We start from the raw sequence: 48,624 nt of genomic DNA on the forward strand, positions 1-48,624 counted from the left end.
CTCATCGATTCGGGTGACGGACTGATCGTCACGATCACGTCGGTCGCCGCGTTCGAGGCGTACGACAACGGCTCCGGATACACCACGGCCAAGCATGCGCAGGCGGTCCTGCATCGCACGCTGCGCGGGGAACTGCTCGGCCGGCCCGTCCGCCTGACAGAGATCGCGCCCGGTGCCGTCGAGACGGAGTTCTCGCTGGTTCGCTTCGAGGGCGATCAGGAGCGCGCCGACAAGGTGTACGAGGGCATCACGCCGCTCGTCGCGGAGGACATCGCGGAGATCATCGGGTTCGTCGCGTCGCGGCCGTCGCATGTGAACCTCGATCAGATCATCGTCAGGCCCCGAGATCAGGCAAGTGCGGGACGGTTCAACCGCACCACCGACTGACGGTCGTCTCGCGGCAGTAGTCTCGCGAGGTATGCAGCAACAACGCCTGTCGCCCGGTCCCCTGCTCGACGAGAACGGCATCCTCGCAGAAGCAGGCTGGGCCACGAGCGAAGTCCGTGCGTACGAGCGACGACGTGTCGCAGCCTCGAAGCTGCGGATCAAGGAATGGGACTACTACTGCGTCCTGTCCGATGGTGACGCGGGCCCATACGGCATCGCGCTGACCGTCGCCGACAACGGATACGTCGGTCTGCTCGGTATCAGCTGGCTCGATCTGGCGGGCCGCACGGAGGTGACCGAGAACAAGCTCGTCCCGTTTCCCCTCGGACGCATGGGTATGCCGGGCAGCGCCGATACCGGAGACGTCGTGATCCACCGCGGCGCGATGCGGATCGAGTACCGGAACGAGGGGCAGGCGCGGCGCCTGATCGTCGATCATCCGGGCTTCGACGGTGGCCGCGGTCTGTCCGGTGAGCTGCTGCTGTCACAGCCCCCGATGGACCGGATGGCGATCGCCACCCCGTTCCCGCGCGCACCGAAGGCGTTCTACTACAACCAGAAGATCAATTGTCTGCCTGCGTGGGGCTCGATCAGGGTCGACCACGTGACCCACGAGTTCGACGCTACGAGCGCATTCGGGGTTTTCGACTGGGGTCGTGGGGTGTGGACCTACGACAACACCTGGTATTGGGGTTCGGCATCCGGGGTGGTCGATGCCGCGCCGTTCGGCTTCAACATCGGCTACGGCTTCGGCGACACCACAGCGGCGTCCGAGAACATGGTGTTCCACGACGGAGTCGCCCACAAGCTCGACCGCGTGCATTTCCATCGCCCCGCCGACACCTACGACGGCGCACCGTGGCGGTTCACGAGCAGCGACAACCGCTTCGAGATGGAATTCGATCCCATCCTCGACCGCGCCGCAGACGTCAACGCCGTCGCCATCCGCTCGACACAGCACCAGGTGTTCGGCCGCTACACCGGATTCGTACTACTCGACGACGGCACCCGCATCGAGGTCGAGAACCTCCTCGGCTTCGCCGAAGAGGTCCGCAACCGCTGGTGAGGTCAGAGCACGCAGTTGACGGTCACGGGTTCGGGGTGCAGCCGCACGCCGAACACATCCTCGACACCGTCGCGCACCTCGCGGGCGAGGGCCACGAGATCCGCGGTGGTCGCCGATCCTCGATTGGTCAACGCCAGCGTGTGCTTCGTCGACAAGCGCGCGGCCGCCTCGCTCCCCGGGAAGCCCTTGACGAACCCGGCACGTTCGATGAGCCACCCCGCCGACAGTTTCGTTCCCCCCACCGCGTCGTACCGCGGAATTCGGACGTCCGTGCCGACGTGCTCGGTGATTGCCGCGAGCACCCCCGGCAACCGGTCGTCGGGGACGATCGGATTGGTGAAGAACGAACCTGCGCTCCAGGTGTCGTGGTCGTCGGGATCGAGCACCATGCCCTTGCCTCGACGCAGCGCGAGCACCTGGTCACGTACCTGTGCGGCGGGAAGTCGGTCCCCTTCGCCGGCGCCGAGCGACGCCGCCAGTTCGCGGTAACCGAGCGGAGCGCTGGATCCGTCGGAGCGCACCGCGAGTTCGACTTCGAGGACGAGCGCCTCATCGGAATGTTTGAGGATGCTCGTGCGGTATCCGAGCCCGAGAGCCTCCGGACCGACCCACTCGGCGTCGCCGCTGCACCGGTCCAGGAGTCGCACGCGCCGCAGCACGGACCCGACCTCGACGCCGTACGCCCCGACGTTCTGCACGGGGGTCGCGCCGGCGGAGCCCGGGATGCCGGACAAGCATTCGAGGCCGCCGAGTCCGGCCGCGACGGTGCATGCCACGACTTCGTCCCATACCGCTCCCGCCTCGGCGCGGACCGTTCCGCTCCCGAGGTCGACACGTGGGTTCGAGATCTTGACGACCACGCCGTCGAATCCGCCGTCACCGATCACCAGATTCGACCCGCCCGCGAGAACGAGGACCGGGATCTTCTCTGCGTCGAGACAACGCATCACGTCGATCAACGTGTCGGTCGACGTGCAGTCGACGAGGTAGCGGGCGGGCCCGCCGAGCCGCAGTGTCGTCAGCGTCGACAATGGCACGGATTCGGTGACTGCAGCTCCCGCGTCGACGAGCCGGGCCCTGGTACGTGGATCAAGCACCTGCAAACGGTAGCGTGCCGGACATGGGCAGCCCTATCGACCACTCGACGCACTACTCGTTTCCGCCTGCAGCCGTGCATGCGGCATTCGTCGACCCGAAGTACTGGGACAGCCGCCTCGCGGAGGCCGGCGGTCCTGGCGCGGCTGTCGAGAACGCAACGACCGGTGACGGCACGATCGAACTCGACCTCCATCAGGCCATCCCCGCGGAACATCTCCCCGCGGTGGTGACGAACATCCGTCCGGGCGATCTCGTCATCCGACGCCATGAAGCGTGGGGCCGTCTCGAGGGTGATCGGGCGCAGGGCCGATTCTCCGCCGGTGTCGAGGGGATGCCCGGCAAGGTCGAGGGAACCCTCACGCTCATGCCCGACGATGACGGGTCCATAGTCCTGATCGAGGGAACCGTCGAGGTGAAGATCCCGTTCCTCGGGTCCAAGATCGAGGGCATGATCGTCGACGAACTGGTCGGATTGTTCGAGGCAGAGAAAGCCTTCACCGCCGACTGGCTCGGTCGCGCGCAGTCGTCCTGACCGAGGGCTCGATCGACCGGCCTGCGGCCCGCGGACGATTTTCCGGACCGCGCGCAGGCCGGTACGCTGGCCTGCCGTGGCACGCCATAGCGACTACTCTGCCCGCTTTCCGTATTCCCCGGAGCGGGTCTATTCGGCGCTGTCCGACCCCGATCATTGGGAAGCCCGCATGTCGGAGATGCGGAAGTACTCGGAGAACCACGTGGAGGAGTTCACCGTCACCGACAGCGGTATCGACCTCGTCCTACACCACGTGATACCCCGGTCGGAACTGCCGGAGATCGCGCAGACGGTCATCAAGAAGGACATGATCATCACCCGCTCGGAGTCGTACGGCCCGTTCGCTGGCACGGCCACAGGTCGCTACGAGGCGTCGATCCCTGCGGGCCCGGGAAGCCTCTCCGGCACCATGACGCTGTTCGAGAGCGCGCCCGGGTGCACGCTGCGGACCTCGTCGACCGCGAAGGTCGACCTGCCGTTCATCGGCGGCAAACTCGAAGAGATGATCCTGCACAATCTCGTCGAAGTGTTCCGCACCGAGGCGGCGATCACCGCCGACTGGCTCGCACGGCAGTAGGACGGTGCGGTCACGGAACATAGCGGTCGGACGGTCCCCTGAAGGCGTCGTCACCCGCGGTACCACGGGGATCAATCGCTTGCGGCGCAGCGATCGCTGGACGGTGCACGAGCCCGCTACGACACGCATGCTGACGCAGACTCCGAACCCACTGGCCGTCGACCTCGGCTACGGAGCGATGCCGGTGACCACGCTCGAATGGGCTGCGCGTCTGCGCACGGTACGTTCCGACCTGCGCGTGGTCGGCCTCGAAATCGATCCCGAACGTGTCGTTCCGGGACGGAACGGGGTGGAGTTCGCTCGCGGTGGCTTCGAACTTGCGGGCCTGCGGCCGACGCTGGTCCGTGCATTCAACGTTCTTCGCCAGTATCCGGAAGAGGCGGTGGCCCCGGCGTGGGAGCGACTGCGCGCGGGACTGGCACCGGGCGGGTTGATCATCGACGGGACATGCGACGAGTTGGGTCGCCGCTGCGCGTGGGTGCTGCTCGACGAGCACGGCCCACGGACCCTGACCCTGGCGTGGAGCCCGTTCCACATCGACTGTCCGTCGGACCTCGCAGAGCGACTCCCCAAAGCGCTGATCCACCACAATGTGCCGGGTGAGCCGATCCATGAACTGCTCACGGCGGCGGACCGCGCGTGGGCGACCTCCGCACCGCACTCGGCGTTCGGTCCCCGCCTTCGGTGGCGCGCGACGTTGGATCTGCTCCGAAATCAGGGATTCGAGGTGCAGGAGCAGCGACGCCGAGTGCGCGACTGCATTCTCACCGTGCCGTGGAGCACGGTGGCGCCGCACTGAACCGAGATACCGGTCAGTCCGCCGAGAGCAACGCCAGCTCGATGCGATCGGCGACGGCGGTCGGCTGGCCGGCAACGGCAGCATGCAGATCATCTGCGTCTGCCCGGCCGAGAGTGATCGCGTCTCCGACCAGTTCGTCGAGAACTTCCTGCGACACACCACCGGCGGCGAGATCCACGGCGGTGCGGGCGGGCGTGGTGACCCGGAAACACCCCACCAGTTCGACGTCGGCAGCCGCGAGTTCGCGATGGTGCAAGGCCAGTCGATTGCTCGGCACCGTTCGCTGGTCAACCGTCGACAGGTGCAGGAATCGGGGCTGCAGGTGTCCCATTCCGTGGAGATCTGCAGCGCTCTGATGCGAGACCACTGCGGCGCCCTCGTACCAGGCGCACCATTGCGCGAACTCGTCGAACTTGGTCGGCGTGCTGTCGCCGAGGCGGAAAAGTTCGCCCTCCACCCGCAGCCACTGCCCGGAATCGACCCGCGCGGAGAACTGTTCTGTCATGATGCCGTGCCCCACGGCTTGGCGGGCGGTGAAGAAGCCGGCCTGCGTCACCGCGAGGCGCCGAAGCAGCTCATCTGCATCCGCCCGCCCGGATGCGCCGTACTCTGAATCCGTCCACCCAGTCATGGCGCCCACAGTACCCAACGAATGTGTCGAAGCTCACATTATTCACACAGTTGGTACGTGTGTGCTCATGGGAATTTCAGGCTCGTCGGGAACAATCGGCCCCATGACGCAACCGAAGCGCAGCCGCCTCGCCTTGATCGCCGTCATCGTCATCGCCGCGCTTGTCGCGGTCCTGGTGGGCGCCGAGGTCTACGTGCGCAATCGCGCAACGACATGCCTCGCCCAATCCTTCGAGAGCGAACTCGGCACCGGTGTCGACGTCGACCTGAGCTGGAAACCGGTACTCCTGCAACTACTCGATCGCCAGGTGCCGTCGGTGAGATTCGACAGCGACGACACCGCGTTCGGCCCCGCGCAGCAGATGCAGGTGCACGCCGAGGTTCAGGACGTCGATCTGCGCGATTCCGCCGAGGGCGCAGGGACGATCGGCAGCTCCCGCGCCGAGATCGACTGGCCCACGAGCGGGATTCTCGCGACGGTGCAGAGCCAGTCGGTGGGCGCACTCGTCACCGACGTCACCGCCGACGAGTCGGCGGGCACGTTGACCTTCACGGTCGGCGGGCAGGGGCTCGCCGAGTTCACCGCGCGGCCGGTGGTCAGCAATGGAACGGTCGCGGTGGAGACCACCGATGCGTCGCTCTTCGGGATCGGCCTGCCGACGGCACTCGTCGACGGCGTGGTCGAGATCCTCACTTCCGGGCTGCAGCAGTACCCGTTGGGCATGCAGGCCACCGAGGTGAACGTCTCCGATTCCGGCGTGCAGCTGGCGCTCGAGGGCGGGCACTTCGTGATGCCGGAGGCGCCGGAGGGTCAGCAGCCCGAGCAGCAGGGAAGCTGCGGCCTGCTCGCCTGACCCCCCCTGGAGCAGGGTTTTCAAAAAAGAGTGTGACTCTCGCCATAAGAAGTACTACATTCTTGCCATGGCGAAATCACATTCTACTTTTTCCAGGCTGTTTGGACCGAGGTGCGCCTCATGACCGTCGCGGTTCCGGACACCCTCGATGAGGCACTGTCGCCCCAATGGCTCACATCGGCACTCCAGCCCCGATTCCCGGGCATCGAGGTCACATCGGCAACTCTCGGACCGATAGTCGACCGGGTCTCCACCAACGCCCGTTTCACCATCGAGTGCACAGGCGGGATACCCGAGGGCCTGTCCCCCGACCTCTGCGTCAAGGGCTATTTCAACGAGGAAGGGCGAACGACCCGCGCCGCCGGCGAACCGGAGGCCTGCTTCTACCGCGACCTCCGCGACCACATCGGAGCGCGCACCCTGCGAAGCCACTACGCGGACTTCGATCCGGACACCCGCCATGGCGTCGTGATCACCGAGGACATCATCAGCCAGAACAGCATCTTCCTCGATGCCGCCAGCAGCTACACCGCCGACCAGGTGGCGGAAAGCCTCGGAGAGTTCGCCAAATTGCACGCCGCCACGTGGGGCAAGCCGAAATGGGGACACCAGCAGTGGCTGGCACCGCGACTCACCGGTGCGATCCGAGCAATGGGCACCGAGGAGATCACCGCGCGGATCGACCGGAACTTCCACGGACCGAACGGCATACGGGTTCCCGACGAGCTGAAGGATGCACCCCGACTACTCTCCGCCTACCTGGGCCTGGTCGACGCCCTCGCATCCGAATACGAGACCTCCGACTGGTGCGTGATCCACGGGGACGCACACGTCGGCAACATCTACCTCGACGGGCAGAGTCGTCCGAGCCTCGTCGACTGGCAGCTCGTCCAACGCGGCATGTGGTACATGGACGTCGGCACCCACATCGCGACCGCCTTGCCCCCGGAGGAACGACGCCGCACCGAGGACGACCTTCTCGCACACTATCTCGATTGCCTTGCCGCCCAAGGTATCGAGCCGCCATCGTTCGACTCCGGCCGACGCGCACTTCGACGAGGAATGGTGCGCGGCCTCTACCTCTGGGGCATCACCGTCAAGGTGGAGCCCCGACTGATCGAGATCCTGCTGCACCGCCTGAGCACCGCAGTTGCCGACCACGACGCCCTCTCGCCCGAGTTGTTCTCGACCCCCTGCTGACATTCCGGTCCGGTATTGAATCCGGACGCGAATCATGGCAGGCTGGACGAGAATCACGTTCTACCTCGACATGCATCTATTGCGCACCAGCGGCAACAGCCCCCTCTACGCCGCGCGCTGATATCGACTGTGCATCTGCGAAAGGTGTTGTGAAAACGTTGGTTACGAATCGACTGAGCTCGATTGTCCGCGAAGTCCCCCCATCCCTGCGCAGCTACTACGAAGAACAAGGGTGGTGGACCGGCGAAACGCTCGGCGAAATACTCGCAGACGGACTGAACAAGCACCCCGACATGGGATTTCACGTGCATTCCGCGGTTCGCCCGTACGAGGGAACCTTCGCCGAAGTCGAAGTTGTCGCACGCAGACTCGCCGCGGGCCTGAAGGCCCGCGGGATCGGCCCCGGTGATGTCATTGCAATGCAATTGCCGAACTGGATGGAAGCAGCCGCGACCTTCTGGGCATCCGCCCTGCTCGGCGCGGTGACGGTTCCGATCGTCCACTTCTACGGTCCGAAGGAACTCGGCTTCATTCTCGAGGACTCCGAGCCGCAGGTGTTCATCACGGCGGCACAGTTCGGGCGCATGACATACACGCCGGAAACCAGCGCACATGTGCCGATCGTCGGCGTGGTAGGGCATGATTTCGACGATCTGCTCGCCGACGTGCCGTTGCACGGCGTCCTGGAGGTGGACGCCGCCGCCCCCGCACTCGTCGCATATACGTCGGGAACGACACGAAACCCCAAGGGCGTCATCCACACTCATCAGACGCTCATCTGCGAGACGCGGCAACTGATGTCGAACTACGAACCCGGCCGAGGGCGCCAGCTCACCGCCCTGCCGGTCGGGCATTTCATCGGGATGCTGGGCGCGGTTCTGTTCCCCGTGCTCGACGCGATTCCCGCCGACATGTGCGACGAGTGGAACCCCACCCGAGTCATCTCACTCATGGACTCCGAAGGCGTAGCAATCGGTGGTGGCCCACCGTATTTCGTCACCAGCCTGCTCGACCATCCCGACTTCACGCCGGACCATCTACGCTTCTTCGGCCCGATCGGGCTGGGTGGATCCACCGTACCCGCGTCCGTCCCACGCCGCCTGACCGATCTCGGTCTCGTCGTCACCCGCTCGTACGGGAGCACCGAGCACCCCTCGATCACCGGATCCGCCACCACCGCACCGGAAGACAAGCGTCTTCTCACGGATGGTTGCCCACGGCCGGGTGTCGAGATCCGCCTGACCGAGGACGGCGAGATCGTCAGCCGCGGCCCAGATCTGTGCCTCGGATACACCGACGAGTCCCTTACCGCACGCGCATTCGACGACGAAGGGTGGTATCACACCGGAGACGTCGGAACTCTCGACGACGACGGTTACCTGACCATCACCGACCGCATGTCCGATCTCATCATTCGCGGTGGTGAGAACATCGGCGCAGCAGCGGTCGAGGACACACTGCTCACCATGGCATCGGTCGTCGAGGCCGTCGTCGTCGCCGCACCGGACGCGCGTCTCGGCGAGCGTGTGGCAGCGGTCCTGCGACTCGGAGAGGGACAGTCGATGCCCACACTCGACGAGGTCAAGGAGCATTTCGCGGCCGCGGGTGTCGCACGTCAGAAGTGGCCGGAAGAACTGCACCGGGTGGACGACTTCCCGCGCACCGCGTCGGGAAAGGTTCAGAAGAACCGAATTCGGAAGCTCGTCGCAGAGGCTGCACTACAAGATGTACCGGAGACGACACATGCCTGAAGAACAGTACGTGGTCGAACTCGATCGTGAGATCTGTATGGGATCGGGGGTCTGCGTCTCGTATGCCGCAGACATCTTCGCCATGGGCAGCGATGCTGCTGCCGAGGTGACGAACCCGATCGTGACGGATGTATCGGATGTCGAGGTCGCCGCGTCCGGCTGCCCCACCGGCGCCATCACCGTCACGCGCCGAACCCTGGAAGCGGAGAGCAATGATTGAGCAGGAAGCGAATACCGCGCCGCGTGCTTTCGACGGAGTCCGCGTCGTCGAGCTCGCGCAATGGGTGTTCGTACCCGTTGCTGCGGCGCTGCTCGCCGACTGGGGCGCCGATGTCGTCCGCATCGAGCCGCCCGACGGCGATCCGTACCGCGGCCTCGCGACCCAGGGCATCGGCGCCGACCGTGGCGGCCCCAACCTCTCGATGGCACTGGCCAACCGCGGCAAACGCTCGATCGCCCTCGATGTCCGGACCGACGAGGGCATCACTGTGCTGCACGAACTCCTCTCTTCGGCGGACGTGTTCATCACCAGCCTCCGGCCGGGCGCACTCGAACGCCTCGGACTGGACGCCGAGACCCTTCGTCAGCGCTATCCGCGCCTGATCTACGCGCGCGGACACGGGTTCGGTGCCCGCGGCGCCGATTCCGACAAGCCCGGATACGACAGCTCCGCATTCTGGGCACGCGGCGGGGTCGGCCACACACTCACTCCCACCGAACGCGACTACCCCATCAGCCAGCGCGGCGCGATGGGCGACCGCAACGGCGCGATGGCTCTGGCATTCGGAATCTCGACGGCGCTGCACGAACGGGAGAAGACCGGCGCGGGCACCGTCGTCGATGTGTCGCTACTCGCCACCGCTATGTGGATGCTGTCGTCGGACCTGCTCGTCGCACTCAACGGCGGCGAGGTGACCTCAGTGACGGGCCGTGGGCCGCAGGTCAATCCGCTCACGGGGACGTACCGGACCCGCGACCTTCGGCACATCCAGCTGATGTTCCTGCAGGGGGATCGCTATTGGCCGGCGTTCGCTCGGCTCATCGGACGCGACGACCTCATCGACGATCCCCGGTTCGTGGATATGACCGCTCGCCGGCAGAACAGTGCGGCGTGCGTCGAGGAACTGGACGGAATCTTCGCGAAATACACGTTGGACGAGTGGAAACAGATCCTCGGCGATCTCGACGCGCCCTGGGCACCGGTGCAGTCGGTGCACGATGTGATCGACGATCCGCAGGTCGCGGCCAACGGTTACGTCGGCGAGGTCCGGCTCGATGACGGGCACAGCTACCGGTTGCCCGCGGTGCCGGTGCAATTGGGTCAGGAGCCTCCCGCCCTGCGACGGGCACCCGAACACGGTGAGCACACCGAGGCCGTGCTGCTCGAACTCGGCTACGACTGGGAACGGATCGGGTCGCTCGCAGAGAAAGGTGTGATCCCGTGAGGGCACACGAAGCGAAGACACACCGCCCCCTGCCGGTGCCCGACTCGACCTCGGCTCCGTACTGGACTGCCGCAGCGGAACACCGACTCGAGTTGGCACGCTGCGGGCAGTGCCGCAACTTCGCCCACCCGCCCGACAGTGTGTGCCCGAACTGCGGATCCACCGACCCCGGTTTCGAATTCGCTCCGGTGAGCGGGCGCGGCACCGTGCGGTCCTGGACGACAGTGCGGCAATCCTTTCTGCCCGGGTTCGACGAGCTCCTTCCGTTCGTGCTGGTCGACGTCGAACTCACCGAGCAGCCGGAACTCCGCTTGATCGGCCGGTTGCTCGACGGACCCGACGTCGAACTCCGGATCGGGACACCGGTCGTCGCAGCGTTCGAGCAGCTGACCTCCGAGGTATCGGTGCCGGCCTTCGAGCTCGCGTCATGAACGGCTTCGCTCGCAACAAGGTCGCGATCGTCGGCTACGCGCAGAGCGACATTCGACGCACTGCCGGTCGCACACTCGGCGCCCTGACCGTGGACGTGGCCCGCGCAGCCGTCGCAGATGCCGGACTCGAGCTTGCACAGATCGACGGCTATGTCAGTTCGAGCCTGATGCCGAGTGCGAGCGGTCGTGTCTCAGAGGACGGTGTCAACACGGTGTCGTCCGCGTGGCTGGCGGGGCGCCTCGGCGGCACCCCGCGCTATGTCGCGGGGTTCGACGGGATCGGCCAGCTGACCGGCTCGGTGTCGATGGCCGTCAACGCAATTGCCAGCGGTGCCGCCGACTACGTCATCGTGCACCGCGCGCTGCACAATCCCACGGGCAGCTATCACGGCAATCCGATGCAGGAGGTCCACGGTCCACAACAGTGGACAGCGCCCCAGGGTTTCTTCGGGCCGCTGGCCATGATCGCCCTGCCGTACAACGAGTATCTGCAGCGGTACGGTGCCGAACCGGAATCCATGGCGGCCGTGGTCACCGAGGCCAGGAAGAACGGGGCGCGGATCCCGTGGTCGTACTGGTACAACCGTCCACTGGACCGTGAGGACTACCTTTCTGCGCCGGCACTGTTCGACCCGGTGTGCAGGTACGACTGCGATATCCCGGTCGACGGTGCCGCCGCGTTCGTGCTCACGAGCGCCGAACGCGCACAGGATCTCCCCCACCCGCCGGTGTACATCGCCGGATATGCGAACGGAATACCGTCGCGACGACGCCTCCCACTCCACTGGCCGCTGGACGACATCCTCGGCGCAGGAACCGAGTTGGTACGTCGACTCGAGGAATCCTCGGGGATCGGCATGAGTGAGATCGATCTGCCCCAGGTCTACGACGGTTTCTCCCCGTTCGTATGGTTCTGGCTCGAATCCCTGGGCCTGTGCCCACCGGGCGAAGCCCACCAATTCGTCGAGGAAGGCGGTATCGACAGCGATCGCCGCGGTGCGATCCCGGCACTGTCCGGAGGCGGCGCCCTCGGAAACGGCCGCATGCACGGTGTTCCTCAGATGCTCGAGTGCTATCTCCAGCTCTCGGGGCGCGCAGACACTCGGACGTTGGGCAACATGACGACCGCTGTCGCCTGCCATTCCTCGCCGCACTACGGCGGTGCCGTGGTGTATTCCGCCGAACGCTTCTGACACACATTCTTAAGCAAAACGAAATCATGCTGTTGTCCTAGCAAGAACTATGTTCTACTACTAGCAGGGAAAAGGGGGACAACTTGAGTATCCTCACCGAACGTCGTACCTACGTGGCCGGCGAATGGGTCACCGGCGACCGCGTCATCACAGTGGAGAATCCGGCCGACGAAACCCACGTCGCCGACGTCAGCGAGACACCCGTTGCCGAAGTCGAACGCGCCGTCCTCGCCGCCCGGACCGCCTTCGACGACGGAGTGTGGGCGCAGCGCACACCTCACGACCGGGCCCAGGTACTCCACAGGCTGATCGACCACCTCGAGGCGAACCACGAATCGATGGTCGACACCCTCGTCGCCGAGGCAGGACAACCCGCGCGGTTCGCCGACGAAACCCAGTGCCGCACAGGCGTATCGATCGCACGTCAGACGATCGACCTCTACCTGTCGATGCGACACGAGGAGGCAACCCCGGTCCCGGTCGACGACCTGACGCGGGGGCGGGTCGCGCTCAGCATCCTCCGACACGAACCGGTCGGGGTCGTCACCGCGATCACTCCGTACAACGCAGCACTCATCATGGCCCTGCAGAAGCTGATTCCCGCACTCATGGCAGGCAACTCGGTGATCCTGCGACCCAGTCCGCTCACCCCACTCTCGTCCCTGATCTTCGGGCACGCCGCCGACGCCGCAGGCCTGCCACCCGGCGTACTGAGTGTGGTGGCCGAGGAAGGCACCGAGGGCGCGCAACTGCTGACGACCCATCCCGCAGTCGACATGGTTTCGTTCACCGGATCCACTGTGGCCGGACGCAACATCATCGCGCAGGCCGCCCCGACCGTGAAACGCCTGTCGCTCGAACTCGGCGGCAAATCCGCGCAGATCTATCTGCCCGACGCCCTCGCACGTGTCGGCATCGGCGCAATGGGGGTAGTGGCCCGCACCGCAGGACAGGCCTGTGTCGCGGCGACACGCATGCTCGTCCCGCAGGAACACAAGGAGGAAGTTCTCGAACGAGTTGCCGCCGCGTACAATTCGATCAAGGTGGGGTCGCCCACCGACCCGACTGCATTGATGGGTCCGGTGATCAGTGCCGCACAGCGAGCCAAGTGCGAGCGATTCGTGCAACTCGCCGAGGAGCAAGGAGCCAAGGTCCGGACCGGCGGCAAACGCCCGGAAGGTCTCGATCGGGGTTACTACTTCGAGCCGACCGTCCTCGATCTGCCGAACAATGCCAACCCTGCGGCGCAGGAGGAGATCTTCGGACCCGTCCTCGGGGTCATCGGCTACCGAGACATCGACGACGCGGTGCGGATCGCCAACGACAGCGTCTATGGGCTGTCCGGCCAGGTGTACGGCGCCGACACCGCTACCGCAGTCTCGGTTGCCCGCCGGATCCGCGCGGGCGCCGTCAACGTCAACACCACCGTATTCAGCGCGCTCGCACCCAGCGGGGGCTACAAGCAGAGCGGACTCGGACGCGAACGTGGCCCCGAGGGCATCCGCGAATTCCAGGAAGTCAAGCACATGTCGATTGGAGAGCTCGCACAATGACCACATCGAACGGCACCCCGAACCTCGACCTGGACTGGCTCGTCTCGGTCGACGACCACATCCTCGAACCGCCCAACCTGTGGGTCGATCGCGTGCCGAAGAAGGACCGCGATCGTGCGCCCCACATGATCAAGGACGACAAGACCGGGATGGATGTCTGGGTCTACGACGGCAAGAAGTTCCCGAGCAGCGGCCTGAGCGCGGTCGCGGGCAAGTCCAAGGAAGAGTTCAGCCCCGAACCCCTCAACTACGACGAGATGCGACCCGGTTGCTACGACCCGCTCGCCCGTGTGGAGGACATGAACAAGGCCGGCATCCTCGCGTCGCTGTCGTTCCCGACGGTCACCCGCTTCTGCGGTCAGATGTTCATGGAGGCCAGCGACCGCGAGTTCGGATTCACCTGCCTGCAGGCCTACAACGACTGGCACCTCGAGGAGTGGGCCGGCGCGGCTCCGGGCCGCTTCATTCCGTTGATCCTCATCCCGCTGTGGGATCCCGCCCTCGCGGCGAAGGAGATGGAACGCTGCGCTGCCAAGGGCGCCACGACGTTCGCCTTCTCCGAGAACCCCGAACCGCTGGGTCTGCCCACCATTCACGACAAGGACCGCTACTGGGATCCCGTCATGGCTGCCGCCAACGATCTCGACATGGTGGTCTCGATGCACGTCGGCTCGTCCTCCACGGTGCCACGGGTCTCGAAGGATTCGCCGTTCCTGGCCAATCTGGCATGGGGCGCGACACGGACTTCGGGAGCAATGCTGACGTGGCTGTTCAGCAGCATGTTCCAGCGCTACCCCAACCTCAAGATCGCGTTGTCCGAAGGTGAGATCGGCTGGGTGCCGTACTTCCTCGAACGTGCCGAGCAGGTACTCGACAAGCAGCGGTACTGGATCCAGCGCGGTGCGCAGTGGAGCGACCACGGCAACAACGACCTGGATCTGGACAACCTCGATGTTCGGGAAGTATTCCGGAAGCACATCTTCGGTTGCTTCATCGAGGATCATCACGGAATCGCCAGCATCGACGAAATCGGCGAGGACAACATCATGTGCGAGACCGACTACCCGCACTCCGATTCGACGTGGCCCAACTGCATCTCGGTGGTCAAGAAGCAGATCGAGCATCTGACGCCCGAACAGCAGTACAAGATTCTGCGTGGCAATGCCGAGCGGCTGTACCGATTCACTCCGGCGCAGCCCCCGGTCCTGGCCGGAGTCTGACCTTGCTCCGCCCGAACAAGGAACCGAACAGGAATATGCCATGAATCGATTGCTCGAAGGCAAATCCGCCATCGTGACGGGAGCGGGCTCGGGAGTGGGCCGCGCGACCGCCTTGCGCCTCGCCGAAGAGGGCGCACGGGTCGTGTGCGCCGACATCGATGTGGATGAGGCGAAAGAAACCGTCCGTCTCGTCGAGGCCGACGGCGGCGCCGCAACGGCGGTCGGGGCGGATGTGTCCGACGAAGACCAGGTCGTAGCGATGGTGCGGGCAGCGGTCGAGCAGTACGGCCGACTCGACATCCTCGTCAACAATGTCGGGATCCCCACTCCACGACTGGGCGCAACCTTCGAGGAACACACCCGCGAAGACTTCCAGCGCCTGGTCGGGGTGAATCTGGGTGGCGTCTTCTTCGGGAGCAAGCATGCCGTCCTGCAGTTCAAGAAGCAGGGTTCGGGCGGTGCGATCGTCAACACCGGGTCGGTGGCCGGCCTCGTCGCGTGGGGCGGTTCGGTGTACGGCGCAACCAAAGGCGCCGTACACCAGTTGACGCGCGCGGTGGCGATCGAGGGAGCGCCCCACGGTATCCGGGTCAACGCCATTGCCCCCGCAGGGATGCCGCTGACCGGGTTCATGACAGCGGGCGGGCTCGACCCCGAAGTCAACGCTCGACCCGAGGTCACCGACCGCATCGCCACCCAACACCCCCTCGGCCGATTCATCACTGCTGAGGATTGCGCGGAGGCGATCCTGTACCTGGCCTCCGACATGGCGAAGAACGTCACCGGCGTCGTCCTGCCGGTGGATGGAGGGTATGTCGCACGATGAAGACCACATCGCTCGACCGAGACCGGGTACGCGAGTTGTTCGACCTGCAGGGGTCGTACAACGAGGCCACCGGCGGAAAGTTCTCCGAGGATCCGTATCCGATCTGGAACCGGCTCCGCGGAGAGAAGCCGGTCCACCGGGGTACTGTCCACGAGCTCACCGGGATCTCGGAATCACTGATGTTCCAGGGGCTCCCGTACCCCGATCGCGAGCACTTCTCGGTGTTCAGTTTCGAGGCCTGCAATGAGGCCTTCCGGAATCCGAAGGTCTTCGCGTCGTCTCCCGAGGCCGTGGACATCGACCCCGAGTCGGGTTCGCTCGTCCACAACAGCATGTTGTCGATGGGCGGAGTGCAACACCGGCAGTACCGCAGCCTGGTCCAGCCGTCGTTCCTTCCGTCGAACGCACAGTGGTGGATCCAGAACTGGATCGAGGAAGCGGTCCACCTCTTGATCGACGGGTTCGTCGACGACGGGCATGCCGAATTGAACGTCGACTTCTGCGCTGCCATACCGATTCTCACCATCACCGGAAGCTTCGGTGTGCCGATCGAGCAGGCACTCGACATTCGTGAAGCCTTGACCCGCGACAAGCAGAAGATCATCGACATCCTCGCTCCGATCGTCGCAGCACGGCGGGAGGTACCGCAGGACGACCTGATCAGTGTTCTGGTGCAGGCCGAGCGGGCCGACGAATCCGGTGCCACACAGCGTCTTTCGGACGAGGAGATCTACACCTTCTCGCTGTTGCTGCTCGCCGCGGGATCGGGCACCACCTGGAAGCAGATGGGGACCACCATCACCGCGCTGCTTCAGCGTCCGGACGTGCTCGCTGCGGTACGCGAGGACCGGTCCCTGTTGCGCGCGGCGATCGAGGAGACTCTGCGGTGGATGCCGACCGATCCGATGTTCTCGCGGTGGGTCACCGAGGACATCGACTTCTACGGTCAGGACATTCCGAAGGGTTCGGTCGTTCACCTGTGCGTCGCCGCCGCGAACCGTGATCCGGAGCGGTGGGAACGACCCGACGAGTACGACATCACCCGGACCACGAAGTCGACGCTCGCATTCGGCCAGGGCGCCCACATCTGCCTGGGCATGCACGTGGCCCGCGGGGAGATGACCGTGGGCATCAACGCCTTGCTCGACAGGCTCCCCGGACTACGGCTCGATCCGGCGGCCGAGCCCCCGAGACTTGTCGGGATGTACGAGCGCGGAGCCACCGCGATTCCTGTCCTCTTCGATACGAAATGAGGTGACCATGGCAGAGACCGAGTACACGCAGACGGATATCAGTCTCCGGGGTGACGAACATATCCGCGTCTATCGCGAAAGCGGTGGAAAGCAGGGGTACATCTGGAACGGTGTGCCGACGCTACTGCTCACTGTGACCGGCCGGCGTTCGGGAATGCGGAGGACGTCCGCACTGATCTTCGCCAGGGATGGCGACGACTATCTCGTCGTCGCCTCGAAGGGCGGCGCACCGCAGCACCCGCTGTGGTACGTGAACCTTCAGGCCGATCCGCACGCGGAGGTACAGGTCCTGGACAGGACGCTGTCGGTGGTGGCGCGAACCGCCACCGACGAGGAGAAGCCCCGGCTCTGGAAGATCGTCACGGACGCGTGGCCGAACTACGACCTGTACCAGTCCCGAACCGACCGCGACATCCCGGTCGTCGTCCTGTCACCGACGTGACGACGTCTAGAATCAGAGACCATGTCCCGAGCTGAGGAACGAGCGGTCGAACGATCCGTGGCCGTCCAGCGGTCACGTTCGCGCGTCGAGAATCAGATCCGTGCGATCCTCGACGCGGCGCACCGCCTGGTCGAGGCGAAGGGGGACGCGTTCACGACCCAGGAACTCGCGAAGGAAGCGGGAGTGGCCCTCCAGACCTTCTATCGCTATTTCGCGAGCAAGGACGAGTTGCTCCTCGCTGTCATCAGCGACGGGCTCAGCGACGCATGTCGACAGATGACCGTCACCGCCGACGATCTCACCGACCCATTGCAGCGACTGCGCTTCTTCATCACCGCTTCGCTGGGGGGCCGGTCGAGGGACCCGGAACGCTATACGCTCGCCCAGTTCATCGTGGCCACCCATTGGCGGTTGCATCGTGTCTTCCCGAAGGAACTCGCCGAGGCCGACCGCCCCCTGGTCGACCTCATCCACACCGAGATCCGGGCGGCCGCGGACGCCGGCCTGGTGACGTCCACCGACACCGAACAGGACGCATGGTTCATCGTCGAGCTCACCCGCTCGGTGTACCACCACTACGCGTATGCGGCGGGCACCGTCGCTGAGGTCCAAGAGCAGCTGTGGCAATTCTGCCTCCGCGCGCTCGGTGGTCCGCTGCGCTGACCTTCGCTCCTCATCGGATCCGACAGGGCCGACGCCCAGTCGTATTCGAGGCCGTCCCGGCCGTAGATCTTTCCGCTCGATTCGTCTCGTCGCGCGCACTCACAGCCGGCATCCGAGTCGTCACGAGAACCATCGAGCATCGCTCGTCGAAATCTCCCAACCCACAACCTGATCGAGAGGTCGTCGATGATCCGCCGTAGACGAATACGGAAGTTACCGGCCGCACTACTGTCCCTCACGTTGTTCACGTTCGTCGCCGCGTGTGGCAGTGGCGACGCCTCCGACGGGGGCGCCACCGGCAACGACGGAGAACCCGTCGCCGGCGGCTCCGCCACGATCCTGGAGATCGCGGAACCACCGACGCTCGACCCCGCCAAGCTGTCGAACACCTGGGCTCATATGGCCCCCTTGGGAAATGCCCTCTACGGCACCCTGATGGTCAACAGCACCGAAGACTTCGAGATCGAATACAAGATGGCCACCGACTTCGCCACCACCGACGGCGGAACCACTTTCGATCTGAAGCTGCGGCCCGGTCTGACCTTCACCGACGGCACCCCTCTCGATGCCGCGGCGGTGAAGTACAACTGGGACCGCCTGAAGGAACCGGCAACCGGTTCCACTGCGATCCGGGTCGCCAGTCAGATCGCGAACACCGACCCGATCGATGCCGAGACCCTCCGCGTCACCCTGGTGGCGCCGAACCTCCAATTTGCACAGGGCATCGCTGCGACGTCGTTGAACTGGATCGCTTCTCCCACCGCGCTGGAGAAGGGCGCAACAGCATTCGACGATGCTCCGGCCGGGGCAGGACCGTTCAAGGTTGTGCGCTGGACGCGCCAGGGCGAGATCGAGATGGAGAAGAACCCGGACTACTGGGACGCGCCCAAACCGTACCTCGACACATTGACGATTCGCACCGCCCACGAGGCCACTCAGCGTATGAACGCAATGACCACCGGCGCAGCAGATCTCGCATCCGAGTCCAGTGCCAACAACATCATTGCTGCCGAGGCGCAGGGGTTGAACACCGAGGTGGTTCCGACCGGCGGTGGTCAGATCATCGCAATGAACCATCGTCGAGCTCCGTTCGACGACATCCGTGCCCGGCAGGCCGTACAGCTCGCACTGGACACCGACAATCTGAATCTCATCGTCTACAACGGTGAGGGTGTCGTGCCGGAAACCCTGTTCGCAGAGGAATCGCCGTACTATCAGGACCTCCCCTTCCCCGAGACGAACTCCGAGGAAGCGCAGAAACTGTTCGACGAACTGGCCGCCGAGGGCAAGCCCGTGTCGTTCACGTTCATGTCGTATCCGGCCAGTGAGAGCAAGACGCTTGCCGAGGCCGTCCAAGCCCAGCTCAGCGCCTACGACAATGTCGATGTGAAGGTCGAGATCCACGATATCACCAACGCCCACGCGCGCACCGCGGCACGCGACTTCGACATGTCGATCACGTCGGCGATCGTCCAGGATCCCGACTACGGACTGTGGTCGGCCTTCCATTCCACGTCGCCCGGCAACTTCATGGGCGTCAGCGACCCGGAGCTCGACGAGGCACTCGACCGCGGGCGCGAGTCCGCATCACAGGACGAACGTGTCGCGGCCTACAACACGGTCGAGGAGCGTCTCGCGGATCTCTCGGTCGGTGTCTTCTACACGAAGGCGACACCGGGCGTCATCTACGGCGAAGATGTCCACGGTGTGGAGCTCTATACTCTGGGTTCGCCTCTGGTGGAGGAGATCTGGATCAACTGAGTCGACAGGTCAATCCGGGAGCCCGTCGAGCACCGCGCGGCTACCGGACAGACCCAGCCGAGTGGCTCCGGCTTCGAGCATCCGCACCGCGGCCTCCGCGGTGCGGATGCCGCCGCTCGCCTTGACCCCGAGCCTCCCACCGACCGTTTCCGCCATGAGCTGCACCGCGTGCTCCGATGCTCCCCCGGCGGGATGAAAGCCGGTGGAGGTCTTGACGAAGTTCGCACCGGCTTTCTCCGCCGCTCGGCATACCTCGACGATCGCTTCGTCGGAGAGCACAGCCGACTCGATGATCACCTTGAGCACCGGATCGAATCCGATCGCCTCGCGGACGGTGAGGATGTCGGCGAGCACAGCGTTGTAATCGCCTGCGACCGCAGCTCCGACGTCGATGACCATGTCCACCTCGCGGGCACCCTGCTCGACGGCGAGGCGCGCTTCGGCGCCCTTGATGAGTGAATGGTGCTTACCCGACGGGAAGCCCACCACCGTTGCGACAACCACACCGTCCGCACGCACCGGCAGCATCGACGGTGAGACACACACCGCGTACACACCGAGATCCCGGGCTTCGTCGACGAGGGCCTGCACGTCCGCCGTGGACGCTTCGGGCTTGAGAAGGGTGTGGTCGATCATCGAGGCGACCTGTGAGCGGGAGAACGTGATATCCGGCATGCTGTCAGCTTTCCACACGTCGGAATCGTGTGCCGCAGTCGGCGACGCCGGGATATATCGTCCGATATCCCTGCCCGTTCGACGAGTTCAGCGAACGTTCCAGAGTGTCTACCCCTCCGGCCCCTGCCCTTCCGGTGACGCTCCGAGCGCTCGGAGAATGAACGGGAGCGTGCGGGCCACCGCCTCGTCCGGTCGACCCCCGGCGATCAAGACCGAGCGTTGCGTCTCCAGGCAGGCCATGACAAGCCGGCCCGTATCGGTCGGATCCGACTCCTCGAACACTCCGTGGTCCATGCCGTCGCGCAGGAGTGCTTCGACAAGTTCGACCAATGGTGCGATATGGGTGACGAACTGTTCACGATCCTTCGGGGACAGCGCCGACGCCACCGACTCTCCGACACCGCGTTGCAGCGAGAACTCGATCAGTACGAGCTTGATCAGCACCTGCAGCCGGTCGAGGGGGTCTGCCCGGTCTTCCAGTTCTCGCTGTGCCAGGGCGATGAAGCGCGTCATCTCCCGCTCGGACCATGACATGAGCAGCGCGGTCTTGTCGGGAAAGTAGTTGTACACCGCAGTCCGCGCGACGCCCGCCTTCTCGGCGATCGTCTGCAATTTGACGCCTTCCCAGCCATTCTCGTGGAACTCGACCGCGAACGCATCGAGCATTGCCTCCCTGGTCGCGGCTTTGTGCTCCGCCACTGTGGCACCACCGGTCAGTTTCGGCATGGCAATACCCTCACACTCACTTGTCGTCGGCAGATCGAACAGATCGGCCACCACCCGATAGTCACCTTGCCACGCAGCAACATGGTCGAGTACCAGCACCGATGACAGGCGGGCCAGTGATTCGGCGACCGTGTCGACCTCGGCGACACCGAGTTGCGTGCGTCGGGCGAGGCGCTCCAGTTCGGCGGTGATGGTCCGCCGCACTTCGTGCTGCACGAGGTGGACGATTCCCGACGGGGTAACCAGCAGATCCACCGGCTCCTCCTTTGTGATGACGTGTCGTCACATAAATCTCGCAGCACGGACCTCACACAGCCGCATTGTTGTGACGAATTGTCGTCAAAAACACACTCCTCGGCCCCGCTCGCGGACGGTGCGACAGGCCGGCGAGCGTCGCCGAGGCCGGTAGATTGACGAAATGAGCGACAATCCGGCAGAGACGGCCCGCACATTCGACGACGCGAGCCTCACCTTCGACCTTCTCACCGACACGGTATGGGGCCCGACCGGAAACGCACTGTCCTTCCAACTCGGACTCGGTCCCGGCGCCACAGTGCTGGACGCATGCTGCGGTGCGGGTGCGTCAGCACTCCCCATCGCGGCAGCAGTCGGCCCGACGGGCCGCGTGCACGGCGTCGACATCTCCTCCGACCTACTCGAAAAGGCCCGGTTGCTCGCCGAGGCACGAGCATTGCAGAACATCGACTTCGTGTGTGCGGACGTGACGACCTGGGAGGCGCCGTCCAACATCCCCACCGACGGGTACGACGCCCTCGCGATCTCCTACGGCGTGTTCTTCCTTCCGGACATGCACCGGGCGTTCGCACGCCTCGCCGGTCTCGTGCGACACGGCGGCCGGGTGGGTGTGACGGTGTGGCGCGAGGGGGCACTGGAGGACTACTCACGAGTCGTGTTCGATGTCGCATCGCGCTTCAATCCCGACCTCACCGAACGCGGATCACTGCGTGCGAGGACGCCCCTCCACGAGATCGACACTCCCCACACGCTCGAAGCGTGGCTCGCTGACGCAGGCACCCACTCCGTGGACGTGCGAGTCCTGTCGAACCTGTTGCCCGCCACCGACGAACTCTGCTGGAACCTCGTCACCGGCACCGGTTACCGGGCAGCGCTGAACGGTCTTCACGACGACGAGGTCGCGGCGGTCCGGCGCGGCATCGCCGACGAGGTGACCGCGCGCGGTATCCACACCATCGACTTCACCACGCTCGTAGGCACCGCCACCGTACGACGTCCCCCGACAGCCGCTTCCAGGCACCTGAGACAATCGCGAGCATGACTCGTTCCACCTCGACCGACGACCGCCGTTACGTGTTGACCCTGGGCTGCCCCGACAGCACCGGGATCGTCGCAAAGATCTCCACCTTCCTCGCGGAGGTCGGAGGGTCAATCGTCGAGGCTGCCTACCACGCAGATCAGGACAGCGGCTGGTTCTTCACCCGGCAGGCTGTGCGGGCCTCGTCCATCCCGTTCGGCATCGACGAACTGCGGGAGAAGTTCGCCGTGGTGGCCGACGGAATCGGCCCGGAGACCGAATGGACGCTGTCCGACACCGGACAGCGCAAGCGCGTGGTGCTGCTCGTCAGCAAGGAAGCTCACTGCCTGCACGATCTGCTCGGACGGGTCGCGGCCGGTGAGCTCCAGGCCGAGGTGTGCGCGGTCGTCGGCAACCACCGAGACCTCGAGAAGGTCGCGCGCCGCCACGGCATCGACTACCACTACGTCTCGTTCCCGTCCGACCCCGCCGAGCGCGGCCCGGCGTTCGAACAGGTTCGCAAGATCGTCGACTCGCACAATCCGCACGCCGTCGTCCTCGCACGGTTCATGCAGGTCCTGCCTGCAGACCTGTGCGAACACTGGGCCGGACGCGCCATCAACATCCACCACAGCTTCCTGCCGTCCTTCGTGGGCGCCCGGCCGTACCATCAGGCCTTCACCCGCGGCGTGAAGCTCATCGGCGCGACGTGCCACTACGTGACGGCGGAACTCGACGCGGGCCCGATCATCGAACAGGACGTCATTCGGGTGAGCCACCACGACAGCGTCGGAGACATGGTTCGACAGGGACGCGACGTGGAAAAGCTCGTCCTCTCCCGCGGCCTGCGATGGCACCTCGAAGATCGAGTGCTCGTGCACGGCCGGAAGACCGTGATCTTCAACTGAAGATTCGTCGTCCGGTCTAGGAGACCACGGCTCCGGCGCGCTCGACGAGGTGCAGCACTTCATCGTCGAACGCGTCGATGGCTTCGACGGAACTCATGTGGCCGATGCCGTCCAGCACGACCAGGCGCTCGAGATTTCCCGCCGCCTCCAGGCCGGCCGCGAGCCGTCGCGCATGCACCGGAGGTGTGAGCCGGTCGGCGGTGCCGACGAGCACCGTCGTGGGAACGTTCAGATTCTCCAGGCCTTCGTGGATATCGAGGGTGCTCAGGGCGAAGCCCCAGCCGCCTCGCGTGCGCGGAGGGCACCCGAGCACGATCTTCTCGCAGAAGTCGACCTCTGCCGCACTCGCCGACGGTGAGAGTGCCACGTATTTGAGGGCTCGAGTCGTGAACTTCGACTCCACCAGCGGCAGCTGTGCACCCAGCAGCGGGCGTGCCACCTTCACCGGCACCCGCGGGAACCGTTCGGGGAGCGCGATCAGAGCGGCGTGCGCGACGAGGTTGTCCATCCCGGTACTGGCCAGAAGCACACCCGCGGCCTTCTCCGAGACCTGCTCGGGGAACCGCTCGGCCCACGCGATGATGCTCATTCCGCCCATGCTGTGCCCGGCAAGCACCGCTTTGCGGCCGGCCGGGACCACCGCGTCGAGGACCGCAGCGAGATCGTCGGCCAGGACGTCCGGTCCGAGTGGGCGTGTGCCTGCCTCACTCGAGCCGTGTCCGCGCTGGTCGTAGACGACAACTCGGTATCGGTCGGCGAATGCGTTGATCTGCGGGGCCCAGTACATTCCGCTGCACGTCCACCCGTGACTGAACACCAGCGGTTGTGCGTCCGGATCGCCGTAGGCGAGCACGTGGAGCAGCGCACCGTCGTCCGTCCGGACCTCGATCTGCTCGGCTTCCATACTCGGGGTGGAGAGCAGTGCGTGGGGAGCGACATCCGTTGTCCGCACCACGGTGGAGCGGGAGCGACGCGCGGCGACGACGCCCGCCACGACACCGGCGAGCGCACTCGCGCCTGCCGCGAGCAGCATTGTCTGACGACGGGTGGGCTTGTTCACGTATGTTCTCCTGCGTGCATGTCCGGGTGGTCCCGGTGATCGATTGTCGGTGTGGTCGGGTCAGCGTCGGGTGGGCACACGGCTCACAGCACGTGTGCCTTGCGAAGCAGGTGCGCCGACGGACCGCCGATCAGGCCCACCGAGTCGAGGAACTCGACCGTGCGTCGCGTCCCCTGCCGCAGTTTGTCGTGGTAGTGCGTGTTTGCGCGTGCGGCGGCCTTCGCCTCGGCGATGTCCAGGCCTGCCGCCGCGTATACCTGGTCGTTGATCAGGTTCGTCACGATCAAGTAGCCCGATACGCCCAGATGCATGCGGACGTACGCGCGCTGGGCTCGCGTGGCCGTGCGCATCCTGCGTTCGGTTTCCTCGCGCGCGTACCGAATGTGCCGCGATTCTTCGACGACGTGAATATGGCTGACCGTGCGGGTGAGTGGCTGCACCCGTTCGTCGCGCATGAAGTCGCGCTGCATCATGTCCAGGATTTCCTCGGCGAACAGCGTTGCACCGAATGCAAGCGCACCCGACGCGACGGCCTTGAAGCCCCGTCCGCTCACGCGGATCCACCGCTTCGGGCGGTAGGACGGCACACCTAGTCGCTGCGCCGAACGCGCGAACATGATGGAGTGACGGCACTCGTCGGCGATCTCGGTGAGACCGAACTGGACGTACGCGCTGGAAGGATCCTGCTGGTAGAGGTCTCGGATGAGCATCTGCATGAGGATCATCTCGAACCAGATGCCCGTTCCGGCGATACTCGCTGCTTCGTGTGTGGTGAGAACGATCCGTTGCTGCTCCGACATCCGCTCCCACAGGTCCGTGCCGTAGAGACTGGACCATTCGGGAGTCATCCCGTATTTGTCGCCCGGGATCGGAGCGTCCCAGTCGATCTCGAATGCGGGGTCGTACGACTTGCGTGCCGCTGAGTCGAGGAGTCGTTGTGCTGTGCCCTGCTTACCGTCGGTTGCGGACGACCCGCGTACCCGACCGGGCGCACTCTCGATCGACCCGTTGGTTCGAGTGATGGACATCGCGAACCACCTCGTCTCGAATAATATCCGTTACTCGAAGTGTCATTATCTGAATCACACTTGTCAAGAGGTGGGGTCGGACGATCGCCGATCGAGGCAGCCGGGCGTTACCAGCGCGGCTTCTGCACCTCTTCCACGCGCGGGCGGACATCGACCAGGTATACGCAGACCGCAACCACGGCGATGATGCCGAGCATCCCGACGGCCCCGAAGAGCAGCAGGACTATCAACGCGGCCACGAGAATGCCGAGCCATACGGGTTTGGTGAGCTTGTCAACCGCAGGAAACGCCTCGGCGGGTTGACGAACTGCATGGAACAAGGCGAAGCCGGCTCCTACAAGCGCGAGGACCTGTAGAGCGAGCATGATCAGACCGGCGAGGGAATCGACATTGGGCACAAGACCCAGTCTACGAGAATCGGCTCCCGCGCAACTTCGTGCGCGAGAGCCGATCCGGGTCGACCCGGTCCGGACCGAGTTACTGCAGTCAGTTGCCGGTGGTCTTGCGAGGCGCAGCCGTCTTGGCGGGCGCCTTCGCCGCAGTCTTGGCCGGGGCCGTCTTGGCAGGTGCCGCCTTGGCCGGGGCCTTCTTCGCCGGCGCCTTCGCCGCGGTCTTGGCCGGGGCCGACTTCGCGGCAGGCTTCGTAGCCACCGTCTCCGGCTTCTCCACAGCCTCCGACTTCTCCAGCACCGCCTCCGCTGCCTCGTCCACATCGTCCTTGACGGACTCGACGCGCGTAGCCGCTCCGCCGCTCGCCTCCTCGGCCTGTTCGCCGAGCTCGAGGACGCGAAGGGCAGCGTCATCGCCCGCATCGGCGATCACGGTGCCGACCTCGGCGGCCGTGTCGGAGATGCGGTCCGCAGTGAGTCCTGCGAACTTGGCAGCCTGTTCGCCGACCACGCGCGTCTGCCGAGCAACGGTCCCCAGAGCTTCTTCGGTGAGATCGACGACGTCGCCGAAGGCGGCCTCGGCGCGACCGAGGCGCTCTTCGACGGCCGGCTGCTGACGCAGGCGTTCGATGGTCTCTTCGCCCCGCTCGGCGAATGCAGAGTAGAGGTCGGAAGCGACCTTGAGGTACGCCTCGGCAACCCTGCGCAGCTCCTCGCTGCTGAATCGTTCGCGGAGGTCGGCGATTTCCTCGGGAAGTTCCGAAGGCAGTTCGCTCAGCCGGGCCCGCAGCGACTCGATGGTCTCGGTCAGATCTGCCGGGACCGACGCGATGCGCTCGCGGGCCGTCTCGACGCGGCCGTTCACATCGGTCTGGGTGTTCTCGGCGCGCTCGCGCACCTGGGCCACGACATCGGCAACAGCCTGGACGACGGCGTCGCCGGCACCGACCGCTGCGTAGAGGGATGTACGGAGTGCAGCGTTGGGATCGGTCATGTCAATTCTCCTCGTCTAAGTCTGTGGGATTCGCGCGATCTGCTGGAACCACACGGGCGGTGACGCTCCCGGGCGCCGATTCCGGCGGTACCGACTCGTTCTCGCGACAGAACGAGTCGTAGATGTCGAGCAGGACCTGCTTCTGCCGCTCCGACAGAGCGGCGTCGGCAAGCAGCGCGTCGCGCACCGCGCTGCGAGGTCGCTCCTCGAGAATTCCCGCTCTCACGTAGAGAACTTCGGCCGACAACCGCAGTCCCTTCGCGATCTGTGCAAGCACTTCCGCGGACGGTTTGCGCAGCCCACGTTCGATCTGACTGAGGTACGGGTTGCTCACCCCGGCCAGCTGCGACAGCTGTCGCAGTGACACCTGGGCGGCCTCACGTTGTGAGCGGATGAAGCCTCCGATGTCCTGGGCGGCGTGGTTGACCACACGTGCAGCGATATCGGTAGGCCCCGCATTCTCGGTGGACCCCGCGTTCCCGTCCTGGTCGTCCCCGGCCGACGCGGCCGAATCTCGAATCGTGGACATGGCGCCCAGCGTACGCAGAGGTGCTAACTACAGCAAGCGCTCTGCTAGCACGTGATGCAGATCATGCGAACAGCAGCTCGGAGACCGTGTAGATGGCGAGCCCGGCGAGCGCCCCCACAACGGTGCCGTTGATACGGATGAACTGCAGATCGCGCCCTACCGCGAGCTCGATCTTGCGACTCGCCTCCTCCGCATCCCAGCGTTCGACGGTCTCCCTGATCACCGAGGTGATCTCGTCGGCATAGTTTGCGGCAACGAAGCGAACACCGGCGAGCAGCCATCCGTCGACCTTGCCGCGCAGATCGGTGTCCTCGCGCAGCCGGATACCGAAACGTTCGACGTTCTCGCCCACTTTCCTGCGCAGCGTGCTGTCCGGGTCGTCCACCGACTCCAAGATCATGCGCTTGGCGACCTTCCAGGTCGCCGAAGCCAATTGCGTGATCTCTTCGCGGCCCATGATCTCGGCCTTGAGTTTCTCTGCCTTGGCGATCGTCACCGGGTCGTACTGCAGATCACGGGCGTAGTCGACGAGGAACCTCTCGACCGCAAGCCGTACCTCGTGCTCAGGGTTGGAACGGACCTTCCAGGTGAAGTCGACCAGTTCCCGATGGATCTTCTCGCCCAGCATCAGGTCGACGAACTTCGGGGACCACGCCGGCGAATCCTTCGTGATGATGCGGTCGATGGTTTCCTGACTGCCCAACGCCCACTGATGTGCTCGTTCTGCGAGCATGTCGATCAGCGGACGTTGCCGTCCCTCGGCGAGGAGCTCACCCAGAATGCGGCCGAGGGGCGGCCCCCACTCGGGCTCGGCAATCCTCTTGACGATGGTGTGGTCGATGATCTGGGCGATATCGTCCTCGCGGAGGATGCCCACCACCCCGCGCAGGATCGTCGAGGTCTCTTTCGCAACCCGCTCGGCGTTCTGCGGCTGCGCCATCCACCCACCCAGCCTCAGGGGAATCCGGGCGGATTCGACCTTCGCCGACACCACATCGGGTGCAAGGAAGTTGGTTCCGACGAAGGAGCTCAGGCTCGCGCCGAGCTGATCTTTCTTGCGCTTGATGATCGCGGTGTGCGGGACGGGAATCCCGAGCGGATGACGAAAGAGCGCAGTCACAGCGAACCAGTCGGCGAGGGCGCCGACCATACCCGCCTCGGACGCAGCGCGAACGTAGCCGACCCACGCACCGGCACCCCGGGTCTCCTGCCACCGGCAGAACAGGTACACCACTGCGGCCACGATCAGAAAGCCTGTCGCGACCGTCTTCATCCGGCGGAGATCCCGGCGTTTGGTGTCGTCCTCGAGATTCATGTACTGCACCGGACCATTGTGCCGAAATTCGATCGCCGTCACCGGACCCCGAGCGTCGCGGCGGCATCGACTCTGCGGAGACATCACCGGGCACACCACCGAATCGCCGGATGAGCACGCGCCCGTAGACTGAGCGGACGATCGAGACCGAATGGATGTGCCGAAACAGATGCCTTCTTCCCCACCCCCCGCGACCGACACCCCGCCCACGAAGCAGGACGGTCGCAAACGTCGTTGGCACGACCACAAGATCGCGCGACGCGAAGAGCTCGTCGAGGGCACCATCAAGGCCATCCGCACCCGCGGACACGAGATCGGCATGGACGAGATCGCCGCCGAGATCGGTGTCTCCAAGACCGTGTTGTATCGGTACTTCACCGACAAGAACGATCTGACGACGGCGACCATGATGCGGTACGTCGAGACAGTTCTCGCGCCGCGCATCTATTCGGCGGTATCCGAGGACCTCGACGAGTACAACCTCGCCCGGGTCGCGATCGCGACGTATGTCGAGACGGTTGCCGAGGATCCCGAGGTCTATCTCTACGTCATGTCGAACAGCTCGTCGGCGAGCCGCGACGTCGTCGCCGATTCCGAGCGAATGATCGCAGAACTCGTGTCGGCGGTGCTCGGCGAGCGACTGCGGTTGCTCGAGATGGATTCGGGCGGCTCGGTGCCGTGGGCGTACGGCATCGTCGGCGCGATCCAACTGGCGACGCACTGGTGGATCTCGAACAAGTCGATGACGGCCGAAGACCTCGTCGACTACCTCACGATGATGGTGTGGGGTGGGATCACCGGAATCGCCCAGGTCGCGGGATCGCCCGGGCGGTTCAAGTCGCGGCCGCACCCGCTGCTCCCGACCGAAGAATAGTGACGCCATTCACGTTACTGTGAGTTACGTGTAATCTCGGGTCATGCCAGATTCGACGCCGCCGCACGGAGATGAGAACGGGCACGAACCGACCGACGGCTACAAGGGACCGGCCGACATCACGGTCGGAGAGCAACACGCCACCGTCGAGGTCGAATTGTCCGGGCACTTCGATTCGATCGTGGGTCGGCATGTGTGGCGCGGTCGCCTCCGCGAGTTCGGTGGCGCCCTCACACCAGGAACCCCCTCGGGCCCGGGCACCGAAGTGACACTCCGGATCCAGGCCGGCGACGGCAGAACGGCCACGGCCACCGGACGCATCACCGAGATCGACCTGTGGGGAAGCCACATGATCGACGGCATCTCTGCACCACCGTACTGAAGTCGGACCGAACCGACGTGCGTGTGGCACGCTCGTCGCCATGGGAAACAACGGCGACGGATGGCACACCCCAGCACGAGAGGTATTACGCGCGGGACCACACAACCAGGTCGCCGAGCTCGACACCAACGGCACACCGGGCTTCAGCGGAGACAAGGAACTCGGGACGACGCTGCTGGAGGAACGTGGCGCCGTGCTCTCCGATCTACAGGAGATGCTCTTCGCGAACGGGCGCCTGGGCGACGAACGTTCGGTGCTTCTCATCCTTCAGGGCATGGACACCGCGGGCAAGGGCGGAATGGTCCGTAGCGTGATCGGACACGTCGACCCCCAGGGCGTCGATCACAAGGCATTCGGTGTGCCGACCCCGGAAGAGAAGCGTCACCACTTCCTGTGGCGTGTCCACAAGGCTCTCCCCCGGGATGGCCAACTCGGGGTATTCGACCGATCGCACTACGAGGACGTCCTCGTCGCCCGCGTCCGCAATCTGGTACCCGAGACCGTCTGGCGTAGGCGCTACGACGAGATCAACCGCTTCGAGAGCGACCTCGCGGGCAACGGCACCACCATTGTCAAGGTCGCGATGTTCGTCTCCCTCGACGAACAGAAGCATCGATTGGCCGAGCGACTCGAGCGTCGAGACAAGCACTGGAAGTACAACGCCAGCGACGTCGACGAGCGCGCACTGTGGCCCGAGTACCAGCAGGCCTATCAGGACATGCTCGACAAGACCGACACCGATCACGCTCCGTGGTACGTCGTGCCGTGCGACCGGAAGTGGTACAGCCGAATCGCCGTCATGGAACTACTCATCGACGCGTTCGAAGGTCTCGACCTCGATTGGCCGGAACCGAACTTCGACATCGAGGCCGAGAAACGACGACTGGAAGAATCCTGACGACCGGTCAGAACAAGTGCGGCGTCTCGATATGACGATGGTGATCTCGCCGGATGGTGCCTGCCACCATGCCGAATGCGAGGAGGAGGGCCGCGGCTGCCGCAATTCCACTGGCGAGGGCGAACGCGGTATGTCCGGACCCCGCTGCCACCAGTGTGAATGCGATCGTGAGCACTGCGATCAGCGCGAGCGCGTATCCCGACCACGCGACGAAGAGATTGAGCTTCATAGCCTGTCTCCTTCCCCGAGGACTGCGTTTCGGTTGCCCCCGACGGTACCCCCGAGTGTCGTCCGTCACAAGGTCGGATGGTCGTCGCCGGAGGTCAGCGGTCCGGCGTGACAGGCGGTTTCACGCGATAGGCCACGATCGCGAATTCCCCGTTGCGGGTGAGGTCGGTCAGTTCGAGTTCGAGATGCCTCGGCAACAGCGGCTTACCCGCGCCGATCGTGACCGGAGCGAGGGACACGATCAGCTCGTCGAGCAGGCCGTGATCGGCGAACTGACCCGCCAGGTCTCCCCCTCCGATCATCCACAGCTCACGATCACCGGCGGCCTCGGCCATCTCGGCGTAGACCGTGCGAACATCGTCCTGCGTGAACCGGATGTCGCCCGGCCCGTCCGGCCCCTGCGCCACCGGCATGCCATCTCGGTGAGTGAAGACCCAACAGGGAAACGTGTACTCCCACTTGTCGACCCCCGCGTGGTCCAACACCCATTGATACGTCGAGGCGCCCATTGCAGCTGCACCGATCCTGGACATGAAGGCCGAGCCCCCTCCGGGTCCGTCGTGGTCGATGTGACGCGACAGCAACCAGTCGAGGCTGTGATCCTCCGTCGCGATGAATCCGTCGAGCGTGCTTGCGGTGAAGAAGACCATCCGAGTCATGTCGTGCTTCCTTCCGTCTCGTCGCCGAGACCGAGTGGGGAGAGTCCGCGCTGCCATTCGAGCGGGTCTCCGTTGTCGATGCTGCGGCCGGCAGTTCGCAGCATGTGACGCACCAACTGCCGCCGGTGCGCCGAGAATGTGAGTACGTGCGAGATGACACCGCCGAGCATGAAACTCTCCGGCGGGTCACACAATGCGTCGATGAGGCGATCGTTCCAGGCGCTGCGGCGATCGATGTCGCGTACGGCTTCCGCCCACTGCGGCGCGATCACTTCGAATTGCTTGCACAATGAGGCCGCGTCCCCGTCCGAACGCATGGGTTCGTCGGCACCGATCATCGATGCGAGCCAGATCTGTTTCGCCCACACCAGATTGCCGAGCACCTGTGCGATCGACTCTTCCGGGCCGTCCCATTCGAGCACCATAAGACCCGGGAATCTCACTCGTTCGTAGTCGTCCACGTCGAGATCGGTCGCGACGTTCAGCAGCGCCCGTGTGTCGTCGAGATCATGATGAACCATCTGCGCAGTCACCTGACCTGTTCCTGCGCGGTGTCCGTATCCGCCGGCGTCATCCTCCACCCACAGATGCATGGGGGGATGAAAGTGGACTCCGTTGGGAGCGGGTAGCCAGTGCGAGTAGCCGGACGGCGCGAGTGTACGACCCTCGGTCGCACTCGGTGGATATCCGTACGCTCGGGAGAACGCGCGACTGAACCCCTCCACCGAGCTGTATCCGGCAGAGAAAGCCGCGTCGGTCACGCCGTAGCCGTCACGCAACTGCCACGCAGCACGCTCGAGCATCACTCTTCGTCGCAGTGCAACGGGGGATTCCCCTGTGCCGAGAGAGAATTGGCGACTGAAATGCCACGGTGAGGAGAAGGCGCCACGCGCCATGTCACCGAGGTTCGTGTGGTCCTCGTCGAGGACGGCATCGAGCAGTTCGCGCAGTCGGTCGCGCCCGGATCCGGTCATGAACCCAGTGTCGCGCAGTGGACGCGCAGCGTGCTTGACCGTTCTTGCTCAGCTCCGTCTAGTTCCGCCGGGTTGAGAACACCCGAGGCGGGTACCCGACCACACATGACATCCCTGACCGCACTCGCCTTGACCTGCTCGCTCAAACCGTCACCGGCTCCATCGAGCAGCGACCTGATCGCCGAGCAGGTGCTCACCGAACTTCGGAAGCACGACGTGGCCGGCGACAAGATACGTCTGGTCGACTTCGACATCCGGCCCGGAGTCGAAGCCGATATGGGTGACGGCGACCAATGGCCGCAGATCCGCGAGCGCATCCTGGCCGCCGACATCCTCGTGATCTCGACCCCGACCTGGCTCGGGCAGATGTCCAGCGTCGCCAAACGCGCCCTCGAACGACTCGACGCCGAGCTGTCCGAAACCGACGACCGCGGACGCCCCGCCCTGTTCGACAAGGTGGCGATCGCCGCGGTCGTAGGCAACGAAGACGGAGCGCACGCCATCGTTGCCTCCCTGTTCCAGGCGCTCGACGACTGTGGGTACACCATTCCCGCGCAGGGCTGCACCTACTGGAACGGCGAGGCGATGACTCCGGGTGATTACAACGATCTCGCCGGCATACCCGATGCCGTCGCCTCCACCAACGCCACTGCTGCCCGCACAGCCGCGCACCTGGCCCGCGCACTTCGAGCACAACCGTACCCCGCTGAGGAGTCATGACAGCACGAGCAAGCAGCTGCACACGTGCGATTCGAGGTGCCTCGCCGACTACGGGCCGAAGGTCGAGGAGTTCCGCTGCGTAGGATCCTGCTCCGCCCCAGCGTCATATCGGTGGTCAAATGCACTGTCGCAGTGCTGATCGCGTGGTTGCTGGCCGATCGTGGCCTGAACAGTCCGGAAGCCTTCCTCGCCCCCTACGCCGCCCTGTTCATCATCGGTACCACGGTCCGTAGCTCGGTCACCGCCGCTGTGCGACAGGTTTCAGTCGTCGTGCTCGGTGTGTTCGTGGCGGCGCTGGCCGCGACCACGCTGCCCGAGCTCGCGGCACTGGCTGCTGCAGTCGCGGTCGGTACTGCCCTGGGCCGCAGCCGATGGTTGGCACCGGACGGAATCTGGGTGGCGATCACCGCGCTGCTCGTCCTGCTGTACGGCACGGCCACCGATGCCGTCGTGGTGTTCCATCGTGTCCTCGATGTCACACTGGGAGTGCTCGTCGGTGTCCTGGTCAACGCCTTGGTTCTGCCTCCGGACCGACTGTCCCCTGCCCGCGACCTCATTCTGCACCGTGCGCATGAGCTGTCCGTCCTGCTTGCCGACCTTGCGGACGGACTGCGCGACGGCAAGCACGACGGTGACCGGAAGCAGCAATGGGTATGGGAGCTCTACAAATCCACCGGTGCCCGGGCTGCACTCCACGAAGGCAGGGAAAGCCTGCGGGGCAACATCCGCCGCGCGAGCTGGGCCAGGGTCGGTGGCTCACAGGTATACCAGCCGGTTGCAACGATCCTCGACCGGTCCCTGCTACATGTCTCGATGATCCAGGTTGCAGTCGAGACGATCGTCGCCTCCGATGCTTCGGTGGAAGGTTCGACTGTCCCCGGCCGCGAACAACTCCATCAGGACGGAGCAGAGTTGCTCGAGACTTACTCGACCGCGTTCGACCAACTCACGTGGGATCCCGCCCACCATCGAAAGCCCTACCTCCATGTGGTGGACAACGCTCTCCCCGATGCACGCTCGCGCCTCGCGTCGTTCGACAAGACAGTTCGACGCGAGCAGCCGCTACCCGGTGCGTGGTCCGTGATCACCGTGGCAGCCGAGGGCCTGTGGAACGCCCTCGCTGCCCTCGATACGTACGAAGGACATCCGCGCGACGGTTCCAGACCGGCCGAAACAGGTACTCGCCATCCATGACATCGCAGATCCGTCCCTGTGACGTGCATTCAGCGCCTCTGCCCAAGACCGCTGGGGCCGATATCCGGCGAGGTCATCTCGCCGTTACGTGCACCCGCCGCTATCGGGCCGTGGCCGATCCACGTAACCGGCGAACCGTACGACGAAGACGTACAGCTCGCGCTCAGGTGCTGTACGAATTGCACTAACGCGGATTCGACGGTGGCGCCGCCGAATGGGTGCACTCTCGGCTGTTCACAGATCTGTTGGTTGCGGCCGGTCTGAGCGACGACTATCTCGGCTATCTCGTGTGTGTGTCTGTCGAGACGGACGCCGTACATGAACTGGTCCTGCCCTTCGATGTGGTCGGTGATCCGCTCACGAAGGATCCGAGTTGCGCTGGCAGACATCGCATTCGGTGCACGCCACCGAATTTCTGGAGGGTCGCCTTGCGCAACATCTACTGACCGCGTGAGCGGAGGGTCGGTCGTCGCTCGAGACTCCGGCATTTCCGGACTTTTGACCCGATGCAATGACGCTAGAGCCGGCGGCGACGGAAGTTGATGGCGATCAGCACCGCTCCCAGCAGGAACACGACCACTCCTGCGATGATCCCCACTGTCACCCAACCTTCGAATCCGCCACCCGCAGCGGCGAGTACCAGCGCGATGATCACGATCCCGATGAGGACGCAGGCGTATCCGCCCCAGCCCGCGAGGCGGCTGACCGTGGTGGGTCGCTGGCTTTCGGGTGATTTCGTCATACCTGCGTGCATACCCACAGCGAGAGGGATGCAAAACTCCGGCGTCTACGGAGGGATGCGCCGATCGATGCGACCGCGTTCGACCAGCACAGCGGCCACCTGCCGCGCGGTGCGCTCAGCGCGCCGACTTCGCAGCATTCTTCTCCGTCTGCGCGTCCGCGTTGGCCAGCGTGCCCGAGGCGCTCTCGAGGTGTGCGCGCACGAACCACTGGAACTTCTCCAGCTGTCCCGTCTGTCCGATGAGGACGTCCTCGGTGATGGGGTCGATCTTCCCGACCTTCGAGATCGCCTTGCGATTGTCGGTGATGAGACCGTCGTACACGAGGTCGAGTGCAGCGAGGTGCGCCTGTGCGGTGTCGCGGACAACCGAATAGTCGTCCCACGTCCGGTACTTCGTGATAGCACCGGGCGTTCCGAGCGGCGATTCACCCAAGGCCGCGATACGCTCGGCCACCTCGTCGGCGTAGCCACGTACGAGTTCCACCTGCGGATCGATCATCTCGTGCACACCTATGAAGTTCGGCCCCACGACGTTCCAATGAATGTGCTTCAACGTCAGGTGCAGATCGTTGTAGGCACTGAGCCGCTCCTGCAGAACGCGGGCGACACCGGCGCCGTCCTTGTCGCTGAGGCCCGGCACGGTGTAGTTCGACGTGGATTTCGACATATTACCCCTCCTCGGGTGCTGTTGTAGGTCGGCGACCGCATACCCTCCACAGCACTGCTCCGAAACCTCCAGCAGAGCAAAAAGCTGTCCGCGCATCCCGCTGGTCTGCTGCTTCGCACTTCAGCGACGTCGATGGGTGTTTCTTCTCGGCGAACCCGGGCATCCGGTGAACGACAACACCACCGCAAGGAGGAGTCCCGTGATCACTGTCGAACCCGGCACCGTCGTCGTCTACACGGACGTGGTGTGTGGCTGGTCCACCGTTGCGCTCGCCCGCTTCATCCGGGAGCGGGACGCGGCAGGCCTGTCGGAGCATCTCCGCCTCGACCACCGACTGTTCTCTCTCGAGGACATCAACCGGTTTCCCGTCCCGAAGCGCTATTTGGACGCGGAGTTCCCCGTCCTGGGTGCCTGTGAACCCGATTTCGGCTGGAAGCCGTGGCAAGAGGACGCTGCGACGTGGCCGTGCACGTCGCTGCCGGCGAACGAGGCCGTGCATGCCGCCAAGCTCCAGTCTTTGCGAGCCGCGGAAGAACTCGATATGGAGATCCGGCTGGCATTCTTCCGCGACAGCCGCACTATTTCACTGCATCACGAACTCGTCGACATCGCGTCACGATGCCCGCACGTGGACGTCGATGTCCTTGCCGAGACGCTCGACGCAGGTACTGGCCGGGCAGCGATGATGCGTGACTACCGAACGCACGCCTCGCAGGTCCAGGGCAGCCCTCACTTCTTCCTGCCGGATGGTACCGATGTCCACAATCCGGGCATATCCCTGCATTGGGTCGGCGAGCCCGGTGCAGGTTTCCCCGTGGTCGACCACGACGACCCGCAGGCCATCCGAACTCTCGTGGAACACGCTGCGCAGGCCTGACGGCGACGCGCCCCACCGACCGGGACGACGACTCGGCCCCTCAGTCCTCGGGGCCCGAGTCGTCCTCATCGATTCGGTGTACAGCCGCTTCCTCTGCGGTGGCCGCTCCTCCGTCGACACCGACGTCGGTACCGATGAGATCTTTTTCTGTGTCCGCTGCGACTCCCTCGTCGGGTGCCACGAGCCGACCGGAGCGCTCGTCGCCGACTTCGTCTTCCCGAGACGGATAGTCGGCACGTTCGCTGTCCTCCGAGTCGTCGAGCGCAGGGTCGGGCACTTCCTCCTCGAGACGTGACTCGAGGTTGTCGTGGGGTTCCATCGCGAGCGGCCGCTCCGGGGGTGAATATCCCTCGTCCAGAATGTCGTCCTGGCCGCGGTCGATGAGCGTGTCCTCAGGCTGCAATTGGTCTTCGTCGTCGACGCTGTACTCGCCGGGAACACTCGCCCCGGGATTCTCAGATGTAGGCATATATCCGACCTTGCCACTCCGCACAGCTCGCCGCCATCGTTTCACGATGTGGGGAGAGTCCCGACGGCCTCGGTTTCGCGACCGGCGCAAAGGGGTACCTGAAGTTCACCTCCGATGCCGACCGGCGACGGAAAACAAGCGAGGTGACACGATGATCATTCTGGGATTGGTGCTGCTGGTGGTCGGATGGCTCACAGGAATCTCCATTCTCACCACGATCGGGGTGATCCTCCTGGTCGTCGGGGTGATCCTGGCAATCCTGGGGGCCACCGGCCGAGCCATCGGTGGCCGCGCCCACTGGTATTGACACCCTTCGGTGTCGACAACCGGCAGAGTTGCCTGCGGGGGGCTGAGGCGATGATCGCCTCCGCCCCGCCGCCGGGTACATGTCATACCTGCGTGGAGATACCGGGTGCCGTCACTGCCGAGGAGTCCGCGCTCTACGATGACTGGTGTCGCACAACGGATATGACGCGCTCCGTCGACATCGGCACACCGCCACCAGGAACCGATCGGATTCGGTGACGGTGCCGTCCTCCGCCACGATACGCACCGGCCCTTCGACAAGCGCCGGGCCGCCCTTCACCAGCCGCACCTCACGCACATCACGGCCCCCGTCATCCTTCACAGAGGGCGCAGTCGACGGTGCCGCGGGAACGGGTTCTGTCTGCACGGATCACCACCACTTCCTCATTCGTCGTATCCCGGTCCGCCAGTTGCGCGTGCTGGAGGTATCCAACCCTGCTCTGCAGCACCGGACCGAACGGGATTCGCTGCCGAGCAACGACTGCTGCTTTCAGCCCCCCGCCGCGCAGCCGCCCGAGGGTTTCATCGACTCCACTGAAGCCGGAGTGGACTACCAGGGCGAAACCCTTGACCGACAAAAGGTTCGAAAGCTCGTCGCACAACGGATCGAGAACGCTCCGACCGTCGGGGCCGGCGTCCCATCTCGGATCGGCGCGGCCACCCCCGTGCGGTACGTAGGGCGGGTTCGACAGTACGACGTCGAAAGGCCCGGTGCGGGCGGCAGCGTCCAGACCGCCACGCAGCACACGCACGGGCAATCCGCGTCTGCGGGCGTTGAACCGGGCTGTCAGTACAGCACGCGTCGCGATATCGACCGCTGTCACCGACGCAGCTCCCAGCTGAGCCGCGGTCACGGCGAGAAACCCTGTGCCGGTGCAGAAATCGAGCACCCGCGCATCACGGGCTCCACCTGCCTCTCGTAGCGCCTGCGCGAGCAGGAACGAATCCTCTTGTGGCCGGTAGACCCCGGGCATTCGCCACACACGGGCATTTTTCGTGCGGAGAAGCATCGGCGGAGCTGTCACGACGTCATCACCTCGGATCGTGGGGGTGCGAGAGGATTACCCAGCGCCGGCGAGATCCAAACCGCATGCCGCAACGATGCCGGAATTCGTGGGTCACGACTACGTCAGGATCCGCCGCGTCAGGCCGTGTAAGCCACGTCGCAGCGTCCCGGACGGTTTCTCGTCCCCGAGCGCGGCCCGCGCAGCATTCCACCCACACATTCCGTGCACGCCCCCTCCCGGGTGGGCTCCTGCACTTGCGAGAAACAGACCGTCGACCGGTGTGCGCGGACCACCGAATCCCGGAAGAGGCCGGAAGAACAGTTGCTGCTGGATTTGCGCGGTGCCCCCGTTCACAGCACCTCCGACCAGATTTGCGTCCGCGGCCTGCAGGTCGAGCGGTCGCTGCACGGTGCGGCCGAGAATCGAGTGCCCGAATCCCGGCGCGTACGCCTCGAGCTGGGCGTCCACACGCTCGGCAAGTCGGTCGGCCGAAGCGTCGTCGACGATGCCCCGGGGAAGATGCGTATAGGCCCAGCAGCTTTCGGTGCCGACCGGAGACCGGGACGGATCGGCGGTTGTCATCTGCCCCACCAGCATGAACGGCGACTCAGGCACCACACCCGTCTCGAGGTCCGCTGCCCACCGCACCATGGCGCGCGTATCGGCACCGACGTGAACCGTCCCTGCTCCAGCCAACGACTGCGAGCGCCAGGGAATGGGACGGTCGAGTGCGTAGTTCACTTTCACCACGGGCGTGTCCCATTGGAATCCACGAAGATCCGAGCGCATCCGGCCTTCGAGGACGTCGGCGGGAAGCAGCTGCCCGTAGAGAGCAGGCGCAGACACGTCCGCGAGCACCGCGCGACGAACTCGGATTCGTTCGTCGGTGGCTGTCCGGACGGCCGTCGCGCGTCCCTTCTCGACCTCGATGTGGGTGACATTCTGTCTGCACAGGACGCGAGCACCCGCACTCTCCCCGCGCCGCACGAGCGCTTCGGTGAGCGCACTCGCACCGCCTGTCGGCGCCGGAAAACCCACATCCTGCGCAAGCATGGTCAAGATGTAGCCCATGACGCCGCTTCCGGGAGCGTCCGGTGGCACATCCGTATGCATGGCGTTGCCGAGCATCAGCAGTCGCGCGGACGCCCCGCCGAACAGTTCCTCGGACATCCGCAACACCGGCAACGCGAGCAGCCTCGCGAAGCGCAGCGACTCTCCGGATCCCAATTCGCGAACCAGGGATGCCACGCCGCGCACCGGCGGAAACGGACGAAGGAGTGCCTGAAAGAACGGCTCACGGATCCGCATCCACTGTTCGACCAAGGTCAGCCATGCCTTCCCGTCGCCGGCGCAGCGGCGTTCGAGGTCGGATGCAGTCTCGTCCGGATCCGGTCGCACCACCACGGCATCGTCATCTTCTGGCCCCGAGGGGTGCCCGAACGCCGCGGCGGAACGACTCCAGCGCAGACCGTACGATCCGAGATCCAGAGAGCGGAACGCGGGCGACACGGTCGCGAGCGGGTGGAACGCACTGAACAGGTCGGTGGTGAATCCGGGAAACAGTTCCGCGCTTCGGACCGCACCACCAGGCATCGGTTGTTCCTCGAGGACGACAACGTCCCAGCCCGCATCGGCGAGCACCGCGGCCGCCGTCAGCCCGTTGGGACCGGCACCGACGACAACTGCATCCACCGTGCCCAGCCCTGTGTGGCGGGGAGCGTCGTTTTCGGAGTTCATGCCGTCGCCTCCTCGAGCGTCTCGGAGTGCACGGACCGCCGTCCGGGCCGTAAGCAATGTCCTTCGCCTGCGTCTTACGCTACGGGAGACGGGTGTGGCGCCACGCCGGTGTGGGTACCAACTACTCATGGCGTCCTTGACCGACAGTACGACCGATTCCGACCCACGCGAAGCATCCCGATGTGCTTTCGTGTTCGCCCCCTCACCGTTGTTGACGGTAACTATCGAGGAGGCTCCTGATAACGGACACGAGCTGCACATCCATGCGGGCGGGCAGGGATTCTGGATCGGGCGGATGGCAGCGATCCTGGGCATGGATGTCCACCTCTGTGGGCCGTTCGGTGGCGAAGCGGGCCGCATCCTTGTCGATCTCATGACCCGCGAGAACGTGACCGTCCACCCTGTGGAGACGGCATCCGAGAACGGTTCGTATGTCCACGACCGCCGAGGCGGAGCACGCACCGTGGTGGTGGAAGTTCCTCCACCTGCTCTCACACGGCACGAGACGGATGACCTGTTCAGCACGTCGCTTGCTGCTGCACTGGCCGCCGACATCGCGATACTGGGCGGGCCACATTGCGATCACGCCGTTCCGACCGAGGTCTATCGGCGGTTGTGCGCCGATCTGACCGCGCTGGCAATTCCGGTCGTAGCGGATCTGTCGGGATCGGCTCTCACAGCCGCGCTGAGCGGTGGTGTCACAGTACTCAAGGTCAGCCACGAAGATCTCATCGAAGACGGCAGGGCGCAGTCGGACGATATCGGCGAGCTCGTCACCACCATGCACCGACTGCACGAGGAAGGCGCAGAGACGGTGATCGTCTCCCGCGCAGGAGACCCTGCCATCGCGCTGTGCGAGGGTGAGGTGTGGGAGGTCGAGACACCACCGGTCCAGATCGTCGACCATCACGGTGCCGGCGACTCCATGACCGCCGGGTTCGCGGCAGCCTTCTCGACCGGAAAATCCCTCCTCGAAGCATTGAGGCTGGGAGCCGCGGCCGGCGCTGTCAATGTGACCCGTCGAGGACTGGCGACCGGACACAGTCTGGCGGTCGCGCGCATGACGGACAAGATCCAGGTGCGCCGGATGCAAGGAGCACAGAGGTGAAAGCGCTCATAGTCAACGACGACGGCATCGACAGTCCCGGCCTCGCGTCGCTGGCACGAGTTGCAGTCGACGCCGGGCTCGACGTGAGCGTGGCCGCACCACACCTCGAGCGCAGCGGCGCAAGTGCCTCGTTGTCCGCGCTCCAGGAGGACGGCACGTTGTCGATGTCGCGGCGGAAGCTTCCTGGCCTCCCCGATCTCGAAGTCTTCTCTGTCGAGTGCTCCCCCGCGCTGATTTCGTTCCTCGCTGCGGAAGGCGTATTCGGCCGGCCCCCGGACATCGTGCTCTCAGGCATCAATCTCGGGCCCAACACCGGCCATGCCATCCTGCACTCGGGTACGGTGGGCGCCGCGCTGACCGCCGCGAGTCATGGAGCCCGCGCTGTCGCGCTGTCGTTGAACGGAACAGCGCCATCCCTGTGGGAGACAGCGGAATCGGTCGCGACTCGTGCAGTCCGGTGGGCCATCGCGCATGCTCCTCCTGGGCAGGTACTCAACGTGAATATCCCGGATATCCCTCTCGCAGAATTGCGTGGACTACGGACTGCTCCCCTTGCGGAATTCGGAGCCGTGCAAGCAGAGATCGGCGAAATGGAGGAGGACGGTCTCGATACCCGCAGTGTGCCGGTGACCTTCCGAAGCGTCGCTATCGACGAGAGCAGAGAGAGCGACGCCGCACTACTGCATCACGGCTGGGCCACCGCGACGATGTTGACGACGCCGTTCGAAGTGTCCGGGATCGATCTCAGCGCGTTGACCTTCCGGGCATGATCCGATCGCGGGTCCCTGCGTCGCCCTCGATGGTCCGTCCACAACATCCGAATCGCGCCCCGGCCATTGGAATCGGGCCCCGGCCTCGGCCAGGACCCGAATCCGAACCACGTCCTGGTCAGGCGATCTCCCGGAGCCGTGCCGCAAGTAGCGCCTTGCCTTGCTCGGCACCCTTGCGCGATTCCGCCTGGGCACGCCGGAAGAACTCCGCAAGTTCGGTGTCGCCGTCGCGTTCTGCGTCACCGACATACTGCTCCATGCGCAGCGCGTTGCTCAGCGAGGCTTCGGTCAACCAGATGAGGTTGTAATCCTTGTCTTTCGTGCCGGTGATCGTGCCGGTCTCCGTGTGGTGTTCAGTCATGTCGGTCCTCTCTGTTCGATGGGTCCGGTGCCTGTCGCATACCCACTCGCCGTGGGATGAATCTGAATGTCACCGGAGATTTCGCCTCAGGTGACAGGCTTTCACCTTCCTCGAATTCCGGCAGGTCTGATCGCCATCCCCTCTATCGAGGACGCCGGGGGCAACTCCCGGGCAGAGCCTTCCTCGGGCCCACCGGCAAGTCCGGTCTCGAGGAAGACCACGCGGTGACCGATCGCCACGGCATGATCACAGAACCGCTCGTAGAAGCGGCCGAGCAGCGTCACATCCACTGCCCCCATGACGCCGTGCTCCCAGCGGTCGGAAGTGACGCGCTCGAACAGGGCACGATGCAACGCATCCATCTCGCTATCGGCCCGCGCGAGCGCCGCTGCCCGCACCGGATCTCGCTGCGTCAGCACACGGTGGGTCTCGCCGGCAACCGCGACAGCGACCCGGCCCATGTCGGCGAGGATGTCATGTGCCTCCGGGGGGACCACGTGCGCGGGATGGCGCCGGAGGACGGCCTCCGCAATGTGGGTTGTCAACGTGCCCATGCGTTCGAGGTCCGCGGCGATGTGCATGCCGCCGGTCATCAGCCGCAGATCGGACGCGACGGGAGCCTGCAACGCGAGCAGGGCGAATGCGGTCTCCTCCCAATGCCGAGCTGCGGAGTCACATTTTTCCTGGGTCGCGATGACCTGCTCGGCGAGGTCCGGGTCTGCCGACATCAACGCGCGCGACGCATCCGCCATCATCGATTCCACACCGGTACACATCGCCGCGAGGTTCGCGGCGAGACGATCGACATTCTCAGCGAAGCGACTACGCACGGCCCACCCTCCTACGCCTCGGCGATTCCGAATCGGTTGACCTGTGTGAGCCCGGTCCGGTCCTCCCGAAATCGAAACACCCCGACCCGCACCTGGACCGGTTACCCCGTTCGTGCCGGGCCGAACCATCCGCCTGAACCGGGTGCACTCTGATCCTCGCCACGTGAACTCTGCCCGCTCTACTGTTCATCCGACGAAAAATCGGGTACACGCGGATGCATGGAACTCATTGCTATTGCCGCCCTGGTCGCGATGGTGGCGTTCGTTGTGGCCCGCCGCAAGATCAACAGACGCCGGTAGCGCCGTCCAGGGCGTCTCCCGACAGTGAATCACCGACGATCGGGGATCCGGGCGTGTCAGCCCTTCACGTTGCGGGGATCGTTTCCGTAGCTGTTGCCTCACCAATGGTCACGTCGAGGTTTCGGATGATGTGTTCGGCCCGGCGTCGGTGCGCCTGATCACGCCCCACGCGAACGGCCTCGTCCTTCATCGAGAACGTCCCGAAAACACCTCCGCCCGAGCCCTCGATCCGGTTGTGCCAGTTACCGTGCAGATGAAACGTTTCGACGTCACCCGTAGGCATGGAATTCTCTTCTCGTTGCGATGACTTTGTACGCGTACCCGCAGCCGTGCTCGCCTGAACCCGATTCGCACTTGCAGAACGCCCGCACGGGCACGCGGGAACACAAGGGATTACGAGGTAAGAGAACTGGGTAGCCCCAAGAGCATGGATCAGGCGGAAACACCATTGCTTACGGCTTTGGAGAAGTATCACCGACTCGGCCGATACGGATTTTCTCCGCCTGGGCATCGTCAAGGGCGCGGTGTCGATGCGCGCGTCACGAAGGTACTCGGCGGCGACTCGTTCCGTTCGGACGTACTCGCATCCGGTGGACTCGACGACCGGAGATCGGGTAACGGATACCTGTCCCACGCCGAGCAACTCATGGCCGAAGCAGTCGGAGCCGAGCGTGCCTTCTTCTCGACCTGCGGAAGCTCACTGTCGGTCAAGGCCACAATGATGGCTGTTGCCGGCAACGACCCCGGTGGATTGTTGCCGGGCCGTGATTCGCACAAATCAGTCGTCGCTGGGTTGATCTTCAGTGGCGTCACCCCGCGATGGATTGCGCCGAGATGGGATGAAGAGTTGCATTTCTCTCATCCGCCGTCGCCGGAAGAGGTACGGCTGGCGTGGGAACGGCATCCCGACGCCGCCGGAGCACTGATCGTCAGCCCGAGCCCCTACGGCACGTGCGCGGACATCGCGGGTATCGCCGACATATGTCATGAACGGAGAAAACCGCTGATCATCGATGAGGCATGGGGTGCGCACTTACCATTTCACGACGATCTCCCGACCTGGGCGATGGACGCCGCGCCGACGTGTGCGTTGTCAGCGTCCACAAGATAGGGCCGGCTTCGAGCAAGGCTCTGTCTACCACGTGCAAGGTGATCTGGTCGACAGCGCGCATCTGTCCGCCTGCGCCGACTTGCTGACGACCACGAGTCCCAACGTGCTGATCTACTCCGCAATGGACGGCTGGCGGCGCCAGATGGTCGAATGCGGCGCCGAGTTGCTCGGTAGTGCGCTCGGCCTGGCCGAGCGCACGCGGAACCGGATTTCCGCTATCGAGGGGTTCGACGTTCTCGACGACCGGCTACTCGGTCAGGAGGCTTCGCACGAGCTGGATCGACTGCAGATCCTCATCGACGTCTGCGAACTCGGAGTCTCCGGATACCAATGTGCAGACTGGCTGCGCGAACACTGCCACGTGGATATGGGAATGACAGATCATCGCCGAATCCTGGCGACAATGTCCATGGCCGACAACGACGCGACCGCCAACCGGTTGGTCGAATCGCTCGAGTTGTTGGTTCGAGCGGCAGAGTCGTTCGAACCGCCGCCGCAAATGCATCTACCGAGCCCCGAGGAAATAGAACTCGAGTCGGTGTTACCGCCGCGGGAGGCGTTCTTCGGTCGGACAGAAATGGTTCCTTGCGATCGCGCTGCCGGACGGGTCGCAGCCGAACAGATCACCCCGTATCCGCCGGGTATACCCGCCGTCGTACCTGGCGAGCGCCTCGACCAGGCGGTCGTCGACTATCTGCGAAGCGGCATGGACGCCGGGATGAACCTTCCCGACGCAACCGATGCGTCACTGGAGCGATTCCGGGTGGTAGTCGAGGATTGACCCGATCCGAGGCAATACCGACAATGTCGAATCATTCCCGCCGATGCCCGCAGGCGGCACCGATGTTGCGGGCATCGGCCAGCGGTAACGGTCCAAAGTCTTCGTCGATCCACAGTAGTTGTGGCTTTCATCAGGAATTTCGGATTATTTTGCGAGCGTGTCGATCACAGCAGCAGCACGACCAGCGGCTCCCGCTGCCTGCCCCCAGACGGTGCGCCGAATCGGTGTGGACCCTGGAATGGCCGTCCCCGAGAACAGCGCCGACGGCAGCGTGGTGACCGGAGTCGCCAGCGCAGCGCACCCGGCGCTTTCCGCCCACCGGCCGGCACCGAGGCAACCCAGCTCATGTTCATGCCCTCTATGAGGAGGGGCATGAACGAGAGACTCCTCAGACCGCGAATCGAAGTAGTGCTGCGCATCCGTCGGTCGGGACGATCCTCTCGTCGGTGCGGATCAGTACCGATGCGTTTGCGATGGCCGCAACAGGCAACGCTTCGTCTGCACGCTGCGGTACTGCCTGGGAGGATCCGAATTCGGAGAGCTTATCTGGGTCGGTGGCCACAGAGGTCGGTTCGTCCCCCACCAGCACCGTTCGGGACCCGAGGTCTCCGACGATCAGCGTGTCGACGCTTCCGGCGCGCAGTGCGGCGCACACCTGGCCGAGCCCCTCGACGGCCAACCCCGAGCTTCGGCCCGATTCGGCGCGGAACCGTTCCGCGGCATCGTCGATCACAGCCAGCCGTCGGTTGGCCAACTCTGTATCGAGTTCGTCCTCCACGACGTCGGCACCGGCTCCAGCGGTGCGGGCACCGCCCTCGAACGGCACCGCGACGTCGCGGGCACGTTCGGGAAGAGCATCGAGAAGGTCTGATCGCGAACGGATCTCGCCGATCACAAACACCGGGTCGGCGACCTGATCGTCGACCAGTTCGGTCACTCGGTCGGCGACTGCGGCGATGTTGCGGCGTGCCGCCTCCTCTGCCGCAGGCTGGGGGTCCCCGTAGCCGGCAGTCTCTGCGCTGGACGCCTTGTGTACCGGGTACTCGCCGCGCGCTACGGTTTCGGAACGGACGAGATGCCCGTCGGTGTCACGGACGGAAATGTCTGCGCCTTCATGATCGACCGCGACCAGCAAATACGGTGTGGCGGTCGCATGTTCTATCACGGGCACGAGGTACGGCATCGCCGAATAGCGCGCTTCCGGCTGCGCGGGTGGGCGCAGCAGGTGCACGTCGAGGACCACGTGATCCGACGCTGCGATCAGGCCTCGACCGCTTCGGCCGACCGCCGGCGGACTGTCGAGCACCGCCTTCTCGAGCGCGGCCAGGACCCCGTCGGGGGCACCGCCCTCTTCCAGGGACTCCCGGAGGGACCGCCAGGTCAATTCCCGCTGTTTCGCAGCGTCCTCGGTGACGTGGCTGTCGTCGAAGTACACCGACGCAAAAGGTCCCTCAGCGTCAACTACCCGACGGAAACGCTCAGCGTGCACGGTTCAACACCTCTTCCTGTGAGAACTAGTCGGACTGTGACAACTCTGAAGCCCGCTCTCTACAGGTGCCCGGATCGGTATTCACCCAAACAAGCCGGTCGTTTGAACGGCGGTGAGGTGCGGTACCCGGAGCGGCACGAGTCCGACTGGCGCCGTCGCAGCCGCCAGCGGTACGAGATGGAGATCTGGAGAGACCGATGAGCGAGCACACACCGCACACAATCGAATATCCCGGCCATACCGCTGACATGGCCGAGCAACCGCACGACGAGATGCGGGCCTACCGGGGGCGCGATCTACTGGCCGGAAAGAAGGCGCTGGTGACCGGTGGGGATTCCGGTATCGGGCGCGCAGTGGCCGTCGCCTTCGCGAAAGAGGGCGCCGACGTCGCAATCGCGTATCTCGAGGAGGGCGAAGACGCCGCCCACACCGCGACGCTGGTGCAGAACGAGGGGCGGCACTGCCGCATGTACGTAGGCGACCTCGCGTCACCGGACCATTGCCGAGACGTGGTCGAGCGCACGGTCTCCGAATCGGGCGGTCTCGACATCGTCGTCAACAACGTCGCCTACCAGCAACCTGTCGACGATTACCTCGAACTGTCCACCGAACAATGGCGGCGTACGTTCGCGGTCAATATCGACAGTTTCTTCCACGTCACGAAGGCCGCCGTACCTCACCTGGCCCCGGGTTCCGCGGTGATCAACACCGGGTCGGTCAACGGCCTGCGGGGCAACAAGTCGCTGATCGACTATTCCGCCACCAAGGGCGCTGTGACCGCCCTGACGTACTCGCTGGCGCAGGCGTTGCAGGACCGCGGGATCCGGGTGAACTGTGTTGCGCCGGGCCCGGTATGGACACCGCTCATACCGGCCACGATGGACAAGGACAAGGTAGCGGACTTCGGCACCCAGGCACCATATGGACGCGCCGCTCAGCCGGACGAGATTGCACCCTCGTACGTGTTCTTCGCGTCGGGACTGCTTTCGTCCTACTACTCGGGCGAAGTGCTGGCGCCTCTCGGAGGTGAAACGCTCCCAGGCTGAGTAATCCACGTCGATCCAGTTCTCGAATCGGTCGAAGCGTCGTGCACACTGGCGACGGACCGGCTGGAATCCGCCACGCACGAGAATATTGACCGCTGACGCTGGCCACGACGACATGAACGAGCTGGTCCGCGGGCCGACCGCGGTGGTGCATCTCGCTTGGCTCTTCCAGTCCACTCACCGGCCGGTAACGACGTGGTCCAACAACGTCCTCGGCGCGGCCGAGATCCGTGGCCGGCACGTTTCGCGGTTCGCCAAGCGTGTACCGGACCACGCACCGGTGCAGACTGCACCGGTACAGACTGGCTCAGTGCATCGATCCTCGAGGCGCCCATGAGCAACGACGATCCCGCATTCGCGGCTCGGTCACGGGTACAGGGCTACGCGTTTGCCGTTGCCCTGGTCTTCTGATGATCGGTTCGCTCGGCTTCGTTCCCGGGTCGGAATGTGTCAAGGCGTTTGAGTCCAACGGGAGTTAGGCCGCGGCCTGATCGGCGCCGGGTTGGTCAGGTTCGG

At 64.9% G+C, this 48,624-nt stretch carries 54 protein-coding genes and 1 pseudogene (1 of these 55 running past the window's edge); 32 read left to right on the forward strand and 23 right to left on the reverse strand.

Features of this window, described 5'->3' with window-relative positions:
- Together HCA61_RS20690 and HCA61_RS20695 are read left to right on the forward strand one after the other, a co-directional pair.
- Window positions 1-387, forward strand: the 3' portion of a protein-coding gene (locus HCA61_RS20690; protein ID WP_169690068.1) for an SDR family oxidoreductase. Its footprint begins 363 nt before the window's first position; 387 of the gene's 750 nt are visible here — the last part of the coding sequence; the start codon falls outside the window, past its left edge; its stop codon occupies window positions 385-387.
- A gap of 31 nt (window positions 388-418) precedes the next feature.
- Window positions 419-1,453 carry a DUF2804 domain-containing protein gene (locus HCA61_RS20695; protein WP_169690069.1) on the forward strand — a complete coding sequence of 345 codons (1,035 nt, stop codon included), beginning with the start codon at window positions 419-421 and terminating at the stop codon, window positions 1,451-1,453.
- Between the two features lie 2 nt (window positions 1,454-1,455).
- Here the strand turns inward: HCA61_RS20695 and HCA61_RS20700 are convergent, their stop codons facing one another.
- Window positions 1,456-2,550: a UDP-N-acetylmuramate dehydrogenase gene (locus tag HCA61_RS20700; protein WP_169690070.1), complete on the reverse strand. Its 1,095-nt coding sequence runs from the start codon at window positions 2,548-2,550 to the stop codon at window positions 1,456-1,458.
- 23 nt (window positions 2,551-2,573) lie between these two features.
- On the opposite strand from HCA61_RS20700, the gene HCA61_RS20705 reads away from it, so the two are divergent.
- From HCA61_RS20705 to HCA61_RS20715, 3 genes are all read left to right on the forward strand, one after another.
- A complete protein-coding gene (locus HCA61_RS20705) occupies window positions 2,574-3,083 on the forward strand; it encodes a DUF2505 domain-containing protein (protein ID WP_169690071.1) in 510 nt (169 codons plus the stop codon).
- A 76-nt stretch (window positions 3,084-3,159) separates the two neighbouring features.
- Window positions 3,160-3,660, forward strand: coding sequence for a DUF2505 domain-containing protein (locus tag HCA61_RS20710; RefSeq protein WP_169690072.1), 501 nt, complete (start codon window positions 3,160-3,162; stop codon window positions 3,658-3,660).
- Between the two features lie 19 nt (window positions 3,661-3,679).
- Window positions 3,680-4,459: a class I SAM-dependent methyltransferase gene (locus tag HCA61_RS20715; RefSeq protein WP_169690133.1), complete on the forward strand. Its 780-nt coding sequence runs from the start codon at window positions 3,680-3,682 to the stop codon at window positions 4,457-4,459.
- 13 nt (window positions 4,460-4,472) lie between these two features.
- Here HCA61_RS20715 and HCA61_RS20720 read toward each other — a convergent pair whose 3' ends face one another.
- Complete coding sequence (locus tag HCA61_RS20720) at window positions 4,473-5,090, reverse strand: type IV toxin-antitoxin system AbiEi family antitoxin (protein ID WP_169690073.1); 618 nt, start codon at window positions 5,088-5,090, stop codon at window positions 4,473-4,475.
- Between the two features lie 103 nt (window positions 5,091-5,193).
- Between HCA61_RS20720 and HCA61_RS20725 the strand changes: the two genes are divergently transcribed.
- From HCA61_RS20725 to HCA61_RS20790, 14 genes are all read left to right on the forward strand, one after another.
- Window positions 5,194-5,943 (forward strand): DUF2993 domain-containing protein, encoded by a 750-nt coding sequence (locus tag HCA61_RS20725; protein WP_169690074.1) that lies wholly within the window; start codon window positions 5,194-5,196, stop codon window positions 5,941-5,943.
- 120 nt (window positions 5,944-6,063) lie between these two features.
- Complete coding sequence (locus HCA61_RS20730; RefSeq protein WP_169690075.1) at window positions 6,064-7,143, forward strand: phosphotransferase; 1,080 nt, start codon at window positions 6,064-6,066, stop codon at window positions 7,141-7,143.
- Window positions 7,144-7,301: 158 nt separating this feature from the next.
- Window positions 7,302-8,894 (forward strand): AMP-binding protein, encoded by a 1,593-nt coding sequence (locus HCA61_RS20735; protein ID WP_240959953.1) that lies wholly within the window; start codon window positions 7,302-7,304, stop codon window positions 8,892-8,894.
- Window positions 8,887-9,114, forward strand: coding sequence for a ferredoxin (locus tag HCA61_RS20740; RefSeq protein WP_169690076.1), 228 nt, complete (start codon window positions 8,887-8,889; stop codon window positions 9,112-9,114). Before HCA61_RS20735 ends, HCA61_RS20740 begins: the two co-directional genes overlap by 8 nt.
- Window positions 9,107-10,339, forward strand: coding sequence for a CoA transferase (locus tag HCA61_RS20745; RefSeq protein ID WP_169690077.1), 1,233 nt, complete (start codon window positions 9,107-9,109; stop codon window positions 10,337-10,339). Before HCA61_RS20740 ends, HCA61_RS20745 begins: the two co-directional genes overlap by 8 nt.
- Window positions 10,336-10,770, forward strand: coding sequence for an OB-fold domain-containing protein (locus HCA61_RS20750; protein ID WP_247273095.1), 435 nt, complete (start codon window positions 10,336-10,338; stop codon window positions 10,768-10,770). Before HCA61_RS20745 ends, HCA61_RS20750 begins: the two co-directional genes overlap by 4 nt.
- The gene (locus HCA61_RS20755; protein ID WP_169690078.1) at window positions 10,767-11,963 is read left to right on the forward strand and encodes a thiolase family protein; all 1,197 of its coding nucleotides are present in this window, start codon (window positions 10,767-10,769) and stop codon (window positions 11,961-11,963) included. The genes HCA61_RS20750 and HCA61_RS20755 overlap by 4 nt, the downstream gene beginning before the upstream one ends.
- 83 nt (window positions 11,964-12,046) lie before the next feature.
- A complete protein-coding gene (locus HCA61_RS20760; protein WP_169690079.1) occupies window positions 12,047-13,516 on the forward strand; it encodes an aldehyde dehydrogenase family protein in 1,470 nt (489 codons plus the stop codon).
- Complete coding sequence (locus HCA61_RS20765) at window positions 13,513-14,736, forward strand: amidohydrolase family protein (protein WP_169690080.1); 1,224 nt, start codon at window positions 13,513-13,515, stop codon at window positions 14,734-14,736. Before HCA61_RS20760 ends, HCA61_RS20765 begins: the two co-directional genes overlap by 4 nt.
- Before the next feature lie 40 nt (window positions 14,737-14,776).
- Complete coding sequence (locus tag HCA61_RS20770) at window positions 14,777-15,562, forward strand: SDR family oxidoreductase (RefSeq protein WP_169690081.1); 786 nt, start codon at window positions 14,777-14,779, stop codon at window positions 15,560-15,562.
- Window positions 15,559-16,815 (forward strand): cytochrome P450, encoded by a 1,257-nt coding sequence (locus HCA61_RS20775; protein ID WP_169690082.1) that lies wholly within the window; start codon window positions 15,559-15,561, stop codon window positions 16,813-16,815. Before HCA61_RS20770 ends, HCA61_RS20775 begins: the two co-directional genes overlap by 4 nt.
- Before the next feature lie 7 nt (window positions 16,816-16,822).
- Window positions 16,823-17,257 (forward strand): nitroreductase family deazaflavin-dependent oxidoreductase, encoded by a 435-nt coding sequence (locus HCA61_RS20780; RefSeq protein ID WP_169690083.1) that lies wholly within the window; start codon window positions 16,823-16,825, stop codon window positions 17,255-17,257.
- 21 nt (window positions 17,258-17,278) lie between these two features.
- Window positions 17,279-17,920: a TetR/AcrR family transcriptional regulator gene (locus tag HCA61_RS20785; protein ID WP_169690084.1), complete on the forward strand. Its 642-nt coding sequence runs from the start codon at window positions 17,279-17,281 to the stop codon at window positions 17,918-17,920.
- 240 nt (window positions 17,921-18,160) lie between these two features.
- Window positions 18,161-19,681 (forward strand): ABC transporter substrate-binding protein, encoded by a 1,521-nt coding sequence (locus HCA61_RS20790; protein WP_346777617.1) that lies wholly within the window; start codon window positions 18,161-18,163, stop codon window positions 19,679-19,681.
- 9 nt (window positions 19,682-19,690) lie between these two features.
- Here HCA61_RS20790 and deoC read toward each other — a convergent pair whose 3' ends face one another.
- Window positions 19,691-20,356 carry a deoxyribose-phosphate aldolase gene (deoC, locus tag HCA61_RS20795; RefSeq protein ID WP_169690086.1) on the reverse strand — a complete coding sequence of 222 codons (666 nt, stop codon included), beginning with the start codon at window positions 20,354-20,356 and terminating at the stop codon, window positions 19,691-19,693.
- Window positions 20,357-20,464: 108 nt separating this feature from the next.
- Window positions 20,465-21,337 (reverse strand): TetR/AcrR family transcriptional regulator, encoded by an 873-nt coding sequence (locus HCA61_RS20800; RefSeq protein WP_247273101.1) that lies wholly within the window; start codon window positions 21,335-21,337, stop codon window positions 20,465-20,467.
- 163 nt (window positions 21,338-21,500) lie between these two features.
- On the opposite strand from HCA61_RS20800, the gene HCA61_RS20810 reads away from it, so the two are divergent.
- Window positions 21,501-22,379: a methyltransferase domain-containing protein gene (locus HCA61_RS20810; protein ID WP_169690087.1), complete on the forward strand. Its 879-nt coding sequence runs from the start codon at window positions 21,501-21,503 to the stop codon at window positions 22,377-22,379.
- Window positions 22,376-23,263, forward strand: coding sequence for a formyltetrahydrofolate deformylase (gene purU / locus HCA61_RS20815; protein ID WP_169690088.1), 888 nt, complete (start codon window positions 22,376-22,378; stop codon window positions 23,261-23,263). Before HCA61_RS20810 ends, purU begins: the two co-directional genes overlap by 4 nt.
- A 16-nt stretch (window positions 23,264-23,279) precedes the next feature.
- Here purU and HCA61_RS20820 read toward each other — a convergent pair whose 3' ends face one another.
- The 6 genes from HCA61_RS20820 to HCA61_RS20845 all read right to left on the reverse strand — a co-directional run bounded on the left by HCA61_RS20820 (window position 23,280) and on the right by HCA61_RS20845 (window position 28,587).
- Window positions 23,280-24,296, reverse strand: a complete 1,017-nt coding sequence (locus HCA61_RS20820; protein WP_169690137.1) for an alpha/beta hydrolase — start codon at window positions 24,294-24,296, stop codon at window positions 23,280-23,282.
- Between the two features lie 110 nt (window positions 24,297-24,406).
- Window positions 24,407-25,351 carry a diiron oxygenase gene (locus tag HCA61_RS20825; protein WP_169690089.1) on the reverse strand — a complete coding sequence of 315 codons (945 nt, stop codon included), beginning with the start codon at window positions 25,349-25,351 and terminating at the stop codon, window positions 24,407-24,409.
- Between the two features lie 107 nt (window positions 25,352-25,458).
- On the reverse strand, window positions 25,459-25,749 hold the full coding sequence (locus HCA61_RS20830; protein WP_169690090.1) for a DUF2516 family protein: 291 nt from the start codon (window positions 25,747-25,749) through the stop codon (window positions 25,459-25,461).
- Between the two features lie 88 nt (window positions 25,750-25,837).
- Window positions 25,838-26,734, reverse strand: coding sequence for a heparin-binding hemagglutinin (locus tag HCA61_RS20835; RefSeq protein WP_169690091.1), 897 nt, complete (start codon window positions 26,732-26,734; stop codon window positions 25,838-25,840).
- A gap of 1 nt (window position 26,735) precedes the next feature.
- Entirely contained in the window at window positions 26,736-27,263 is a 528-nt protein-coding gene (locus tag HCA61_RS20840; RefSeq protein WP_169690092.1) for a helix-turn-helix transcriptional regulator, read from the reverse strand.
- Between the two features lie 61 nt (window positions 27,264-27,324).
- Window positions 27,325-28,587, reverse strand: a complete 1,263-nt coding sequence (locus HCA61_RS20845) for a DUF445 family protein (protein WP_169690093.1) — start codon at window positions 28,585-28,587, stop codon at window positions 27,325-27,327.
- Between the two features lie 160 nt (window positions 28,588-28,747).
- Here HCA61_RS20845 and HCA61_RS20850 point away from each other — a divergent pair, with 160 nt between their 5' ends.
- From HCA61_RS20850 to HCA61_RS20860, 3 genes are read left to right on the forward strand one after another with little or no spacing between them, the layout of a single operon-like run.
- Window positions 28,748-29,452: a TetR/AcrR family transcriptional regulator gene (locus HCA61_RS20850; protein WP_240959900.1), complete on the forward strand. Its 705-nt coding sequence runs from the start codon at window positions 28,748-28,750 to the stop codon at window positions 29,450-29,452.
- Window positions 29,453-29,495: 43 nt separating this feature from the next.
- The gene (locus HCA61_RS20855) at window positions 29,496-29,834 is read left to right on the forward strand and encodes a DUF4873 domain-containing protein (protein WP_169690095.1); all 339 of its coding nucleotides are present in this window, start codon (window positions 29,496-29,498) and stop codon (window positions 29,832-29,834) included.
- Window positions 29,835-29,874: 40 nt separating this feature from the next.
- Window positions 29,875-30,732 carry a polyphosphate kinase 2 family protein gene (locus tag HCA61_RS20860; RefSeq protein ID WP_169690096.1) on the forward strand — a complete coding sequence of 286 codons (858 nt, stop codon included), beginning with the start codon at window positions 29,875-29,877 and terminating at the stop codon, window positions 30,730-30,732.
- Between the two features lie 7 nt (window positions 30,733-30,739).
- Here HCA61_RS20860 and HCA61_RS20865 read toward each other — a convergent pair whose 3' ends face one another.
- The 3 genes from HCA61_RS20865 to HCA61_RS20875 form a co-directional block, all read right to left on the reverse strand.
- Window positions 30,740-30,961: a hypothetical protein gene (locus HCA61_RS20865; RefSeq protein WP_169690097.1), complete on the reverse strand. Its 222-nt coding sequence runs from the start codon at window positions 30,959-30,961 to the stop codon at window positions 30,740-30,742.
- 94 nt (window positions 30,962-31,055) lie between these two features.
- The gene (locus HCA61_RS20870; RefSeq protein ID WP_169690098.1) at window positions 31,056-31,619 is read right to left on the reverse strand and encodes a dihydrofolate reductase family protein; all 564 of its coding nucleotides are present in this window, start codon (window positions 31,617-31,619) and stop codon (window positions 31,056-31,058) included.
- A complete protein-coding gene (locus HCA61_RS20875) occupies window positions 31,616-32,593 on the reverse strand; it encodes a helix-turn-helix domain-containing protein (RefSeq protein WP_169690099.1) in 978 nt (325 codons plus the stop codon). The genes HCA61_RS20870 and HCA61_RS20875 overlap by 4 nt, the downstream gene beginning before the upstream one ends.
- 105 nt (window positions 32,594-32,698) lie before the next feature.
- On the opposite strand from HCA61_RS20875, the gene HCA61_RS20880 reads away from it, so the two are divergent.
- Together HCA61_RS20880 and HCA61_RS20885 are read left to right on the forward strand one after the other, a co-directional pair.
- Window positions 32,699-33,313 (forward strand): NAD(P)H-dependent oxidoreductase, encoded by a 615-nt coding sequence (locus HCA61_RS20880; RefSeq protein WP_169690100.1) that lies wholly within the window; start codon window positions 32,699-32,701, stop codon window positions 33,311-33,313.
- Window positions 33,314-33,424: 111 nt separating this feature from the next.
- Entirely contained in the window at window positions 33,425-34,507 is a 1,083-nt protein-coding gene (locus tag HCA61_RS20885; RefSeq protein ID WP_169690101.1) for an FUSC family protein, read from the forward strand.
- 517 nt (window positions 34,508-35,024) lie between these two features.
- On the opposite strand, the gene HCA61_RS20890 is transcribed toward HCA61_RS20885, so the two are convergent.
- Window positions 35,025-35,249 carry a hypothetical protein gene (locus tag HCA61_RS20890; protein ID WP_169690102.1) on the reverse strand — a complete coding sequence of 75 codons (225 nt, stop codon included), beginning with the start codon at window positions 35,247-35,249 and terminating at the stop codon, window positions 35,025-35,027.
- Between the two features lie 115 nt (window positions 35,250-35,364).
- Window positions 35,365-35,916 carry a DNA starvation/stationary phase protection protein gene (locus HCA61_RS20895; protein ID WP_169690103.1) on the reverse strand — a complete coding sequence of 184 codons (552 nt, stop codon included), beginning with the start codon at window positions 35,914-35,916 and terminating at the stop codon, window positions 35,365-35,367.
- A 199-nt stretch (window positions 35,917-36,115) separates the two neighbouring features.
- Between HCA61_RS20895 and HCA61_RS20900 the strand changes: the two genes are divergently transcribed.
- Window positions 36,116-36,793, forward strand: coding sequence for a DsbA family protein (locus tag HCA61_RS20900; RefSeq protein WP_247273107.1), 678 nt, complete (start codon window positions 36,116-36,118; stop codon window positions 36,791-36,793).
- A 40-nt stretch (window positions 36,794-36,833) separates the two neighbouring features.
- On the opposite strand, the gene HCA61_RS20905 is transcribed toward HCA61_RS20900, so the two are convergent.
- On the reverse strand, window positions 36,834-37,262 hold the full coding sequence (locus HCA61_RS20905; RefSeq protein WP_169690104.1) for a DUF5709 domain-containing protein: 429 nt from the start codon (window positions 37,260-37,262) through the stop codon (window positions 36,834-36,836).
- Between the two features lie 151 nt (window positions 37,263-37,413).
- On the opposite strand from HCA61_RS20905, the gene HCA61_RS20910 reads away from it, so the two are divergent.
- Complete coding sequence (locus HCA61_RS20910; RefSeq protein ID WP_169690105.1) at window positions 37,414-37,569, forward strand: DUF6131 family protein; 156 nt, start codon at window positions 37,414-37,416, stop codon at window positions 37,567-37,569.
- Between the two features lie 111 nt (window positions 37,570-37,680).
- On the opposite strand, the gene HCA61_RS20915 is transcribed toward HCA61_RS20910, so the two are convergent.
- The 3 genes from HCA61_RS20915 to HCA61_RS20925 form a co-directional block, all read right to left on the reverse strand.
- Window positions 37,681-37,890, reverse strand: a complete 210-nt coding sequence (locus HCA61_RS20915; RefSeq protein WP_169690106.1) for a CDGSH iron-sulfur domain-containing protein — start codon at window positions 37,888-37,890, stop codon at window positions 37,681-37,683.
- Window positions 37,880-38,542 carry a HemK2/MTQ2 family protein methyltransferase gene (locus tag HCA61_RS20920; RefSeq protein WP_169690139.1) on the reverse strand — a complete coding sequence of 221 codons (663 nt, stop codon included), beginning with the start codon at window positions 38,540-38,542 and terminating at the stop codon, window positions 37,880-37,882. The genes HCA61_RS20915 and HCA61_RS20920 overlap by 11 nt, the downstream gene beginning before the upstream one ends.
- 150 nt (window positions 38,543-38,692) lie before the next feature.
- Window positions 38,693-40,312, reverse strand: coding sequence for an NAD(P)/FAD-dependent oxidoreductase (locus tag HCA61_RS20925; RefSeq protein ID WP_169690107.1), 1,620 nt, complete (start codon window positions 40,310-40,312; stop codon window positions 38,693-38,695).
- Between the two features lie 127 nt (window positions 40,313-40,439).
- Between HCA61_RS20925 and HCA61_RS20930 the strand changes: the two genes are divergently transcribed.
- Window positions 40,440-41,420 (forward strand): PfkB family carbohydrate kinase, encoded by a 981-nt coding sequence (locus HCA61_RS20930; protein ID WP_169690108.1) that lies wholly within the window; start codon window positions 40,440-40,442, stop codon window positions 41,418-41,420.
- A complete protein-coding gene (locus tag HCA61_RS20935; protein ID WP_169690109.1) occupies window positions 41,417-42,190 on the forward strand; it encodes a 5'/3'-nucleotidase SurE in 774 nt (257 codons plus the stop codon). The genes HCA61_RS20930 and HCA61_RS20935 overlap by 4 nt, the downstream gene beginning before the upstream one ends.
- 118 nt (window positions 42,191-42,308) lie before the next feature.
- On the opposite strand, the gene HCA61_RS20940 is transcribed toward HCA61_RS20935, so the two are convergent.
- From HCA61_RS20940 to HCA61_RS20950, 3 genes are all read right to left on the reverse strand, one after another.
- Window positions 42,309-42,551, reverse strand: coding sequence for a hypothetical protein (locus tag HCA61_RS20940; RefSeq protein WP_169690110.1), 243 nt, complete (start codon window positions 42,549-42,551; stop codon window positions 42,309-42,311).
- Between the two features lie 101 nt (window positions 42,552-42,652).
- Entirely contained in the window at window positions 42,653-43,381 is a 729-nt protein-coding gene (gene phoU, locus HCA61_RS20945; protein WP_169690111.1) for a phosphate signaling complex protein PhoU, read from the reverse strand.
- A gap of 364 nt (window positions 43,382-43,745) precedes the next feature.
- Complete coding sequence (locus HCA61_RS20950; RefSeq protein ID WP_240959903.1) at window positions 43,746-43,964, reverse strand: DUF2188 domain-containing protein; 219 nt, start codon at window positions 43,962-43,964, stop codon at window positions 43,746-43,748.
- A 144-nt stretch (window positions 43,965-44,108) separates the two neighbouring features.
- Here HCA61_RS20950 and HCA61_RS20955 point away from each other — a divergent pair.
- Window positions 44,109-45,573, forward strand: a pseudogene (locus HCA61_RS20955) (ornithine decarboxylase).
- A gap of 388 nt (window positions 45,574-45,961) precedes the next feature.
- Here HCA61_RS20955 and HCA61_RS20960 read toward each other — a convergent pair.
- On the reverse strand, window positions 45,962-47,062 hold the full coding sequence (locus tag HCA61_RS20960; RefSeq protein ID WP_169690112.1) for a hypothetical protein: 1,101 nt from the start codon (window positions 47,060-47,062) through the stop codon (window positions 45,962-45,964).
- A 197-nt stretch (window positions 47,063-47,259) separates the two neighbouring features.
- Between HCA61_RS20960 and HCA61_RS20965 the strand changes: the two genes are divergently transcribed.
- Window positions 47,260-48,108: an SDR family oxidoreductase gene (locus tag HCA61_RS20965; RefSeq protein WP_169690113.1), complete on the forward strand. Its 849-nt coding sequence runs from the start codon at window positions 47,260-47,262 to the stop codon at window positions 48,106-48,108.
- Window positions 48,109-48,624: the final 516 nt, after the last annotated feature.

The sequence above is a fragment of the Rhodococcus sp. HNM0563 genome (assembly GCF_012726195.1).
Lineage (GTDB): Bacteria > Actinomycetota > Actinomycetes > Mycobacteriales > Mycobacteriaceae > Rhodococcus.

Excerpts from the sequence above, each read along its gene's own strand:
- HCA61_RS20695 (WP_169690069.1), top strand. The coding sequence starts at position 419 with ATGCAGCAACAACGCCTGTCGCCCGGTCCCCTGCTCGACGAGAACGGC.
- HCA61_RS20705 (WP_169690071.1), top strand. The coding sequence starts at position 2,574 with ATGGGCAGCCCTATCGACCACTCGACGCACTACTCGTTTCCGCCTGCA.
- HCA61_RS20720 (WP_169690073.1), bottom strand. The coding sequence starts at position 5,090 with ATGACTGGGTGGACGGATTCAGAGTACGGCGCATCCGGGCGGGCGGAT.
- HCA61_RS20725 (WP_169690074.1), top strand. The coding sequence starts at position 5,194 with ATGACGCAACCGAAGCGCAGCCGCCTCGCCTTGATCGCCGTCATCGTC.
- HCA61_RS20730 (WP_169690075.1), top strand. The coding sequence starts at position 6,064 with ATGACCGTCGCGGTTCCGGACACCCTCGATGAGGCACTGTCGCCCCAA.
- HCA61_RS20740 (WP_169690076.1), top strand. The coding sequence starts at position 8,887 with ATGCCTGAAGAACAGTACGTGGTCGAACTCGATCGTGAGATCTGTATG.
- HCA61_RS20745 (WP_169690077.1), top strand. The coding sequence starts at position 9,107 with ATGATTGAGCAGGAAGCGAATACCGCGCCGCGTGCTTTCGACGGAGTC.
- HCA61_RS20755 (WP_169690078.1), top strand. The coding sequence starts at position 10,767 with ATGAACGGCTTCGCTCGCAACAAGGTCGCGATCGTCGGCTACGCGCAG.
- HCA61_RS20765 (WP_169690080.1), top strand. The coding sequence starts at position 13,513 with ATGACCACATCGAACGGCACCCCGAACCTCGACCTGGACTGGCTCGTC.
- HCA61_RS20770 (WP_169690081.1), top strand. The coding sequence starts at position 14,777 with ATGAATCGATTGCTCGAAGGCAAATCCGCCATCGTGACGGGAGCGGGC.
- HCA61_RS20775 (WP_169690082.1), top strand. The coding sequence starts at position 15,559 with ATGAAGACCACATCGCTCGACCGAGACCGGGTACGCGAGTTGTTCGAC.
- HCA61_RS20780 (WP_169690083.1), top strand. The coding sequence starts at position 16,823 with ATGGCAGAGACCGAGTACACGCAGACGGATATCAGTCTCCGGGGTGAC.
- HCA61_RS20785 (WP_169690084.1), top strand. The coding sequence starts at position 17,279 with ATGTCCCGAGCTGAGGAACGAGCGGTCGAACGATCCGTGGCCGTCCAG.
- deoC (WP_169690086.1), bottom strand. The coding sequence starts at position 20,356 with ATGCCGGATATCACGTTCTCCCGCTCACAGGTCGCCTCGATGATCGAC.
- HCA61_RS20810 (WP_169690087.1), top strand. The coding sequence starts at position 21,501 with ATGAGCGACAATCCGGCAGAGACGGCCCGCACATTCGACGACGCGAGC.
- purU (WP_169690088.1), top strand. The coding sequence starts at position 22,376 with ATGACTCGTTCCACCTCGACCGACGACCGCCGTTACGTGTTGACCCTG.
- HCA61_RS20820 (WP_169690137.1), bottom strand. The coding sequence starts at position 24,296 with ATGCTGCTCGCGGCAGGCGCGAGTGCGCTCGCCGGTGTCGTGGCGGGC.
- HCA61_RS20825 (WP_169690089.1), bottom strand. The coding sequence starts at position 25,351 with ATGTCCATCACTCGAACCAACGGGTCGATCGAGAGTGCGCCCGGTCGG.
- HCA61_RS20835 (WP_169690091.1), bottom strand. The coding sequence starts at position 26,734 with ATGACCGATCCCAACGCTGCACTCCGTACATCCCTCTACGCAGCGGTC.
- HCA61_RS20840 (WP_169690092.1), bottom strand. The coding sequence starts at position 27,263 with ATGTCCACGATTCGAGATTCGGCCGCGTCGGCCGGGGACGACCAGGAC.
- HCA61_RS20850 (WP_240959900.1), top strand. The coding sequence starts at position 28,748 with ATGCCTTCTTCCCCACCCCCCGCGACCGACACCCCGCCCACGAAGCAG.
- HCA61_RS20855 (WP_169690095.1), top strand. The coding sequence starts at position 29,496 with ATGCCAGATTCGACGCCGCCGCACGGAGATGAGAACGGGCACGAACCG.
- HCA61_RS20860 (WP_169690096.1), top strand. The coding sequence starts at position 29,875 with ATGGGAAACAACGGCGACGGATGGCACACCCCAGCACGAGAGGTATTA.
- HCA61_RS20865 (WP_169690097.1), bottom strand. The coding sequence starts at position 30,961 with ATGAAGCTCAATCTCTTCGTCGCGTGGTCGGGATACGCGCTCGCGCTG.
- HCA61_RS20870 (WP_169690098.1), bottom strand. The coding sequence starts at position 31,619 with ATGACTCGGATGGTCTTCTTCACCGCAAGCACGCTCGACGGATTCATC.
- HCA61_RS20875 (WP_169690099.1), bottom strand. The coding sequence starts at position 32,593 with ATGACCGGATCCGGGCGCGACCGACTGCGCGAACTGCTCGATGCCGTC.
- HCA61_RS20880 (WP_169690100.1), top strand. The coding sequence starts at position 32,699 with ATGACATCCCTGACCGCACTCGCCTTGACCTGCTCGCTCAAACCGTCA.
- HCA61_RS20890 (WP_169690102.1), bottom strand. The coding sequence starts at position 35,249 with ATGACGAAATCACCCGAAAGCCAGCGACCCACCACGGTCAGCCGCCTC.
- HCA61_RS20895 (WP_169690103.1), bottom strand. The coding sequence starts at position 35,916 with ATGTCGAAATCCACGTCGAACTACACCGTGCCGGGCCTCAGCGACAAG.
- HCA61_RS20905 (WP_169690104.1), bottom strand. The coding sequence starts at position 37,262 with ATGCCTACATCTGAGAATCCCGGGGCGAGTGTTCCCGGCGAGTACAGC.
- HCA61_RS20910 (WP_169690105.1), top strand. The coding sequence starts at position 37,414 with ATGATCATTCTGGGATTGGTGCTGCTGGTGGTCGGATGGCTCACAGGA.
- HCA61_RS20920 (WP_169690139.1), bottom strand. The coding sequence starts at position 38,542 with ATGCCCGGGGTCTACCGGCCACAAGAGGATTCGTTCCTGCTCGCGCAG.
- HCA61_RS20925 (WP_169690107.1), bottom strand. The coding sequence starts at position 40,312 with ATGAACTCCGAAAACGACGCTCCCCGCCACACAGGGCTGGGCACGGTG.
- HCA61_RS20930 (WP_169690108.1), top strand. The coding sequence starts at position 40,440 with ATGGCGTCCTTGACCGACAGTACGACCGATTCCGACCCACGCGAAGCA.
- HCA61_RS20940 (WP_169690110.1), bottom strand. The coding sequence starts at position 42,551 with ATGACTGAACACCACACGGAGACCGGCACGATCACCGGCACGAAAGAC.
- HCA61_RS20950 (WP_240959903.1), bottom strand. The coding sequence starts at position 43,964 with ATGCCTACGGGTGACGTCGAAACGTTTCATCTGCACGGTAACTGGCAC.
- HCA61_RS20965 (WP_169690113.1), top strand. The coding sequence starts at position 47,260 with ATGAGCGAGCACACACCGCACACAATCGAATATCCCGGCCATACCGCT.